Below are 55,629 nucleotides of genomic sequence, written 5' to 3' on the forward strand. Positions count from 1 at the left end.
CCAAACGGCCCTTCTCGAACACACTCTTCCTTACCGAAAACCCGTTTGACGCGGGATGGAGCAGCCCGGTAGCTCGTCAGGCTCATAACCTGAAGGTCGTAGGTTCAAATCCTACTCCCGCACCCAAAGATAACGACACCCTCGTCGCGTAAGCGCCGGGGGTGTTGTGGTTTAGGGGCCGAGGCTTGTCGTGCAGCCAAGCCATGGTTGCGACGAGCACGTCGTGCAGGGGAGGCTCTCGCCATGCTGATCGCCGAGCTTCAGCACTGCCTTTTCGATCAAGGGTCGAAGAGCCGTGGCGGCGTCATCGCGCTTCGAGGCTGAAGTCAAGGTTTCGGCCGGACGCGTGACCTTCTTGGGATGGGTCTCGGTTACATTGGCGTGCAGTCTACGCGCGAAGTGGTCGTGTGAGCCTGCTGGGCCCGCAAGATGGCGCCGCGGTCGTGGAAGTCATGGAGGCGCCGGTGTCCGCATTCAGTCCCAGATGACTTCGGGAAAGCCGTCGGATCACCCGCGCGACCTTCGCCGGGCTCGCCTTATCGGCGGCGCTGGTGGCGAGGTGATCGTGATCAAGTCGGGCGGTCTCTGCGCCGAACGCGCGGACGGCTTCTGCGGCCGCCCCTGGCGCCATCCGCTTGCCGCGGAGCCCGTCAAGCATGCGCTGCTCGATCTTGGTGCGGATAACGGTAGCGGCCATTTCCATCGCAAGTTCGACTGCTGCTAGAGGCCCAAGAGAGCGAGAGGCGCACAAGACGTCTCTGCTTTCGAATCTGCTTTCGAAACAAAAAACCTGACGTCGTCGACCGTGGTCGGCGTATTGGCGGTCGATTGCGCGGCGGCGGCGCCGGCCAGCACGGTGGAGCCGACCGCAGCCAGAAGCAGCGAGCGCAAGGCGGGGGAGGAACGCATGACGGGGACCTTCAAGGGAGGAAGGGAGTTTGTTATGAGATAACGTCACATCCGGTCAAGCCGGTCATGATTTTCCCCAATCCCGTGCGATGAAAAAACATGGAGAGCGCAGGTCATGGCCTGCATGCGTTTGAGACAAGGAAGGTGGCGCGCCGCGATGGATGAAGCCGAGAACTACGCTTCTACAGTTCAATGGATCGCGTAGAGTGGAGCCGCATCCGGCGCTGACGCCAGTTCGGCATTAGAGGCTGGTGCCCGTGCGCCAACTGCCTTCAACCAGGGCAGGCGGCAAATGCTGAAATAACATTCTATGATCCTCATGCGCATGCGGACTCGCTCTCTCGGGCTTCGTCGTCCAGGGCGGTCACGCAAGTGACGCTCGATCAGGACTCGACCGTTCGTCTCTTGCCACCTAAGCTTGCCTGATCGTGTCGTGTGACACTCCTTCCGACTTGAGCCTTAATGAGCGTGTATACAATCAACGATTTTTGGAAATCGCGGCTGGGTACGGGTCAAACGTCTCCCGATACGCCACCAAAAGGATGGTCCCAGCGGACTGCGCAGTTAAGCACATTCAAAGAGGCACCACTAACGTCTAGCTCTAGTTTCGGCGACATAGCTGATCCGGAGCGGACGCCGGTCATCTTGGTATCAGCGCCAGGCGCGGTCGGTAAGTCCACCTTAGCCAGACAGATCGCGTCGATGACGGGCGCGACCTACGTCGACCTGTCGGAGTCCGAGCCAGTCGGCGGCAATACGCTCTCCGGTGGGCTGGTTAAAGCCGGGCTTTTCGATGCTTGGCGCAACGGGCAGGCGTCAGTTCTACTCGACGGCCTCGACGAAGCGCGCCTTCGTGTAACGCAGGAGGCGTTCGAGGCATTCCTGCGGGACGTGGCGGAGATGTCCGCTGGTCGCGGTGTGCCAACGGTCCTGTTCGGTCGCACTGGCGCGATCCAAGATGCGTGGCTCGTTCTTGTCGACCATGTCCCGGTCTCGGTATTGGAGATCGGTTATTACGGCCGTGAAGACGCGCTTGATTTTGCCGTTGGCTGTGTAGCCGATGCGGTGCCGGACAGTCCCCACCATGCGGTCGCTCGGCGAGCATTGGAGCTCTTGCTCGAAGGGCTAAGGAGGGACACTGACGGCGATGGGGACCGATTTGCAGGCTATGCTCCGGTTCTACAGGCCGTTGCAGACCGGGTGGCCCAAGACGCGAACCCGAGTGCTCTGGTCGCTCTTATCGAGAAGGGAGAACAGCCGGTCACCCTTCGCACGGTGGTCAGTGCGATATTGCTACGCGAACAACAGAAACTCGCGGGCATTGCGCTTGAAGATGAGGCCCTTCGATCCACTCTTTACGATCAAGAAGAACAGCTGGCGCACCTAGCGGCCAGGATCTTCCGTCAGCCGCCGCCGAACGCGCCTGCAATGAGCCCGAAAGATGCAAAGGCCTACGCCGACGCGCTTGAAACTTGGGTGCCGGAGCACCCCTTCTTGGACGGCGGGAAAGGGACATCATCGGCGGTGTTCGAAGGGCTGATAACGGCGCAGGCGCTTAAAGGCGCGGCGACAGCAAACGCCGCATTGAAGAGCGAGCTAGCACGAGGCGCGGCTTCAAATCCGTTCCTCTCAGAGTTCTACCTTGAAGATGGGAAAGAGCTTGCCCTGCCCCCTGAACACGTCGGAGTGATCTACGCCTCATTGAGAGCCCGATTGTCACTCGGCGATACCGCAAGCCTCCTTGTTGAAGGTGCCGACGACGGCGCCGAAGAAGAGGAGGCGCTTAAGTCCGATGTCGAGATTACGGTCTCGCGCGCCGGGACCAGCAAGACAACAACTCTCCGGTTTGAGAGCGACCAAACGGGAGTCTTACGCTTCGGAAATCTGCTCGAAGATGTTGAGGTGAACGCCCCGCTCGCCGCCGTCGACATGGGGTTTGGCATCGAAACCGTGCTGGTCGCTCCGATCAGCATTCAATGCGCGGAATTGAAGTTCGCGACCGAACGGCTCGTCGTCGAGACAGTACCAGAGCGGCCAGGCGCTGCAGTCTATCTAGAGGCTGACAACGCTTCGAGCGAGACGCTTGCCGGTGTGCCCACGGTTCACGGGGATGTGACGCTCTCGGTGGCATGGCCAAACGCCCAAGCCCATCCTTGGACAAGCTTTGCGACCCAGCCAGCAGCAGCCCAAGACCCTCGCCTGAATGAGGGGCTTCGCCGGTTCAGGAAATTCGTGATCGCATTCCGGTCTCACTCAAAGGGCGCGCTGAAGCGGTTTGCCGGGAAAATCGAGCATGCCCGAATGACCAAGGGAGTTGGTCGTTCTATTCTGGATCACATGCTTGCCCAAGGCATCGTTTCGACCGATGGCGAGATGTACACGCTGCATCCTGGGCCCTTGGCCGAGAAGGCAGGCGCATCTTATCTCACCACAATGTCACGGAACTTCTCTCCAGAAACGATCAAATTTGTCGAAGCGGCGATCAGGTAGGCGGACTGTGATCAGAGTAACTCTCAGCGACCAGAGAAGTGCTCGCTAATGCGGAACCCGCTGATTGATCGAGCTACTGCCTCCGATGGAACACGGATTATTGCCGGTCAGAGATTGAATTGACCCGCTGACGAAAATTGCTTGATCGCATGGCAACGTTTCTGGGAGGTGACCCAAACGTTGACTGGCGGACTCAGTGAGAGGCGCAGCCCGCGGATATGTTTTGCCTAAACGGTCAATGCTTCCCGGATTGCTTGAGCGACTGCAGCGCGGTTGTCCCCCGAAGCTACAGTTATCGGGGGATCAGGCACCGTCGCCGTGACCGAAATCCCTGTTGGCACGACTAGGATTGCGCGGAGCCTCTCAGCCAATGAATCGCCGAAGTCGAAGAGATAGCCGAAAACCTTGTATATACTGTCGCTGAGATAGCGGCCGTGGTCGGATTTCTTCATTTCCACTAGCGTGATCAGTTGCCTGCCGTCGATATCGGCGACCAGCATGATGTCGGGACGCCGTTGTCCTCCTGACAGGCCCCGATGGGCGCCGACGACTGAGGCGTATCGCGTTTTGAGGTTTAGTACGGCCGCAGGCGTCTGATCGAAGAACACCTGAACTTTCCTACGTTCATCTTTGAACATCGCAACATGGCCTCGCCCCCTGGTCACGAGCCCATACTCGACAGGTTCTCCGAACCCAAGCTCTTCGGTCAGAACGTCAAGCGTCAGCACCAAGACATACAACTCAAAAAGATCGTCATCGCTGATCGGCTCCAACCAGTTCACTGCCAAGAGGGCCAGAATGCTGTACCAGCGCGCCTGGTCGTCATGGGTCTCAATCTCAAGGCGCCTACGAACGAGCTTTGCGGCGATGCGATACTCTGGCCGGCGATGACGAAGTGCGGCGGCGATCATCGTTTCCGATACTCTCAATGGGACGGTCAGATCGCCGAACCAGTGGTGGCGACGAGCGGCGTCGCACCCGTCTCGTATTCGGACCAAATCAGGATGCAGACCCGTCGTACCCACGCGACGTTCGATCTCTGTCACCGCTTCTCGCAGGTCATGGACGAGCCAAGCTAGAAGTTGGTTTTCGGGCAGTTCGAAAGATCGGTGTGAGGTTCTGCTTACATACTGGACTGGGGAAAGGGCGCCCGAGAGGCGACCAATAATTGTTCGGTCCCATCTGGGGTTTCCTCGCAGGGCAGGCCCTACGATCTGTTCCAGCGACAGGACTTCGTTCGAAAGCGCGTCGAGAATCGTCGACAGCGTCTTTTCGGAAAAATCAGCGTAGCCCCCAGCAACCAAGTCGATGACAGAGCCAAGCAACTCGACATCGTCCGAAGCCCCGTGCAGACGATCCAAGAATGCCTGCAGCACAGCGAGGTCAATTGCGTCGGATTTTGCGCCGACGACCCCTCGTCCAATTGCGGATAGGTGGCGTCCTGCCCGTTCCGGCGCACACACGAAGTCCCGCCAGGCCTCGCGGCTCATTCTACTACATAGCCGGTCCAGACCGCCAGATGACGGGCCATAGCTTCCGCACGCGACGGCACTAGTGCGGAGAAGAGATCGGTTGCGGCCTCATGGAGATCATGCCGCCCTTGAAACTGGGGAACGACGTATAGCTCAAGAGCGGACGACACGATCGCTTCAAGCGTTCTATGAGGATCGAGACGGACTTCGCTCTCAGCGTGTTTGATGATTGAAAGTGGGAATGCAGGACCAAGGGGAAGACCGATCCCGGACAACCCCTCACCTTCTTTTGCAAAGAGGCCGACAAGCACCTCGACCAGCGGGCTGATGTCGAAACCTACCTGCGCCCCTGCTTCCCGGATCATCGCCTCGTAGATGTCCGCAGAAGGCAGATCAATCGGGATGAAGGCGAAGCGACGAACAAAGGCCATCGAGAGTCGTTTCAGGCTGGCCTTGTCAGCGTCATTCATCGATCCGATCAGGCGCCACCACTCCGGCACCATGACCACGTCGGCGTTTTGGTCCTCGATGATTGCCGAACCGACTTGCAGCCGAACTCGACGGAACTCACCTTCATCGGACCGACGCCTATACGGCAGCGTCACACTGTTACCGCTGAGAAGCGTGAATAGCTCCCCGAAGGCCTTGTCGATATCAGCACGGTTGATCTCATCAATGATGAGGCAATGGGCTTTCTCAATCGAGTCGACGACGGCACCGGGAAGGAAATCTAGTCGGTCTCCCGAGCCATCGGCAGATGGTGCGGGAAAGTAGCCGCCAATCGTCTCAAAGGTGGTCCATTGATCGGTTGCGGGAACCGTCCAGGCGGGGAAGCCAGTCGGCCGAAAATAGTCGCTGAGAAGCTGGAGTTCGACAGTGCTCCCGAACCTCACCGATTCCTCAGGATCGGCGCTCGACGGCACTCCGTGACGGAGCATCGCCAGCACACTCAGCAGAGCCGGGTGAGTGTTCTCGGCGAAGTAATCGAGAGCGGCGGCGACGTGATCGGTAGTGAGGTAAGGCACCTACGAAGCCCCTTACGCCGCGTCGTCGAAAGCGTAGTCGTCTTCGCGGACCCGGCGCGGTGCGCGCAACTTCAAAATGTCCGCATCGCCAAGCCGATTTTCGACCAAGACGACATCGCGGACAGCCTCGACCGCCTTGCCGTGCACATCCCGGCTCACCATCGGAAGGATGGCCTCCGCCAGTGCACGCGCGAGAAGCGGAGGCACCGCGTTGCCGATCTGCTGGCGGATTTGGGCGGCGCTGCCGTCGAATATGAAGGTGTCCGGGAACGATTGGAGTCGAGCCGCCTCACGAAGCGTCAACGTGCGGTTCTGATCTGGATGGATGAAGGCGCCTGTCGTGCCCTCGTTGAACTTGGTCGTGATCGTATAGGCAGGCGCGTCGTTCTGAAGCCTCTTCAAAATAGTCGTGGCATCGTAGCGTCGGATTTTCTTGAAGCGTTCGGGCAGGTGCTCCAACGGGATGTCCCGCCAGTTCTGACCGGGTTTGAGCCGGATTGCGGCCAATCGGTCCAAGGCCGCCAGATCGGCAGCGGCATGTTGACGAACAAGTTTGGAGCCGTCCCGCATAGTGCGCTGATAGGAAGTACGAGCCCGACCCGGATATTTGACGCCGTCGATCTCGTGGCCTTCCGCCACCGGCGGGAGGTCGGAACAGGCGTCGGCGAAAGATACGTGCGGCAGAACTTCGCCGCCGCCGCCGTGGCCGATCCGTGAAAGGTGGGCGAAGGGCAGTGCGAAGTTTCGCCACAGGTCGGCGTTTCCGTGTGTAGCGGCCGGGAAAGCAATATCAGAGCCCGTTCGGTTGCCCACGAACACAAGGCGGCGCCGCAGCTGCGGAACACCGAAATCCGCCGCCAGCAGGATCATAGGGGCTACGTTATAGCCGATCTCTCGGAACGCCCGAACGATGTCGATGGCGACCCGGCCCTGATTGTAAAGCAGGAGGCCGGGCACGTTCTCGAACACAATCCAACTCGGGCGCAGTTCCTCAACCATGCTGAGATAGTTCAGGAACAGACGGTTCCGAGGGTCATCCTCATCGCGGCCAGACGAACGGCTCAGGCCACCAGACGTAGAGAATCCTTGGCAGCTAGGGCCGCCGACGATGACGTCGACGCCGCTGTTGCCGACGAACTCCCGAACGTCGGTCAGATCGGGGTCTCTCAAGTCGCGCATCATGCCGCGCGAGCCCGCTATGTTTGTCTCGAACGAGTTCAGTGCGGCTTGGAAATGGTCCAGGCCGCCGATGACGCGATAACCAGCTTGAGCAAACCCATGGGCGATTCCGCCCGCGCCGGAAAAGAGGTCTAGGACCGTAGGGGCTGCGGTCGTATTCTTCTGTTTATCGGCCATAAATCCCCCTAGACGCACCACGTGGCGGCCGAGAACATTACAGGAACATGCGCGCGTTGGCAATGCATGCGGCCCGATTCGGTAGCGTGCACCGGACAACGTAACCGAAAGTTTGACGTCCTCCGACCCGAGCTTGGGGATTTGCAACCCCATTAAGTGACTTTTCGTTGGTTAGGTCCCAAGGAACGCCGTTGGACCGAGCAACGCTCAAGTTTTCAATCGCACGCCAGCCCCACCGGCGGCGTCGGCAGCGATGAAAACGGCGCCGCCGTCTTCCAAAATGGATTGTAGGCGTTCGAGGGTTCCTGTCTGCATTCCACCTCGCCCAGCCTCAAATCGGTGGATGGTTGATTCAGCCACACTGGATCGTTCAGCCAGCACGCGAACGCTGATGCCGAGGCCTGCGCGCGCCATACGAATTTGAGCGGGACTGATCATTTTTAGAGAAAAACTCCGACTAGTTGCGGAATTCCGTTGACTTAGTCGGCGAATTCCGCTGAACTCTAACCGGAATACTCCGAAACTCCACCGTTCAGCATGATCTGAGCGACCGGGCGGCTGCGCGGGAGGTCACGCATGCCTGACCACCAAGAGACCGAGAGACGGGCGATTCCTCCGCGTGGGGAAGCGACACCGGGCTCAGCGAGTGCGTTGTCATGAGGTCCCGCCGACGCGATCCCGACCTCCACCTTGCGCGGGCGTTCGCCCACAACGCGCGCGCCTTCCACGCGATGGCCTGGACCGATGATGACCGCGTCAGCGTCCAATCGGCCTACCATTCGGCCATCGCCCTCGAACTCGGCCTCAAAGCCTACCTGCTCCATCGCGGGCTCTCCGATGATTGGAACCGCACGCACCTCCGTCACGACCTGACCAAGGCGCTCCGGTACGTCCGGATGCTGGGATTTCAAGGCATCCCAGACGGCATCGCTGAACTCGCTGACGTGCTTGGACCCCTCTACGCCTCCGGCGCCCTGCGCTCCGGTATGAACAATCCTGAACTGCCACTTCCTCCCGACGCTATCGATCAAGCCATCCGCGATCTCCTCAGCGCAGTGGAGGCCGCCATCGGGGTGGAATGTGAGGCGAACCCATGAGGCGCTGGCCCTCGCTGCTCCGACGGAGTCCTCGTCGATCAGCCGAAGAACGCCAGCGGATTCTCGTCCGAGCGATCCGCCGACTATCACGCGACTGTCGCGACGTTTTCGTTCTCCATCGCTTCGCCGGAATGTCCCTGGAGCAGATCGCCGAGCGTCTGGGCATCGATCAGCAGGCGGCCGAGGCGCGTTTGGCGGAGGCGCTCGTTCGTTTGAGCCGCGCCGTCGATGAGGAGGGCGGCGGAGAGGCTTCTGAAGGCTCGTGAGGGTCTAGGGCAGGATAGGCTTTGCGCCAGCATTGTCTGACAAGCTTGACCTTATCGACCCTCATTTCCGGAGTGGTGAGCAGCGCCGTCCGCCCGCTTCAACCCCGCTTCGCGCCCTGAGGGCTGCGGCTTGCGCCGCAGGCGTTGACCCGGTCGGCCGTCGCCGCTGAGGCTTGGCGTGGATCGATGGATCGATCCGCTTTGCGAGAAAGCGGCGACCGGAAATTTGCGAGGGAGAGGTTACGAGTATGCGCGCGGTTATAGAGCGATCAGCTTGGCGGGCATGTACGTCCAGCCGTCATCAGAGCCGCAGGCGCGGCGGCGCCGGACTCCGCCAGCGCGGAGAGTCGGGGTACAGTCTGTCGTCCGCGTCACCGACACCTGGCCCGATGATCTCCCAATCACTCCGGCCGAGCTTCTGGCGGTGGAGGCGTGGCTTGGCGAGGTGCTCGACGAGGTTCTGGGTCCGCGCCTCTGAAAGGAGCCGGACATGAGCGGTAAGACCATCACCCCAGGCGTTCAGACCCGAGCGGCCCTGTACCTTCGCGTCTCGACCGGACGGCAGGCCGTCAACGACCTCTCTATCCCGGACCAGCGCCGCCAGCTTGAAGCCTACTGCGGGACGAAAGGCTGGGAGGCCACGGCGGAGTATGTCGAGCCGGGCAACACCGCCACCGACGACCGGCGCCCCTCTTTCCAGTCAATGATCGAAGCGGCGCTGACCAAGCCGCCCGCCTTCGACGTGATCGTGGTGCACAGCTTCTCACGGTTCTTCCGCGACCAGTTCCAGTTCGAGTTCTATGTGCGGAAGCTGGCGAAGAACGGCGTACGTCTGGTCTCCATCACGCAGGAGCTGGGTGACGACCCTATGAGCGTGATGATGCGTCAGATCATGACGCTCTTCGACGAGTATCAATCTCGCGAGAACGCCAAGCACACTCTCAGGGCCATGAAGGAGAATGCCCGTCAGGGCTTCTGGAACGGCGCCCGGCCGCCCATCGGCTACCGCATCGTCGCGGCCGAACAGCGGGGAGCCAAGATAAAGAAGACGCTTGAGATCGACCCGCTCCAGGCCGAGACGGTCCGCACCATCTATCGCTGGGCGCTGACCGGCGACGGCGCGCAAGGGCCGATGGGGCTGAAGACCATCGCCACGCGGCTGAACGACCGGAACATCCGCACCCGAGACGGCGGGCGGTGGGGGATCGGCACGGTGCATCAGGTTCTGACACGCTCGACCTACATGGGCGAGCATCGGTTCAACACCCGCGACCACAAAACCAAGACGCCGAAGCCTGAGTCCGAGCACGCGGTCATGGCCGTGCCGCCCATTGTTTCGAAGGCGGACTACGAGGCCGTTCGGGCGCGCTTGAAGTCGAGAAACCCCAAGTGGACCCCGCCGCGTGTCTCAACCGGACCGAACCTGCTGACGGGCATCTGCTTCTGCGGCGTCTGCGGCGGCGCCATGACGCTCAGAACCGGGAGGGGGAGCGCTGGCGGCCAGTATCGCTACTACGCCTGTTCGACCAAGGCTCGCATGGGCGAGACCGGCTGCACTGGCCTGGCCGTCCCCATGCACAAGCTCGACGACGCGATCATCGACCATCTCGAAACCCGGTTGCTCGATCCGGACCGCCTAGCAGCCCTGATGGAGCAGCTTCTGGATCGTCGGGAGGAATGGGCCGACCAAAGGCGCGGCCACATCGCCGAGATGCGCAAACGCGCCACGGAGGCCGAGGCCAAGCTGAACCGGCTCTATGAAGCCATCGAGAACGGCCTGCTGGCGCCGGACGACGCGTCGCTGAAGGATCGGGTCGCAGAACTTTCCGGCACCCGCGATCAGGCCAGGGCGGACGCCGAGCGGATCAGTGCATCGGTGGATCGCTTAGCGCCGACGATTACGTCAGAAGCCTTGGCGCGGTTCGCCACCGCCGCTCGGCGCAAGCTGCGGGACCGCAGCAGCGGCTATCGGCGGGATCACCTGCGCGCCCTGACGCAACGAGTGGAGGTCATCAGCAAGACCGAGGCGCGCATTATCGGCTCACGAACGGAGCTTTTGCGGGCGCTGGCGTCCAGTGATGGTGGGAATTACGCCGCCGCTGGCGGAGTTCTCGGTTTTGAACGGAAGTGGCGCACCCGACAGGATTCGAACCTGTGACCTCTGCCTTCGGAGGGCAGCACTCTATCCAGCTGAGCTACGGGTGCGTGCGCGGCGTGACGCCGGAAAGGGCCGCTTACAGCATGGCGCGGGCGGCCTCAATCCTGAATACGCGTCCGGCGGGCTTATTGCGCCGTCATGCCGCCGTCGATCTTGAACTCGGAGCCGGTGACGAACTTGGATTCGTCCGACGCCAAGTAGAGGACGCAGTAGGCGACGTCGTCGGGTTCGCCGATCCGTTTCAGTGGAATGCCGCGCGCCAGCCGTTCGTGGGCCTTGTCCTGATCGCCGCCGGCCATGGCGATGAAGGGGTCCAGGATCGGGGTCTTGATGAAGACCGGGTGGACCGAGTTGCAGCGCACGTTCCAGTCGGCCTTGGCCGCCTCCAGCGCCAGGGTCTTGGTGTACATCCAGACAGCGGCCTTGGTGGCGTTGTAGGCGCCCATGCCGGGGGCGGCGGCCAGGCCGGCGATGGAGGAGATGTTGATGATGGAAGCGGGGGCGGAGGCGCGCAGATGCGGCATGGCGTGTTTGGCGCCCAGCATGATCGAGCGCAGATTGATCTCGTACTGACGTCGCCAGTTCTCGACCGTGTCCTGTTCGACGAAGGCCAGCGGGCCGCCGACGCCGGCGTTGTTGACCAGGACCGACAAGCCGCCGAGGTCGGCGACGGCGGCGGTGATGACCCGTTCCCACTCGGCCTCGCTGGCCACATCGTGAGCATAGGCGAAGGCCGCTCCGGCGATTTCTGCATTGATCCGCGCGGCCAGGGCCTCGGCGCGGGGGCCGTCGATGTCGGTCACGGCGACGCGCGCGCCCTCTCGGGCCATCATCAGGGCCATGGCCTCGCCCAGACCGCCGGCGGCGCCGGTGATCAGGACGGTCTTGCCGGCGACGCGGCCGGGGCGATGCGCGCTCACGACCGCACCCCCATGCCGGCGGCTGCGGCGTCGATGAAGCGGGCCAAGGTCACGTCGCGGTCGGTGACGCCGTCTGCGTCGTGGGTGGTCAGCAGGATGTCGACGCGATTGTAGACATTGGACCATTCGGGGTGATGGTCCATCCTGTCCGCCATCAACGCCACGCGCGCCATGAAGCCGAATGCGGCGTTGAAATCGTCGAAGGCGAGGCTGCGCCGAATGGCCTGGCGATCCCCGTCCGCCGCGCGCCAGGCGGGCAGACCAGGCAGGATTTCCCCAACGTCAAGGCGGGTGTCGGTCATCGCGTTTCCTCTTTTTCTTTGGCGTAAGGCGCCCGCGGCCGGGCGGCAAGCGCCGGGAACATCTGGTCAAGCTTGGGCGTTAGGTTCCCGGTTCAGGCGACAGGGAGACGACGATGGACAATCTGTGGATCGCCGCCCTGAACGCGGCCGACCGCAAGCGGATCGAACCCCATCTGAAGCAGGGCGAGATCACGCGCGGCCAGATGCTGTATGACGCCGGCGAGGCCGTCGACCGGGTGTGGTTCCCGATCAAGGGCGTGGTGTCGCTGATGACCGTTCTGCCCGACGACAAGATGGTGGAGACGGCCGCCATCGGCCGTGAAGGTCTGGTCGGCGTGACATGCGGCCCCTTCAACGCCCGCGCCGCCAGCCGCGCCATCTCCCAGCGCGACGGCCTGGCCGCCTATTGTTCGTCCGAGGTGTTCGGCGAGGCGCTGGACAAGAGCGAAAGCCTGCGTCTGGCCCTGTCGCGGTTCACCGAGGGGCTGATGGCCCAGGTCCAGCAGGCGGCGGCCTGCAACGCCCAGCACCGGCTGGACGAGCGGCTGGCGCGCTGGCTGCTGACGCTGCACGACCGGGCCGAGGACGACCGTTTCGACCTGACCCAGGCCGATATCGCCGGAATGCTGGGCGTGCGGCGCGCCACCGTGTCCGAGGTCGGTTCGGTGCTGGAGGCCAAGTCGCTGATCCAGCGCGGACGGGGCTGGGTCAAGGTTCTGGATCGCGATGGGTTGGAGGCCGCCTCGTGCGGTTGCTACGGCCTGATGCGCGACGTGATGAAGGATCTGGAGCTGCCTCAGCCGGAAGCCGCCTGATCGCCCGTCTGATCGGGTGACGGCGGCGCGGCGACGCGCTAGACGATGCGCATGACCGACGCCTCCTCCCACGGCCCGCATTCGCAGGGTGATCGTTCCTCCTTCGGCTTTCGCGACGTGGATGCGCGCGAAAAGGTGAAGATGGTGCGCGGGGTCTTCGATTCCGTCGCCTCAAACTACGATGTGATGAACGACCTGATGAGCGTGGGCGTCCACCGCATCTGGAAGGACATCGCCGCCGCCAAGCTGAACCCCCGTCCCGGCGAGACCATTCTGGACGTGGCGGGCGGCACCGGCGACATGGCCCGTCGCTACTCGAAGATGGCCCGCGCGGCCCAGGAGCGGCGCGGCGGCGAGGACGCCAATGTCATCGTGCTGGACTACAACGCCGAGATGATCCTGGCCGGGGTCCACAAGGGCGGCGAGCCGGAGATGAGCTGGTCGGTCGGGGACGCGATGAACCTGCCGCTGCCGGACGCTTCGGTGGACGCCTATTCGATCAGCTTCGGCATCCGCAACGTGGCCCATATCGACAAGGCTCTGGCCGAGGCGCGGCGCGTGTTGAGGCCGGGGGGGCGGTTCCTGTGCCTTGAGTTTTCGCGCCCCACGACCACGCCGATCCGCAAGGTCTATGACGCCTGGTCCTTCCACGCCATTCCGCGCATCGGCGGCTGGGTGGCCAAGGATCGTGACAGCTATCAGTATCTGGTCGAGAGCATCCGCCGCTTCCCCGACCAGCAGGCGTTCAAGGGCCTGATCGAGGACGCGGGCTTCCGCCGCGTGTCCGTGACCAATCTGTCGGGCGGAATCGCCGCCATCCACCACGGGTGGGCGATCTGACCGGCCGCATCTATCGCACGGCCCCGCCGCCGCCCGCGACCGTGGCGGTGCAGAACCCGGTCGCCGCCTTCCTGCGGCTGATGGGGTGGCTGTGGGTGCTGGCGCGCCACGACGCCCTGGTCCCGCGCGAAGTCACGCCCTTGCTGCCCGCCTGGACGCGGCCGTTCGCGCGGTTCTTGCAGATGTTTTCCGGCCGCGCCGGACGTCAGGGGCGGCCGGGCCAGAGGCTGGGCAAGGCGTTCGAGCATCTGGGACCGGTGGCGATCAAACTGGGTCAGGTTCTGGCCACGCGCGCGGACATCTTCGGGCTGGAGTTCGCGCGCGACCTGGGGCGTCTGAAGGACGCCCTGCCCCCCTTCCCGGAAGCCGAAGCCCGCCGCGAGATCGAGAAGTCGCTAGGTCGGCCGGTCGAAAGCCTGTTCACCGACCTGGGGCCGGCGGTCGCCGCCGCCTCCCTGGCCCAGGCGCACCGCGCCACCCTGGCCGACGGGCGAGCCGTCGCGGTCAAGGTGCTGCGGCCGGGGGTGGAGCGCCGCGTCGCCAATGGGCTGGATTCCATGCGGCTGGCCGCGCGGCTGGTCTGGCGGCTGGTTCCGATGGCGCGCCGGCTGGAGCCGTCCGCCTTTGTCGAGACCATCGCCAACTCGCTGGACCTGGAGCTGGACATGCGGCTGGAGGCCGCCGCCGCCAGCGAGATGGCCGAGGTCATGGCCAAGGACGGGTATATGTCGGCCCCCGCCGTGATCTGGGACGGGGTGGGCAAGCGGGTGCTGACGCTGGAATGGGCGCAAGGCGTGCCCATGACCGACCCTGCCCTGATGGACCTGCCCGGCATCGACAAAGATCAGTTGGCCGACAATGTGGTGCGCGCCTTCCTGGTCCAAGCCTTGGACCACGGCGCCTTCCACGCCGACCTGCACGAGGGCAATCTGTTCGCCAGCGCGCCGGCCCACCTGACGGCCATCGACTTCGGCATTGTCGGGCGGTTGGGACCGGCGGAGCGACGCTATCTGGCGGAAATCCTGTGGGGCTTCATCAGCCGCGACTACGACCGCATCGCCCGCGTCCATTTCGAGGCCGGATACGTTCCCGCCCATCATTCGGTCGAGACCTTCGCCCAGGCCCTGCGCGCGGTGGGCGAGCCGGTGATCGGCCGCGCCGCCAGCCAGGTGTCGATGGGTCGCCTGCTGGGCCAGTTGTTCGAGATCACCGCCCTGTTTGACATGAGCCTGCGGCCTGAACTGATCCTGCTGCAGAAGACCATGGTCTCGGTCGAAGGGGTGGCGCGCCGCCTGCAACCCGACCACGACCTGTGGAAGGCGGCCCAGCCGGTGGTCGAGCGCTGGATCCGACGCGAACTGGGCCCCCAAGCTCAGGCTCGCGACGCCCTGGACGACATGATCGCGGCGGCGCGCGCCATCTCGCGCCTGGTGCAGGAGCCGCCGCGTCCGACCACGGTGGTCATGGAAAAGTCGGGAACTCCGGCTTGGCTGACGGCTTCCGTCACCGTCGCGGTCATCGCGGCCCTGACGGCTTTGGGCCTTTCGCTCTGGCCCTATCTGACCTGACCGGAGCCCTTATCATGACGACGATCCTGACCAAGACCCTGCTGGGCGCCGCCCTGATCCTGACGCCCGCGCCGGCCCTGGCCCAGGCGGCCGCGGCCTCGGTGCCGAACGCCTTCGACCGCCCCGCCCAAACCCAATCCCAGCCGCAGGTCGCCCCCGCGCGCCCGGCGCAGGCTGCGCCGCCGGCGACTTCGGCGACATCGGCCGCCGCGCCGGACATCGCCCGGGCCGAAGAGGCGCTTCGCGGCGTGATCGCCGACGTCCAGGGCGCCGGTTTCGACTATTCCGACTTCACGCCCAATCTGGCGGCCCAAATCCGCCAGCAGGCCGAACAGGTAAGCTCGCTGATCAAGAGCTTCGGCGCGGTGAAGACGGTCGAATACGAACGTCAGGAAGGCGAGGCCCAGAAGTTCAAGGTCACCTTCGACAATCAGGCGACCGAATGGGTGATCGGCTTCGATGCCGACGACAAGATCGCCGCCCTGCTGTTCCGCCCGGCCGAAAGCTGATCCCTCAGGCCTCCGTCGCGGGCGGCGCGTCGTCGTCCGGGATGGGGCCGGTCTGGTGGTACAGGCGCGCCGCCGCGTAGCAGGGCGCCACTGTGCAGGTCTTCATGATCACGCGCGCGGTGTAGGTTCCGTCGGCGGCCGGTCGGATGTTTATGACGGGCGCCGAGTCCGGCAGGGTGTCGCGTTCGACTATCTTGCCGGCCGGATCGACCAGTTCCATGTCCAGGTCCGAGCATTCGGAATCGCATTCGGCGATGATGCGATAGGTCTCGCCGCGTTTGAGGGGCACGGCCCAGGGGTGAACCTGGGTGGGCTGGAGGGCGACCACGATGTCCTGCACGCCCGGCATGGGCGAAAACCCCTTGGCCAGTTCCTTGGCGGCGTCATCCAGATAGTTGCCGGCCACTTCCTCGATCTGCCGCCGATCCTTTTCTGAAAGCGAGACCTGGGGCGTGGCGGCGATGACGGCCTTGTCCTGTTCGGACTGGGCCGGCGCAGGCGCCGGAGCCGCCGGGGCGGGCTCGGCGTCGTCCTTCTTGCGGATTTCGTACTGGCCGCAGGCGCCGAGCGTCCCGGCAACCGCCAGCCCCATCGTCATCGCCCGAAATCGCTGCATCCGCGCCTCTTCCAACCGTTGCCGTAAGGGGTGAACGATAACGCACCGAAGATGTTCCGCGCGCGTCAGTCGTCGTGGCTGGGCCTTCCCCGGCCGGACTTGATGGCGCCGCGGCTGGTCTTGGCCTTCAACCGTCGCTCCTTGGACGCCTTGGTGGGGCGGGTCGGCACGCGAAAGACCGGACGGACCGAGGCGGCGTCCACCATCTCCTGAAGCCGGGCCATGGCGTCGGCGCGGTTGCGCTCCTGGGTGCGGAACCGCACGGCGTTGATCAGGATCACGCCCTCCTGCGTCAGGCGACTGCCCGCCAGCTTCATCAGACGCGTCTTGACCGGCTCGGTCAGGGAGGGCGAGTTTCTGACGTCGAACCGCATCTGGACGGCGGTGGCCACCTTGTTGACGTTCTGCCCCCCCGGACCCCCGGCGCGGTAGAAGTGAAACTCCAGCTCGTCCTCGGGGATGACGGTGGTCATGGGGCGGCCTTGCGCGCCTTGACCACGGCCTGATCCAGCGCCTGAAGGAAACGCGAACGGTCGGCGGCCGAGAAGGGCGGCGGGCCGGACGTCGCCACCCCCATCGACCGCAGATGCTCGCCCACCATCCGCCCAGCCAGGGCCGAGCCGATCGAATCGGGGGTGAAGGGCTGGCCGTTGGATTTCAGCGCCTGGGTGCCTGACTTCAGGCAGCGGTCGGCCAGAGGGATATCGGCGGTGATCACCACATCGCCCACGGTCGCCCGTTCGGCGATCCAGTCGTCGGCGATGTCCGGGCCGGCGTCCACCACCACCTGTTCGATCAGCGCCTCGCGCGGGACCTGCATCCAGGTGTTGGAGACGACATAGGTCTTCAGCCCATAGCGGCGGGCGACGCGATAGACTTCCTCCTTCACGGGACAGGCGTCGGCGTCGATGTAGAGCGTCGTGGGCATGTCGAACGACCTAGCGCGGACTGGGATGGGCGTCACCTGTCCGGCGCATCTTCCCAAGCCCACTCCCACGCCGTCATCCCTGGGACAAGCCTTGGGATGACGGGACGGGAATACATAAAGGGCGGGACCGAAGTCCCGCCTTTTGGTTTCGACCAAGGACGCCCTTAGTTCCGATAGGCCGGCGGCATCGGCGTCTGTTGGCGATAGCGGTCGCGCAGCAACAGCGGGCGGCTGGTCAGCGGTTGTTCGACGCCGTTGACGAAGATGGCCGAGGGCTGGCTCAGCGGCTCCAGCGGATCGCCGGACCAGACCACCACGTCGCCGGCGGCGCCTGGCGCGATCTGGCCGAACTGTCCCGCCATGCCGAAGATCCTGGCGGGATTGACCGTCAGGGCGGCGATGGCGGCCTGATAGGGCAGTCCGTGCGACACCGCATTGCCGGCGTTGTAGCGGGCGTCGCGGGCGCGGTGGGTCGAGCCTTCGTTACCCTTGATGGCGATCAGCACGCCGGCCGCGTTCAGGGCCGCTGCATTCTCCATCCGCGCGGCCCGCATCTCGAAATCGGAGGGCAGGTTGTCGATGGGGTTCAGCAGCACCGGCACGCCGGCCGAGGCGATGTCGCCCGCCACCAGCCAGCCTTCCTCGGCGCCGTCCAGGATCAGCCTGATCCCCTCTTCTCGCGCCAGCCGCAACACCTGCTGGATGTCGGATGCGCGGTGCACGGTGACGATCAGCGGCAGGGTCCCGTTGGCCACCGGGATCAGGGCCTCCAGGTCCGCGCGCGACAGGCTGAGATTGCGCAGGGCCGCCCGGTCGTAGGCGGACTTGTTGCGGGCGTAGAGGCGCACCTCGGCCATCGTCTCCTTGAACAGGACGAACTGGGCGCCGCGCGCGCCGCCGGCGACCGCCGCCCCCGCTTCGCCGAACGGGGCGACCATGGCCACGCGCGGCTTGACTAGGATGTCGGCCCCGCCGCCGGCCAGATTGGGGCCCAGGTTGATGATGGCGGCCTGGCCGGCGAACAGGCCAGGCGTCTGATAGCCGCCGTCGCCGGCGCCGGCCGTCTCGTCCTCATGCACATGACCACCCGAAGAGCCGGGATGCTGGGGCACGACGACGGCGCGGGTGATGCCGCCCAACCGCGCGACCGGCAGGGTGAAGGACCAGGGGTCCAGCCCATAGGAGATGTCGAAGGCGGCGCTGAGCGTATTGGCGCTGTTTCTCAGTTCGTTGGTGCCGCGCACCGATCCGACCTCTGTGCCCGCAAGGCCCGAATCCACGGCCACGAATCCGGGCGCCACGGTCTTGCCGGCCGCGTCGATGACGCGGGCGCCCGATGGGGCGGCGCCGGTGCCGACCGAGACGATCTTGCCGTCGCGCAGGACGACCGTGCCGCTTTCGATCACCGAGGTCCCGGTCAGGATGCGGCCGCCGACGATGGCCACGGTTTCCTGGGCGAAGGCGGGCGCGGCGAGCGCCAGGGCCGCTGCGGCGCCGGCGAGAATGGACGAGAGACGCATCAGCGGGCTCCTTCCCTGACGTTGGCGGCGGTCAGACCGTAGCCGGGCTGGCCCAGTTCGAAGTCGCTGGTCGGCTGATAGGCGGGGTTGGAACGGTCGAAGGTCAGGGCGCCGTCGATGAAGACCTGATCGGCGCGGGCGTAGATGGAGAAGGGATCTGCGCTCCAGATCACCACATCGGCGCGCAGGCCCGGCGTCAGCGACCCGGTCTGATCGGCGATGCCAATGGCCTTGGCGGCGTTGGAGGTGAACCAGCCGATGGCGTGTTCTTCAGAAATGTTCAGCCCGGCGCGGCGGCCTGCCGAAAGGGCGGCGGCGGCCTCCTGGTTCAGGCGCTGGGTCAGCAGGGCGTCGTCGGAGTGGATGACGGCGCACGATCCGGGTTGAGCGTCGACCAGGGCGGCGTTCTCCTCGATGGCGTCCAGCGCCTCCATCTTGAAGCCCCACCAGCCGGTCCACATGGCTGCGCATATGCCGTTCTGGGCCAGTTGCGGCGCCAGTTTGTAGGCCTCGGTGGCGTGGTGGAAGGTGGCGATGCGGTAGCCGAACTCCTTGGCCATATCCATCATCAGCGCCATCTCGTCGGCGCGGTAACAGTGGTTCTGGATCAGGACCGAGCCGTCCAGAACGCCCGCCAGGGTCTCGTTCTGCAGATTGCGGGTCGGGGCCGTTCCCTCGCCGGTCTCATGCCACTTGTCCCACTTGGCCTTGTATTCGCGCGCCGCGATGAAGGCGGCGCGATAGCCGGCCATATTGCCCATGCCGGTCGCGGGGCTCTGGTTCCTGCCGCCATAGACGCGCGACGGGTTCTCGCCGCAGGCCATCTTGACCGTATAGGGGGCGGCCGGGAACTTCATGCCCTGCATGGTGACTGAGGGCACGTTGCGGATGGTCACGCCGCGCCCGCCGAACAGATTGGCCGAGCCGGGCAGGATGTGCATCGTCGTCACGCCCCCGGCGCGGGCGGTGTTGAAGCCGGGATCCTGGGGCCAGAGGGAGTGCTCAGCCCAGACCTGGGCGGTGTTCGGACTGGTCGCCTCGTTGCCGTCGCTCATGCCCTGAACGCCGGGCGAGGGGTAGACCCCCAGGTGGCTGTGCACGTCGATGACGCCGGGGGTGACGTATCGGCCGCGCGCGTCCACGACCTTGTATCCCGCAGGGATGGGGGTAGAGGCGTCGCCGACGGCGGCGATCCTGCCGTCCGTGACCACGACCACGCCGTTGTCGATCTTGCGGTCCGTGCCGGTCAGGACGGTGGCGCCGACCACGGCGAAGTTTTCGCGCGGCAGGGGCCGATAGGTCGAGGGGTAGGGATCCAACGTCGTCGCGGGGTCCAGACCCGCATCCAGGGTGCGATCCCGCGCGGGCTTGGCGGCCGCGTTCTGGTCCGAGGGCCGGCCCGTGGTCGCGCAGGCCGACAGGCCCAGCACCGCGCACGTTATGGCCGCGAGGCTGGCGCCCCGCAGATGATGTCCGATCATCGTTTCCCCTTTTCCCGATGACGCGACAGCCCGACGCGTCTTGCGGCCGTCATAGAAGGGTGTTCGGCCCGCACCGTCAAAAGGTTTTCCGCCTTCGCCGGACGGCTCGCCTAGACGCTTGACGCCGCGACGGCTAACGGCAGGCGCATGAGCGCCGACCTGCCCCCCGAAGACGACAATCCGCATCTGGACCGCCCGCTGCGGTCGTTCGGCCGCATCAAGGCCCGCCCGATCAAGCCGCGTCAGGCGGCGCTGATGGAGACCCTGCTGCCCGCGATCGCCGTACCCGATCCCAAGGCTGGGCCGCTGGACCCCAAGACGATGATGCCCGAGGCGACCGAGGTCTGGCTGGAGATCGGCTTCGGCGGCGGCGAGCATATGGCCGCCCAGGCAGCGACGCGGCCCGACGCCCTGGTCATCGGCTGCGAACCCTTCCTGAACGGCGTGGCCTCGGCTCTGCGGCACGTCGAGGAAGGCGGACTGAAGAATGTCCGCATCCACGCCGACGATGCGCGCGACGTGGTGGACGCCCTGCCGGACGCCTCGGTGGATCGGGTGCTGATCCTGTTCCCCGACCCCTGGCACAAGGCGCGCCACAACAAGCGCCGTCTGTTGCAGGATGAGACCGCCCAGGCCTTCGCCCGCATCCTGAAGCCCGGCGGAACTGTGCGTTTCGTCACCGACTGGCTGGATTACGCCGAATGGGCGCTTGAGCGGTTGGAACGCACGCCCGGCCTGGATCGGATCGGCCCGGCCGACCAGGACTGGTTCGTCCCGCCCACGGATCACGTCGTGACCCGCTATGAAGAAAAGAGGTTGGGCGACACCACGCCGGTCTTCCTTGAGTATCGGCGCGTGTGATCTCCGTCACGATTGACGGACGGCCGTCAGGGCGGACAAGTATCGCCGGTTGAACCGATCAGGGCGTTCAGGAGGGCCGACATGAAGTGGTCTGGCGGTGGGATCCGTCTGTCCGGCCTTTGTCTCAGCGCTTTGTGCGCCCCGGGTCTGTCCCTGATCCTTGTTCTGGTCTGGGCGCTGGCGGGCGCGCTTTTCGATACTGCGTCGCCTGCGAATGAAATCACGGCGTCATTGGGGTTTGCAATCCAGACCCTGGTGGCCCTGGCGGCGCTGATCGCCATGGTGACCCTATGGGGTCTGATCCCATCGTGCCTGTTCGGTGCGATGGGATGCTGGCTGGCCGAGCGCACGCTGCGGTCGGGCGGATGGTGGATGTGGGGTCTGGCCGGTCTGCTCACGGCAGGCGCCTATGTGGTGACGGCCGTCGTCTGCAGTCGTCTGTCTGGCGTTTTCAGCTTCCTGTTTTCACCCTGGCTGTTTCTGATGGAGCAGGGGCGGGCGTATGACGAGGCCCCCGGCTGGCCTTGGGATCCGACACTGGGCGGCGTCGTGGCGGCTATTCTGGCGGCGGGTTTCCTCGCGGGATCCCTCTATTTTCGCCTCAGGCACGGAGGGCGCCCGTCAAAGAGGGCTGACAAGCGCGCTTGAAACCCCTATATGCCCCCTCACATCGTTAGACCGGCGTCCAACGGCGTCGTTCCAAGCGGCGGCCCGGACGGACCGCCGCTTTTGTTTTGGATATTCGACGCTTGCGCGCAAAAACCGCCCAGGACCGCCAACTGCTTGAGCTGATCGACCCCATCGCGGAGTCGCTTGGCCTTGACGTCGTGCGCATCCGCCTGATGTCCGGCGCCAAGCGCCAGCGCCTGCAGATCATGGCCGAGCGTCCGACGGATCACGACATTTCCGTCGAACAATGCGCCAAGCTGAGCCGCGCTGTGTCGGAGGTGTTCGACGCCTCTGATCCCATCCCCGGCGAATATCTGCTGGAGGTGTCGTCGCCCGGCATCGACCGCCCGCTGACCCGTCCCGTCGACTTCGAACTGTTCGAAGGCGAGGAGGCGCGTCTGGAGACCGACCGCATGATCGAGGGCCGCAAGCGGTTCAAGGGCGTGCTGGCCGGGTTTGAGGACGGCAACGTCCTGATCGACTTGGACGGCGAGGAAGACACCGCCCTGATCCCGTTCGACTGGGTCAGCGACGCCAAACTGGTTCTGACCGACGCCCTGATGAAACGGGGCGCCGCCATTCGCGCCGCACGCGGCGAACCTGAAGACGACGGCCTGCCCCAAGATGCGTCTCTGGGCGACGCCGTCGAAGCAACAACCGACACCACGACCCCTTCTGAGGACAACGCCTGATGGCCGTCACCGGTATTTCCGCCAACCGCCTCGAACTGCTGCAGATCGCGGATGCGGTCGCGCGCGAGAAGAACATCGACCGTGAAATCGTCATCGAGGCGATCGAGGAGGCGATCCAGAAGGGCGCCAAGTCGCGTTACGGCGCCCACCACGACATCCGCGCCAAGATCGACCACAAGACCGGCGAACTGTCGCTGACGCGCCACGTCACCATCGTCGCCGACGACTGGATGCCGGAAGACGAACTGGAAGAGTTCAACGACAGCGCCATGGTGCGTCTGCGCGACGCCCAGAAGCGCGACCCCGAAGCCGAGGTCGGCAAGGAATACGTCGAACACCTGCCGCCGTTCGAGTTCGGCCGCGTCCAGACCCAGATGGCCCGCCAGGTCGTGACCGGAAAGGTCCGCGAGGCCGAGCGCGCCAACCAGTACGAAGAGTTCAAGGACCGCGTCGGCGAAATCGTCAACGGCACGGTCAAGCGCGTCGAATACGGCAACACCATCGTCGACCTGGGCCGGGGCGAGGGCGTCATGCGCCGCGACCAGTCCATTCCGCGCGAAGTGTTCAACATCGGCGACCGCATCCGCACCTACATCTACGACGTCCGGCCTGAGGCCAAGGGTCCGCAGGTGATGCTGTCGCGCGCCCATCCGGGCTTCATGGCCAAGCTGTTCGCCCAGGAAGTGCCGGAGGTTTACGACGGCGTGATCGAGATCCGCGCCGCCGCACGTGACAGCGGCTCGCGCGCCAAGATGGCCGTCCTGTCCAACGACAGCTCCATCGACCCGGTCGGCGCCTGCGTCGGCATGCGCGGCTCGCGCGTTCAGGCGGTGGTCGCCGAACTGCAGGGCGAGAAGATCGACATCATCCAGTGGAACCCGGACGAGCCGACCTTCATCGTCAACGCCCTGGCCCCGGCCGAAGTCTCCAAGGTCGTGCTGGACGAAGAAGCCGGCCGCGTGGAAGTGGTCGTGCCGGATGAGCAGCTGTCGCTGGCCATCGGTCGTCGCGGCCAGAACGTCCGTCTGGCCTCGCAGCTGACCGGCTGGCAGATCGACATCATCACCGAAAGCCAGGATTCCGAGCGTCGCCAGCGTGAGTTCGCCGAGCGCACCGCCCTGTTCCAGGAAGCTCTGGACGTGGACGAGGTCATCGCCCAGCTGCTGGTCACCGAAGGCTTCGCCACGGTCGAAGACCTGGCCTATGTCGACGCCTATGAAGTCTCCGAGATCGAAGGCTTCGACGAGGAGACCGCGGAGGAGTTGCAGACCCGCGCCCGCGAATTCCTGGACAAGAAGGCAGCCGAGCTGGACGCCAAGCGCGTCGAACTGGGCGTCGAGGACGCGGTTCTCGACGTGCCGGGCGTGACCCTGGCCATGGCCGTCGCCCTGGGCGAAGGCGGCGTCAAGACGGTCGAGGATCTGGCCGATCTGGCCACCGACGAAATTCGCGGCGGCTATGAGGTCAAGAACGGCGAACGGGTCAAGGTCCCGGGCGTGCTGGAAAGCTTCAACCTGGCCCAGGAAGACGCCGAACTGCTGATCCTGCAGGCCCGCGTCGCCGCCGGCTGGATCGACGCCTCGGAATTGCCGCAGCCCGAGCCGGAAGAGTACGAGGAAGACGGCGACTACGCCGAGGGCGAATACGATCCCGACCAGGTCTTCGGCGATGCGCCGGAAGCCGACGCCGACACGGCCGCCGAGGACGATGCGTCGTCCGACGCCGACCAGTCGCGCGACGCCTGATGAAGGACCTGGCCGTACATGAGCTTGCGCGACGCGACGATCGATAGGGAACGCCGGGACCTGGTTTCGCACCAGGTCATGGATGAATCTCGTCTGATCCGTTTCGTCGCCGGGCCTGACGGCCAGGTGGTTCCCGACCTGGGCAGGAAGCTGCCCGGTCGCGGCCTGTGGGTCGAAGCCAGCCGCGCCTCCGTCGAGGCGGCGGTCAAGAAGAACGGCTTCACCCGCGCCGCCAAGACAAAACTGACCGCCCCGGCCGACCTGGCCGATATCGTCGAACGGCTGCTGGTTAGGCGCTGTCTCGACCTGCTGGGTCTTGCCCGGCGCGAAGGCGTGCTTATATCCGGCTTTGAAAAGTCCGCCGCCAGCATCCGTTCGGGCAAGGCCGCCTGGGTGCTGGAAGCCGCTGACGGTTCGGCTGACGGGCGTGGCAAAATCCTCGCATTGGCCCGCCATCAGACCTGCAAGATCTGCGGCGCATTCACGGCGGACGATTTGAGTTTGGCCCTTGGGCTGGAAAATGCGATACACGCCGTCCTGCTTGCGGGCGGAAGGGCCGATCGGTGGACCATTGAGGTCGAACGACTGGCCGGATTTCGGCCGCTTCGCCCCCCTCACTGGGATATTCCCGGTGGCGAGGACGGATCGGCGGGAGCAACCCCGATAGGGGCGAGCTGAGGATTTTGACGGCCGAGGGCCTGTCTCCAAGGGCGGAGACGGGCTCACGGTCGTTCATGGGTATTGAGACGACGGCGGGCTTTTCCGCCCCTAGTAAAGCGACCGGATGAGCGACGAAAACGACAAGACCAACCAGGGCCAAGGCGCGGGACAAGGCAATGCGGGGGGCACGCCCTCCCAGTCGGGGCCGCGCGCCCCGCTGAGCCTGAAGCCGCGCGCCGCAGGCTCGGTTTCGACGGGCACGGTGAAACAGAGCTTCAGTCACGGGCGCTCCAAGACGGTGGTGGTCGAGACCAAGCGTCGCGCCGGCGCCGGCGGTCCGCAACGGCCGCAGGGCTTCGACGTCGCGCGTCCGCAACAGAGCGCCCAGGCGCCGCGTCCGCAGGGTCAGCGTCCGTCGCAACCCGCCGGAGGGGCTTTGTCGGCCGAAGAGCAGGAAGCGCGCCGCCGCGCCATCGCCCTGGCCACCCAGGCCAACGCCGCCAAGGCTGCGGCCGACGCCGCCGCCAAGGCCGCCGCTGACGCCGCTGCGCGCGAGCAGGCCGCCGCCACCGAACGCGCCGCCCAGGCCGCGCGCGACGAAGCCGCCGCCGCCAAGGCCGCCGCCGAGGCCGCCCGCGCCGAGGCCGCCAAACTGGCCGCCGCCGCGCCTCAGCCCGCCAAGCCCGCCCCCAAGCCTGCTGCTCCGGCTCCGGCTCCGGCGCCGGCTGCGCCCGCGCCGACGACGGCCGCGACCCCGGCGCCCGCCGCTCCGGCCCGTCCGGCCGCCCCTGCGCGCCCGACCGTCAACTTCGGTCAGCGTGTGCCCAAGCCCGGCAATCCGCAACGCGCCCCCGCCGAACGCCCCGCCTTCGGCGGACGCTCGGCCCGTGAGCAGGCGATGGGCGGCGGCGAACGGTCCTATTCGGATCGTCCGCAGTCGAACGAGCGTCCCCAGGGCGATCGCCCGCAAGGCGCCCGGCCCGGCGGCCAACGTCCGCAGGGCGCCAAGCCGGCCGAGCCTGTCCGCTATTCGGCCCTGAACCCCCGTCCCGCCCCCGGCGCCGCCCGTCCAGGCGGCCCGCGCACCGGCCCCGGCGGCCGCGCCGCGCCCAACGCGCCGCCCGCGACGCCGGAAGTGGCCCGTCCGAGCCGCGCGCCCGGCGCCGGCTTCGGTCGTCCGGTCGGCCGCGACGACGATCGCGACAAGCGTTTCTCCGACGCCGGCAAGGCTGTCAGCCGCACGCGCGGCGAGCCCAAGCGCCGTGAAGGCCGCATGACCATCCAGTCGGTGGTCGGCGACGGCGACGCCGCCGAGCGGATGCGCTCGCTGGCCTCGGTGCGCCGCGCCCGTGAACGCGAGAAGGAAAAGCGCAAGGGCGGATCGACCGACGCGCCGAACCGTCCGCGCGAAGTGGTCATTCCCGACGTCATCACCGTGCAGGAGCTGTCCAACCGGATGGCCGTGCGCGGCGTCGACATCATCAAATTCCTGATGCGCCAGGGCATGATGATGAAGATCAACGACGTGATCGATTCCGACACCGCCGAACTGGTGGCCGAGGAGTTCGGCATGGCGGTCAAGCGCGTGTCCGAATCCGACGTTGAAACCGGCTTCCTGGCCGAGGCCGACGACGAGGGCGCCACCGAGACGCGCGCGCCCGTCGTGGCGATCATGGGCCACGTCGATCACGGCAAGACCTCGCTGCTGGACGCCCTGCGCACGACCGACGTCGCGGGCGGCGAAGCCGGCGGCATCACCCAGCACATCGGCGCCTATCAGGTGCGTCTGGAAGACGGCCAGAAGGTCACCTTCCTGGACACGCCTGGCCACGCCGCCTTCTCGGCCATGCGGGCGCGTGGCGCCAATGTGACTGACATCGTGGTGCTTGTGGTCGCCGCCGACGACGGCGTCATGCCCCAGACCATCGAGGCCATTCAGCATGCCAAGGCCGCCGAAGCCCCGCTGATCGTCGCCGTAAACAAGATGGACAAGCCCGGCGCCACCTCGCAGAAGGTCGTGAACGAACTGCTGCAGTACGAGGTCATCGCCGAGAGCCTGGGCGGCGACACCCAGATCATCGAGGTGTCGGCCAAGGAGCGGATGAATCTCGACGGCCTGCTCGAAGCCATCCTGGTTCAGGCCGAGGTCATGGACCTGCGCGCCAACGCCGATCGTTCGGCCGAAGGCGTGGTCATCGAGGCCAAGCTGGACAAGGGTCGCGGCCCTGTCGGCACCGTCCTGGTCAAGCGCGGCACGCTGAAGCGCGGCGACATCGTCGTCGCCGGCGGTTCGTGGGGCAAGGTTCGCGCCCTGTTGAACGAGCGCAACGAGCAGTTGACCGAAGCCGGTCCTTCGGTCCCGGTCGAGATCCTGGGTCTGGACGAGGCTCCGTCTCCCGGCGACGTCTTCGCCGTGGTGGATTCCGAGGCCCGCGCCCGCGAACTGACCGAATATCGTCAGCGCGTGAAGCGTGAGAAGGCTCAGGTTTCGGGCGGCTCGGTTTCGCTGGTCGATATGATGGCCAAGCTGGGCTCCAAGAAGATCAGCGAACTGCCGGTCGTCATCAAGTCCGACGTCCAGGGTTCGGGCGAAGCCATCGCGGCCTCGCTGGAGAAGATGGGCAACGACGAAGTCCGCGCCCGCATCGTCTATTCCGGCGCCGGCGGCATCACCGAGAGCGACGTCAACCTGGCCAAGTCGGCCGGTGCGCCGATCCTGGGCTTCAACGTCCGCGCCTCGAAACAGGCGCGCGACCTGGCCGAGCGCGAAGGCGTGGAGATCCGTTACTATTCGATCATCTACGACCTTCTGGACGACATGAAGGGCGTGCTGTCGGGTATGCTGGCGCCGCTGCAGCGGGAAACCTTCCTGGGCAACGCCGCCGTCCTGCAGGTGTTCGACATCTCCAAGATCGGCAAGATCGCCGGTTGCCGCGTCACCGAAGGCGTCGTGCGCAAGGGCGCCCGCGTCCGCATCATCCGCGAGGATGTGGTGGTGCTGGAGCTGGGCGTGCTCAACACGCTCAAACGCTTCAAGGACGAGGTCAACGAGGTGCCCTCGGGCCAGGAGTGCGGCATGCAGTTCCAGGGCTTCCAGGACATCAAGGAAGGCGACTACATCGAGTGCTTCACGGTCGAAGAGATCAAGCGCACCCTGGACTAGGTCCGGGTTCGCGGCATCGAGAGAGGCAGGCCCGGAACCCAGGTTCCGGGCCTTTTCTTTTGCTGAATCCTGCGCAAGATGCGCGTCGTCGCTCGGGGGATGCTCATGGCCAGACCACATCTGCCGTCGGGCGATTTCTTCGGCGCCGCCGCGCGCACGATCGAGTCCGGCGGCTTTCGTGTCGGGCTGTGGATCGCCAGTCGGCCGCCCGAGGCCGTCGAGGGCCACGTCCATGACGACGCCCATTTCATCCTGGCGCTGGACGGCGGCTATCGCAGCCTGGCCCACGATCCGCTGACGCCAGGGGACGCCGCCTTCGATCCCGGGGCTCTGGTCTGGAACCCTGCCGGGGTCGAACACAACGACTGCTTCGACGTGGCCGGCGGACGGTTCCTGTCGGTCAGTTTCGATCCGCCGAAGGGGGCGCATCGGGGCCGTCCTATGCGTTTGCGCGGTGCGGGCGCCCAGGGGGCGGCGCGGCGGCTGGTCGGGGTCGCAGCTCGCTTTGCGGCAGGGGATGCGGTGGTCATCGAGAGCCTGGCCCTGGACCTGGCGAGCGCGGTTCTGTCGCCCGCCGAACTGGCCGAGGATCCCGCGCCCGAATGGCTGTGGCGCGCCCACGAGGTCCTGCACGATCTGGCCGACAGACCTGGACTGGAGGTGGCGACAGTGGCCCGCATCGTCGGGGTCCATCCTGTTTCCCTGGCGCGCCGCTACCGCCGTCACTTCGGCTGCTCCCCCGCTGCGGCCATCCGCCGGGCGCGCGCAGATCGGGCGGCTGGGCAGATCGCGCGCGGCCGGAACCTGGCCGAGTTGGCCGTGGGCGCAGGTTATGCCGATCAGAGCCATCTGACCCGCGAGTTCGGTATGATCTACGGGCTGACGCCAGCGCGCTATCGCGCGTTGTTCGCCTAGAGCGGAATCGGTTTCATCTGTTCAAGACGACCGCCATCGTCAGATGAGATTGCGGGCCGCTTCACTCCCTAAAGGATCGTCATGCGTAACCTGTTTCTCGCGACCCTCGGGTTCGTGTTCGCCGCTGCTCCCGCCCTTGCGGAACCGAACTGGCCCGTCGCCCAACCGGAAACCCAGCAGGTGTCGGCCGAAGGTCTGGCGACGATGGATGCGGCCGTCCGCGCCGGAAGCTTCCAGAAGATCACCAGCATCCTGATCGCACGCCACGGACGTCTGGTGCACGAGGTCTATTTCGACGCGGCGGGACGCGAAGGACGGCGCAACACTCGATCCGTGACCAAGACGGTGACCGCCATGCTGGTCGGCGCCGCCATTGCGCGGGGCGACATCGCCGGGATCGACGCTCCCGTCCTGCCCTTTGTCGCGGACCACGGGCCGTTCGACAATCCCGATCCGCGCAAGGCGGCGATGACCATCGAAGACCTGTTGACCATGAGCTCACTGCTGGAATGCGACGACGACAACTCATTCTCGCGCGGCAACGAGGAGCGGATGTATCTGATCGAGGATTGGGTGAAGTTCGCCATGGACCTGCCGGTGCGCGGCTTTCCCGACTGGATCCCGCGTCCCGAAAACCAGCCCTATGGCCGGGCCTTCTCCTACTGCACCGCGGGGGTGACGACCCTGGGCGCCGTGGTCCAGTCGGCGACCGGCAGGCCATTGCAGGATTTCGCCCGCGACGCTCTGTTCGGACCCCTGGGGATCGAGGGTGAGCGCTGGCAGATATCGCCGACCGGCCTGGCTCAGGGCGGTGGCGGCCTGGGACTGCGCAGCCGCGATCTGTTGACCCTCGGCCAGCTTCTGTTGAACCAGGGGCGGTGGGAAGGTCGTCAGGTCCTGCCTGAGGTCTGGACCCGGGCCATGACCACGCCCCACGCCAACGTCGATCCGCAAAAGGGCGACTATGGCTATCTGATCTGGTTGCCGACCCATTCGGTCGCGGGCGCGCCGCATCCCGCCTGGACTATGTCGGGCATGGGTGGAAACAAGGTCGCGATCATTCCCGATCTGGACGCGGTGGTGGTTGTGACGACCGAGAACTTCAACGTCCGCAATCCGCACGGTCTGGCCGATACGCTGATCACCGACCATGTGTTGGCGGCGATGAAATAGGGCGTTCGTTCGCGCTTCGTCAGTGGACGGGGCCGGTCGTTGGCGAAGGCGGGGCGTTCATCGCCGCAAGTCAAGTGGCGGCGCGGCGGGGGCGTCGGCAGGGTTTGGTCATCGAGAGCCGGCCGTCGGTTCTCACCCGATCAGGACGCCGCATATGAAAACCCTCGCCGCCATCACCCCGACCCTGGCCCTGCTGGTCGCCGCCGTCGCCTCGCCGGCCCCGGCCGCCGATCTGACGATCCAGTTTCCCGCCGCCGCCCATCAGGGAAAGATCATGGTCGCCCTGTATGACAGCGCGGCCGGCTATGGCGGGCAAGGCGCGCCGGCCAAGGCGGCCATGGTGGATGCGGCGGCTGGTCAGACCAGTGTCACCTTCGACAGCCTGCCCGACGGCGACTACGCCGTGCGCGCCTTTCACGACCTGAACGGCGACGGCAAGATGAACACCAATCCCTTCGGCATGCCGACCGAGCCCTTCGCCTTCTCCAACAATGCGGTGGGCAACATGGGGCCGGCCGGCTGGGACCGCGCCCGCTTCGCCCTGACCGATGAGGCCGTCCAGTCCATCGATCTCAAATAAGCGCCCGCAGACATCGCCGAAGCCGGAAAGCCGACCATGACCCCCTCCCGCCGTTCCTTCCTGATGGGCGCCGCCGCCCTGTCCGCCGCCGTGGCCACGCCCGAGGTTGTTCGGGCCGCCGCCGCCCTCGACGCCGCCGCCGGCGCCGACTGGGCCGTGGCCACCGCCGACGTCGCCGCGGACTTGCCGCGCCAGGCGATGCGCCTGATCCACGGCCGCGCGCCGGCGGGCCTGGCGGGCGCCCTCTATCGCAATGGGCCCGCCAAATTCCGGCGGCCGGGCGGCTCGGCCACCCATTGGTTCGACGGTGACGGCATGATGCGCGCCTTCCGCATCCAGGACGGCCAGGCGACGCTGGAGGCCCGGTTCGCCGATACGCCCAAGCGTCGCACCGAGACCGACCTTGACTCCGTGGTCACGCCCGGCTTCGGCACCAGGGGCGATGCGCGCGCGCGCATCGGCTCCAACGACGACGCCAATGCGGCCAACACCGCCGTCATGGTCGCCGGCGACCGCATCTGGGCGTTGTGGGAGGCGGGCTCGCCCCTGGCCATGAGCGCCTCGGACCTGTCGACGCAAGGGTTCGTCACCTTGCGCGACGATCTGAAGGGCATGCCGTTCCAGGCCCATCCGCGCTATGGCCGGGACGGTTCGATCTGGAACGTGGGGCTGGCAGGCGACCGGGCCGTGATCTGGCGGCTGAACCCAGACCGCAGCCTGAACGACGCCCAGGTCATCGCCTTGCCGCGCGCCAGCTATATGCACGACTTCACCGCCACCGATCGCCACATCATCTTGGTGCTTCAGCCTTGGGTGTTCGAAACCCACGCGATGCCGGTGATCTCGGGGCTGGCGTGGCGGCCCGAGATGGGGACGCAGGTGATGGTGCTGGACAAGGACGACCTGTCCAGCCGCCGCATCTATGATCTGCCCGGCTTCTTCCACTTCCATCTGGGCGACGCCTGGGCCGAGCGGGACGGAACGATCCGCTTCGACGTGGCGGCCAGCCGCGATCCGCGTTTCGCCGTGGACGGGGCGCGGGTGCTGGTCGAGGGGCGCGGCGTCGTGCCGGGAGATCCGGCCAAGCTGGCGCTGATCACCCTTTATCCAGACGGTCGGGCCGACATGAACGACAGCGCCGTCGTCGGCGAATTCCCCAAGGCCGATCCCCGTCGCGCGGGTTTGCGGCGCAGCCTTACCGCCCATACGTCGGGCGAGACGCGGGGCCGGCCCCTGCCGACCGGCCTGGCTGTCCATGACTGGGACAGCGGACGCTCGCACGCCTTCGAGTTCGGCCTTGATCAGGTGGTTGAGGAGGCGGTCTTCGTGCCCAAGCCGGGGGCGAGCGCCGAACGTGACGCCTGGCTGGTCGGGCCGTCGGTCAATCTTCGCGACGGCCGCACCGAACTGCACGTCTTCGACTTAGCGCGAATCGAGGATGGGCCGGTGGCGACCTGGCAGGCGGACGCGGTCCTGCCGGCGGGCTTCCATGGCGTCTGGGCCGGGTGAAGGCGGCGCGGCACAACCCTTGCGCGCCTTCACGGTTCGAAAAGGCTGATGTGCCAAGGTGACGCCATGACCCCCGTTCAGACGCCCGCAGATCTCCGACCGATCACCGCCCTGCGGTTCGGCGCCGCCATCTGGGTGGCCATCTACACCTTCTGGGAAAACCTGGCCGGGGCGGGCCCGTCGAACCTGGTCGGCAAGGGCTATCTGGGGGTGGAGCTGTTCTTTGTCCTGTCCGGCTTCATCCTGTCACACGTCTATCTCCAGGCGGCGGGCGAGAAGCGGTTTTCCTATCGGGGCTTCCTGTGGGCGCGGGTGGCGCGAGTCTATCCCTTGCACCTGTTCACCCTGATCGGGGTGGGTGTTTTGGCGACCGTGGCCATGGCTGCGGGCATGGGCGTGGACCCGAACGTGCGGAACTGGGCGGCTCTGCCGGCCAACCTGCTGATGCTCCATGCCTGGGGACTGGCGCCTGTGGCGGGGTGGAACCATCCGTCCTGGTCCATCTCGGCGGAGTGGTTCGCCTATCTGTGCTTCCCGCTCTTCGCCTTCGTGTTCTGGCGGCTGCGGGCGCGGCCGGTCGCGGCGGCCCTGGGCGCCGCCGCCTTCATGGTCATCTTGTATTTCGGGTTCCACCAGGTCGCGGGCTTTTCCCTGACCGAGGCGACCATCCAGTGGGGCGCGTTGCGGATCGTGCCGTGCTTCGCCCTCGGCTGCGCCCTGTATCTGGTCTATCGTCGCGCCCCGCTGAAGGCGCCGTGGCTGTGTTCGGCCGTATCCTTCGGTCTGATGATCCTCAGCGCGGCACTGGGTCTATGGGACGGCGTAACCGTGCTGTTGTCCGGCGCCTTGATCCTATCGCTGGCCTCTCTGCCGAACGAACGGGCCGGGTGGCTGGCGTCCAGGCCCGCCGTCTATCTGGGTGAGATCAGCTATTCAGTCTATATGGTCTGCGTGCCTTGGAAGCTGCTTTCGGTCGGGCTGGCCGCCAAGCTGTTCGATGCGCCGGACAAGCAGTTTCAAATTTTCGTGTGGTTGGGCGTCGTGGCGCTGCTGCCGGTCGCTGCGGCGGTATCCTACCATCTGGTCGAACGCCCGGCGCGCAAGGCTTTGCGCGGATTGGCCGAAAAGAAAGCCCACAGCGCAATCCACAGACTGCCGCACGGCGATATGCCGAAACAACTTGCTACGGGCCGTGATCCCATGGCCTAAAGGGCGCCTCATAGACGGGTCGGGATACCCTAGGCATGACGAAACGGCTCAAAGCCGCCGCGGTTGCGGCGACCCTCGGTTTTTTCGCGCTGGGGGCCGTCCCGTCCACCGCAAAGGCCGATGAGCCGTATTGGCAGTGCGTAACCTTCGCCCGCATGTTCTCGGGCATCAACATCTTCGGCGACGCCTGGACCTGGTGGCGCCAAGCCACCGCCAACTTCCGCACCGGCAAGGCGCCTGAGACCGGCTCGGTCCTGGTCTTCCGCCCCGAGGGCCGCATGAGCCGGGGCCACGTCGCCGTCGTCTCCGACATCCTGACCGACCGCGTGGTCCGCGTGACCCACGCCAACTGGGGCGGCAGCCGCGGCAAGGTCGAGGAGAACGTCACCGTCGTCGACGTCTCGCCCTCGAACGACTGGTCGCAGGTCAAGGTCTGGTACAATCCGATCAATGATCTGGGCGCCACGGTCTATCCGACCTACGGCTTCATCTACAAAGGCGCCCGCGACGCCTTCGACGCCGGCCGGCAGATGGCCGCCAACGTCTCGATCCAGAGCCAGCATTAAGAACCCTCCGGCTTGCGCCGTCCGTCGCTGCGGGCGATAGGCGGGCATGACCCAATCCAGCGACATCACCTACGCCGGCTATCTGGCGTTGGACGACCTGCTTTCGACGCAGCATCCGCTGTCGGACCAGCACGACGAGATGCTGTTCGTCGTCATCCACCAGACCAAGGAACTGTGGCTCAAGCAGATCCTGCACGAGGTGGCGCTGGCCCAGTCCATGGTGCGGGGCGGCGATCTGGTGCCGGCCTACAAGAGTCTGGCGCGGGTGTCGCGCATCCAGGCGGTGATGACCCAGAGCTGGGATATCCTGTCGACCATGACCCCCGCCGACTATCTGCGGTTCCGCGGATCGCTCGGCTCCTCCTCGGGCTTCCAGAGCGATCAGTTCCGTCGGCTGGAGGCCATGCTGGGTTTGAAGGACGCCAGCTTCCTGAATTTCCACGTCGACCGGCCCGAGGCCCTTGCCGCGCTGGAGGCGGCCATCGCGGCCCCCAGCCTGTACGACGACGCCCTGGCCCAGCTGGCGAAGGCCGGGCTGCCGGTGCCGAGCGAGGTTCTGAACCGCGACGTGACCCGGCCCTATGACCCATCGGACGCCGTCGAGGCGGCCTGGCTCGAGGTCTATCGCGACACCGAAACCTACTGGGCGCTGTATCAGCTGGCCGAGAAGCTGGTCGATCTGGACGACGCCCTTTTGACCTGGCGGCACAAGCACGTCGTCACGGTCGAGCGGATCATCGGTCGGCGTCGCGGCACGGGCGGCACCGAGGGCGCGGCCTATCTGGCCTCGACCCTGACCAAGCGCTGTTTCCCGGAGCTGTGGTCCCTTCGCACCAAACTTTGATGTCGCAGGGCGAAACCTTCGTCTCGCCCGGCCATTTCGCCGTTCGACCGCAACAGCGGAAGGAAGACCGAGATGACCAATCCCAACGCCCATGACATCAAGGTCCTGAACGGCCTGATCGACACCACCCTGGACAGCGCAGACGGCTATCGCGAGGCCGCCGAACAGACCCAGGATCCTCACTATCGCACCCTGTTCGAGCGCCGGGCCGGCGAGCGCCAGCAGGTGGTCGAAGACCTGTCCGCCGCCGTGCGCGGCCTGGGCGGCGATCCCGAACCGCACGGCTCCATCCTGGCCAAGGCGCACCGCGCCTTTCTTGATGTGAAGCACGCCTTGCTGCGTAACGACGATTCCGTCGTCGGCTCGATCAACTCGGGCGAAGGTTTCATCGCCGGCAAATACGAAAAGGCGCTGGAGGACACCGGCATTTCCGCCACCACGCGTGAAACGGTCCGTCGCGCCTATGCCGCCGTCAAGATCGAGCATGACCAGATGGAGGCGCTGAAACACAGTCTTCAGGGTCAGCGGGACGCCGACAATCCCCTGTTCCCGCAATAGCGCCTGACATCAGTGTGAAACGAAAAAAGGCCCCGGCGTTCGCCGGGGCCTTTGTCGTCTTGGGTCGGAAGCCGCGACTTAGGCTTCTTCGCCGGCCTTGTCGGCCGAACCCGTTTCCGGGACCACGGCGCCCTTGGCCGGGCGGACCGTCTGGCGTTCGGCGATACGCGCCGACTTGCCGCGACGATCGCGCAGATAATAGAGCTTGGCGCGACGCACGACGCCGCGGCGCTTCACTTCGATCGACTCGATGTTCGGCGACAGGATGGGGAAGCGGCGCTCGACGCCTTCGCCGAACGAGATTTTGCGGACCGTGAAGGTTTCGCTGATGCCGCCGCCGTCGCGGGCGATGCAGACGCCTTCGAAGGCCTGAACGCGCTCGCGCTCGCCTTCCTTGATCTTCACATTGACGCGCAGGGTGTCGCCGGGCTGGAATTCCGGGATTTTGCGTTCGCCCAGGACGCGGGCTTTTTCTTCGGCGTCCAGCTGTTGAACGATGTTCATTTCATTTCTCCTCGGGCTTTGCGCCCTTTAGCTGTGAGTTGGCGAGATGCGCCTGCCAGAGGTCCGGCCGCCGCTCCCGCGTAGTCGTCTCCCGCTGCGCCTCGCGCCATCCCGCGATCTTCTTGTGATCGCCCGACAGCAGCACCTCGGGTATCTCAAGCCCCTCGAACGTCCGCGGTCGCGTGTACTGCGGGTGTTCCAGAAGCCCGTCCTCGAAGCTTTCGGACGACAGGCTGTCGCCTGAACCGAGCACGCCGGGGATCAGTCTTACGCACGCCTCGATCGCGACCATCGCCGCCGCCTCGCCGCCGGCGAGAACCGCGTCTCCGACCGAGACCTCCTCGAACCCGCGTGCGTCGAGCACCCGCTGATCCACCCCCTCGAAACGGCCGCACAGCACGACGATCCCGTCGGCCTTGGCCCATGCCTTGACGCGCGCCTGGGTCAGGGGCCTGCCCCTGGCGCTCATGTACAAAAGCGGCCGTTTGGGTCCCGGCAGGCTATCGACCGCCCGAGCCACAACGTCCGCCTTAAGCACAGCACCCGGCCCGCCACCCGCAGGGGTGTCGTCCAGGAAGCCGCGCGTATCTGTGGAAAAGGCGCGAATGTCAACCGTTTCCAGGCTCCACAAGCCCTTCTCGCGCCAGGCCGTGCCGATCAGCGACACGCCGAGCGGGCCGGGAAAGGCGTCGGGAAACATGGTCAGGACGGTTGCGGTGAAGGGCATGTCGCGCGCCCTTTACCGCTCCGTGACCGGAAAGGCGAGCCGGGTCAGGTCGTCGGCGCCCCGCCGCCCGCCGCGATCCAGGCGTTGACCTGATCCTCCAGCACGTCCAGTGGAACCGAGCCGGAGCCCAGCACGACCGCGTGGAAGTCCTTGATGTCGAAACGGTCGCCCAGCGCCGTCCTGGCCCGATCGCGCAGTTCCTCGATCTTCAGCTCGCCGATCTTGTAGCTGGTCGCCTGACCAGGGTTGGTGATGTAGCGCTCGACCTCCTTCTCGATGTCGCGTTCCGACAGCAGGGAGTTCTGGCGGAAATAGTCCATCGCCTGTTCCCGGCTCCAGCGCTTGGCGTGCAGGCCGGTGTCCGTCACCAGCCGCACCGCGCGCCACAACTCGGTCGAGAGGCGGCCGAAGTCGGAATAGGGGTCCTGATAGAAGCCCATCTCCTTGCCCAAACGTTCGGCGTACAGGCCCCAGCCTTCGGCATAGGCGCCATAGCCGCCGAACCGGCGGAAGCGCGGCAGCCCCTCGATCTCCTGGGCATAGGCGATCTGGAAATGGTGGCCGGGCGCGCCTTCGTGATAGCTGATGCCTTCGATCTGAGGCTTCAGCACCTGGGTCATGTCCGACAGATTGACGTAGTAGATGCCCGGCCGCGACCCGTCCGGCGCGGGCGAGTTGTAGAAGGCGATCGATGCCGTCGCCTCGCGGAACGGCTCGACCGCCCGCACCTCCAGCGCCGCCTTGGGCAGGGTCGAGAACCATTGCGGCGCCGCCGCCATAACCTGGGCGATGAAGCCGCGCGCGTCGGTCAGATACTGTTCCTTGCCTTCGGGCGTGTTCGGATACTGGAAGCGCGGATCGGTCTTCAGGAAGACGAAGAAATCCTGCAGCGAGCCAGTGAAGCCCACCTGGGTCTTGATCGTCTCCATCTCGGCCTGGACGCGGGCCACCTCGGCCAGGCCGATCTGGTGGATCTGGTCGGCGGTCAGGTCGGTGGTGGTCGAAAGCTTGAGCCGGGCGTTGTAATAGTCTTCGCCCTGCGGCAGGCGCCACACGCCCGCGTCGCTGTCGGCCTGGGGCTGAACCTCCGCCAGGGCTGTCAGAACGGTCTCGAACCCGGCCTTGTAGGGGCCGGTCAAGGCGGCGCGGCCTTCCGGCAGCAGCCGGTCCTTCGTCGCCTGATCCGTCTCCAGCGCCGCGACCTTCTTGTTGAAGTCGGCCCAGACCGGATTGTCGGCGCCTTCGTCGAACGGGGAGCCGGAGATGACGTTGCGGGTGTTGGCGATGGACGGGGCGAAGACGAACCGGGGCGAGACGACGCCCGCCGCCGCGCGCTGACGCAGTTCCTCGGCGACCTGATCCATCTGCACCTCGGCGGCCCGGATGCGCGCGACATAGGCTTCGGCGTCCGCGACGCTGGCGACGCGGTGGTTGTTGATCAGAAAGACCGGCAGGCTGGTGGTCGGATTGCCGTTGGCCGCGAACTGAAAGCCCCAGTCGCGCCACTGGTTCGACAGCCGCGCCTGATCGACGCCGTATTCGAACATTCGCCAGGACAGCCGCGCCTGCGGCCCCAGCTTCTGCGGATCGAACTGGGCCTTCATCTGCGCCAACTGGGCTTCCTGCAGAGCCAGGGCGCGGTCTGCGGCGGCGTCCGACACATCGTCCAGCTTGTCGTAGTCTGTCTTGATCCCCAGCGACGTCATCTGCTGCGGGCTCAGCGCGATCCGCGCCTGGAAGGCCTGTTCGAAGAAGGCGTTCAGCCGCGCGTCCTCGCTGAGGGCCTGTTCGGCGGGCGGTGTCGCCGGCGCTTGCGCCATGACGGGCGTGGCGGCCAGCACCGCCATCATGGCGGCGGACGAGATCAAAAGACGACGCATGAACAACCCCTCCAAAAACAGGGGGGCACCTTCGGGCCATCGTCGGGCCGACACAAGCGTCAGGCGCCTCAGGCGTGGCGGCATTGCGCCGCGCGGGCGCGCCCTGAAATCCTGGCGGCGCATATCTCGTTTCGAGGAATGCAACCCGAAGCCCGGATCGGCGTTTGGACGGAGCTTGACCATACCAACAAAGGGGTTCCCCAAATGCGCAAGATCATCACCCTGTCCATCGTCGCCGCCGCCCTGGCCGTTTCGGCCTGCAACACCATCGCCGGCGCCGGTCGCGACGTCTCGGCCGCCGGTTCGGCCGTGACCCAGGGCGCCAACGACGCCAAGCGCTAAGCTTCGGCGAACGCTCGATCTGGAAAGGCCCGTCGGAGATCCGACGGGCCTTTCTCGTATCCGTCGCATGACGATGTTAGGGTACGCCATCAGACAGGAGACCGAACGATGGGCTTTCTCGACAATGTGGTGAACGGATTGGGCCAGGACGCTGCGGGCGGCCTCGGCGACCTGTTGAAGAGCCAGGGCGGCGTCGGCGGCCTGGCCGAGAAGTTCGGTCAGGCGGGCCTGGGCGACGTCATCGGCTCGTGGGTCGGTTCGGGCGCGAACGCCGGCGTCACCGCCGAACAGATCACCGCCGTCATCGGCCACGGCCCCATCGCCGACATCGCCGCCAAGATGGGCGTCTCGCCCCAGCAGGCCGGCGAGACCCTGGCGGGCCTGTTGCCCGAGGCCATCGACCGCCTGACCCCCGGCGGTCAGATCGACGGCGCCGACGACCTTCTGGCCAAACTGCCGGGCGGCCTGGGCGACATGATCGGCGGCTTCCTGAAGCGCTGAGGCTTCAGGACGGCTGGCCCTCGGTCGTCGCGACCTTATCTTCGGCTTCGGCCTCTGTCTTGCGCCGCGCCTCCAGCGCCGTCTGTTTGCCGGCCACGACGAAGGCCAGGACGATTCCGAACAGGCCGATGACGAAGGAATAGAGGAAGAAGGCGATATAGCCGGCGCCGAGCGCGGCCGGACTGACGCCGCTTGTCGCGGCGCCCGTGGCCAGCACCCCCTGGGGCATATCGGCGAACAGGCTTCTGAGCGCGGCGAAGGGACCGTCGCCTTCGGCCGCGCGCGCCGACGCCTCCACAATCCGTCCCGACTGGGAGGCGATCAGCTTGCCGGGCAGGGCGTACAGCGAGGTGAACAGCGCATATTGCGTCGCGGTGAAGCCGATCGACGTCAGGCTGGACATATAGGCGATCAAAGCCGTGCCCGCGTAGCCGCCGGACACGTTGTCGACGCCGATAGCGACCGTCAGCGCCGGCAGACTGTGTCCCTGAGTGGCCAGCCAGGCGAAGATCAGGTTGGACACCGGGCTCATGAAGGCGCCGATGACCATGGTGCGGATCAGCCCCAGCTTGGCGACCGACCAACCGCCGAGGAAAACGCCCAGGGTCGTCATGACCACGCCGAAGACCTTGCGCACCTCGGCCAGTTCGGTCTTGGAAAAGCCCAGGTCGATATAGAAGGGCGGCATGATGTTCAGGACGAAGTCGGACAGGCGATAGACGCAGATCAGCGCCAGGATCAGTGTCGCGACGCCGGAGAACCGCCTGTAGAAATCCACGAGCGGCTCGCCGAAGGACCCGGCTAGATAGGCGCCTGGTCTCGTTCTGACGCCGGGAACGGGCCAGCAGGCGACGACCAGGACCGCCAGCCCCAACACCACAAGGCCGAACTGCAGATAGACGCCCTCGGGCTTGGCTGACAGGGCCGCCGCCACGGCCGCCTTGCCGTCCGCACCCAGGCCGAACAGGCCGAACAGGGCGTTCAGCGGGGCCGACTGGCCGGTCAGGCCCGATCCCAGCACCGTCGCCGCCACGCCGATGACGGCCAAACGCACGATCCATTCGATCACTTCAAATCCCGGGCGGGACGGCACGCCGCCGACCGGGATGGCGCGGATGGAATGGGCCTTTTCCCGCGGCGCGAACAGGACGCCGGCGATGCCGAAGCCCATCAGGGCGGCCATGACGGCGTAGGACAGGTTCCAGTTATAGAGGTCGGCCAGAACCAGCGGCACGGCGCCCGCCACGATCATGGCGACGCGGTAGCCCATCTGATAGGCGGCGGCCATGGCGCCGTGTCGGCTGTCGTCGGCGGCCTCGATCCGCCAGGCGTCGATGACGATGTCCTGCGTCGCCCCGAAGAAGCCGACCAGGGCGGCGAAGCCGGCCACCGCGATCAGGGCGTTGGCGGGGTTCAGGGTCGAGATCGACCACAGGCCGAACACGATCACGGCCTGGGTCACCAGCATCCAGGCCCGTCGGTGGCCCAGCAGCCGCGTCAGTCCGGGCACGGACGTCCGGTCGATCAGCGGCGCCCAGACGAACTTCAGCGAATAGGACAGTGTGGCCAGGGCGAAGAAGCCGATCACCTCCAGCGTCTGGCCGCTCTCACGCAGCCAGGCCGAAAGGGTGTCGAAGATCAGCAGATTGGGCAGGCCCGCCGAAAAGCCCAGCAACAGCATGATGAAGACGCGACGTTCGCCGTAGACGGCCAGGCCGCCGAAACGCCCGGCGGGCTTGCCGTTCACGGCGCGGGTGGACTGGTCGGTCATGGGCGGCTCCGGCAGCGGCCGGAACGCGGACGCCTTAAACTCGGCCGACCTTGGCGCGGATGTCGCGTTTCGTCCAGCGGGCGAGGGCTGCGCGCAGGGCCTCGGCGTCCAGCGGCTTGACGATATGGTCGTCCATGCCGGCTTCCAGACACAGGCGGCGGTCCTCGGCGAAGGCGTTGGCGGTGAGGGCCAGGATGGGCGTCCGGTCTCCGGTCGCGCGAATGGCCCGAGCGGCCGCGGGGCCGTCCATTCCCGGCATCCGCATGTCCATGAACACCAGGTCGTAGCGGGCGCGGTGCACGGCGGCCACGGCCTCCTCGCCCGTCGCGGCGGTCTCCACCACGCAGCCTTCGCGGCGCAAAAGGGTGCGGGCCAGGAGTGCGCCGACCGGATTGTCCTCGGCCAGCAGCACGCGCACCCCGGCGAATCGGGCCGGGGCGACGCGGTCGTCCTCGTCAGGTTTCGATGCGCCGGTGTCATTGGGCGCATCGCCGGCGGCGGCCCGCACCTGCTCGACGAGAGAGGTTCGGCGCAGCGGCTTGATCAGATAGGCGTGGGCCCCGGCCGCCCGATAGGCGGCGATCAGGTCGCGTTCACCGGGTTTCAGCATGACGATGACCCTGCCGCCTTGCGGCAGAGGCATGGTCTCGCCGGGTTTCGCCGGAACATGGTCGAGCAGGATCACAGACGCATCGTCGCGGACCGACCCGCCGGACGCCTCGATCTGGGCGCGCGCCGCAGAAAGCACGAAGGGATCGCGAGAGCGGACGGCGACCGCGCGCGCCTGCAGATGCTGTTTGCGCGCGGTCTTCACGGCGTCGAAGACGGCTTCGAAACGGAAACGGGCTCCGCCGGTCGCGGAGTCCGGGCGATCTTCGACGGCGACCGTTCCGCCCATGGCCAGGGCCAGTTTGCGCACGACGGCCAGCCCCAGGCCGGCGCCGTCGTGGCGCACGGCGTCGGAGGCGTCGGCGTGACCGAACTCCTCGAAGATGCGGGCGCGGGCGGTCGACGGCACGCCTGGGCCGGTGTCGTCCACCAGAAAGGCCAGCCGCGGCCGAGCATCGTCGCCGCCGACCCGTTCGACCGTGATGCGGACGCCGCCGGCCTCGGTGAACTTCACCGCATTGCCCGCCAGGTTGAACAGCACTTGGCGCAGCCGCCCCTCGTCGGCGCGGATGTCGGGCGCGTCGGCGGTGACGGACCAGACGATCTCCAACCCCTTGTCATGGGCGCGCGGGCTGAGCAGTTCGGCGACGCCCCGGACCAGGCCCTCCAGATCGACGGGGGCCGGATCGAACTCCAGCGCCCCGGCCTCCAGCCGGGCGTAATCCAGAAGGTCGTTGACCAGGCCCAAGAGATGTTCGGCCGACTGGCGAGCGTTTTCGGCATAGGCGCGCTGGGCGCCGTCCAGGGTCGTGCGTTCCAACAGGCCGATCATGCCCAGCACGCCGTTCAGCGGCGTGCGCATCTCATGGCTCATCAACCGCAGGAACTGCTGCGCCGGCGCGTTCGGCGCCGTCGCCTCCTTGGTCTTCTCGGTCGTCCCGCGTCGCGCCATCGCCGTCTCCATGACCGACGACGGTAAGCGCCTGGGGTTAAGGATCCGTCCCGCCTCTGGTTCAGTCGTGGGTGAAGGCCGCCTGTTGGACGTCGCTCTCGCGCAGGCCGAACGGCGCATCACCGCGATGGGCGAGGCGGCGGTCGAAATCGGCCTCGGCGCCGACAGTGTTGCGGCGATAGATCAGCGCCTCCGCGATATGGCGACGCAGCACCCCGTTCGCCCCATCCAGATCGGCGATGGTGCGCGCCAGACGCAGGGTGCGGGTCCACCCGCGCGCCGTCAGCCCGCCCGCTTCGCCTGCACGCATCAGCAGCAGTCGGCCGGCTTCGTCCGGCGTGGCGAATCGATCCAGCGCATCGCCGGAGGCGCGGGCGTTCAATCCTTGCGAGGGATCAAGTCCAGCGGTGCGAACCCGGTCCTCCTGCATGGCGCGGGCGGCGGCGACGCGGGCCTTGGCCTCGGCCGTGCCTTCGGCAGGCGGAGGCAGGGCCATGTCGGCGGCGGTGACGGGCGGCGTCTCCACCGTCAGGTCGATCCGGTCGAACATCGGGCCGGAAATCCGGTTCTGGTAATCGCGCTGGCAGCGCGGGGCCTTGCCGCAGGCGCCGCGCCCGGCCCCGCCCATGCCGCAGCGGCACGGGTTCATGGCCGCCACCAGCTGGAACCGCGCCGGATATCGGATATGGGCGTTGGCGCGGGCCACCACGATCTCGCCCGTCTCCAGCGGCTGTCGCAGCGAATCCAGGGCCTGGGCGGAATACTCAGGCAGCTCATCAAGGAACAGGACGCCGTTGTGGGCCAACGACGCCTCGCCCGGCTTTGCGCGCAGGCCCCCGCCGGTCAGGGCGGCCATGGAGGCGGAGTGGTGCGGACTGCGGAACGGCCGGTCGCGTGTCAGGGCGCCGCGCTCGATCAGACCGGCGACCGACCAGATCATTGAAGTCTCCAGCAACTCCTGCGAGGTCAGCGGCGGTAGAAGGCCTGGCAAGCGTTGCGCCATCATCGACTTGCCCGATCCCGGCGGGCCGACGAACAACAAGCCGTAGTCGATTGCTACGTCGGGTCAGACGTGCGCCACGCTCTCCAGACGGTCTTCCTCGACCGTGAGCATCGAGCGTTTGATGCGCTGGACAGAGGCCGTGGAGGTGCCGGTCGCTCGGGCTACCGCCCGGATGCTCTGACCGTCCTTCAGGGCCTTCTCGACCCTCTCCACACGGTCGGGCGACAGGGTGGGCCGACCGAACTGGACGCCTTTCGCACGAGCGCGCGCCAAGCCCGCCCGAACCCTGCCCCTGATTAATTCACGCTCAAATTCCGAGAACACGGCCAACATCTGGAAGAGCATCCTGCCGGAAGGCGTGCTCGTATCGACGGACTGCTGGTGCAGATAGAGGTCGCAGCCCCGAGCTTGGATGTCGCCGAGGAAGGCCACCAGATCGGTCAGAGAGCGTCCCAGACGGTCAACGGCGTATGCGGCCACGATGTCCACCTCTCGGCGATGGACGGCCTTCAGGAGGGCGTCGTAGCCCGGCCGTTGATCCCGCCCCTTGGCGCCGCTGATCCCGGCATCCTCGAACACCCTGACGATGGTCCATCCGGCTTTCTCGGCGACATCGGTGAGGATGCGAATTTGGTTCTCGACCGTCTGCTGGTCGGTCGAGCAACGAACGTAGAGACCGCATCGCTTCATCCACCAGAAGGTCTCACGGATCGGCGGGGCGTCAATCAGATCGGCGCGGAGAGGGCCTTGGCCATGCGGTAGTTGCGGAAGGTTTCGCCCCGGAGTTCGACGTCCTGCGCCTCGATCACCTCGAAGCCGTTGCGTTCGAAGAACGGGCGGGCGGTGATGCTGGCCTCGGTGAACAGCCGGTCGATGCCGTGTCGGTTCGCATGGTCGTGGATGTGATCCAGCAGGGCACGCGCGACGCCTCGGCCTTGGTGGTCTGCATGGACGAACATCATGTCGATGTGGCCATCTGGCTCCAGATCGCTGAAGCCCGCGATTTCTCCGGCGACTTCCGCCACGAAGGTCGGTCGGCCGCCGAGGCGCGTCGCTGCCCATCATCGCGTCGTGCGTCGTCAGGATCACGGCGTGACGGTGGCCTTCGCGCACGATTTCCGAGCGCGCGTGTTCAAGCCGCTCCTCGACCTTGCCCTTGCCGCCTGTTTTCGAATGGACGGGCCACAGCTTCAGGCCGCGCTTTTCCGCCTTGAAGGCGGCAGTCTGCTCGTCGATCAGTTCGTGGGTCGGGGCGGCGAACAGGTAGAGGCCGGGCTGGGCGATGGCCTCCTGCCGCATCACCGTGCTCTTGCCGCTGCCCTGCGGCCCGGTGAGCACGGTCACCTTCATCTTCGCCACGCCCGTATTCCCCCACGCTCAAGGTTACCCGTCCCAACCTTCTTCCCCGGACGGAGTGAAGGAAGGGTTCAGGGGCAACCCATTCGCAGCGTGCTTATAGAGAAAGGTGCGAATGGGTTGCCGGGTCCGGGTTCTTGTCGAGGAGCCGAGGTGAAGGAATCGGACCAGATCAATCCGCCAACGACTGATGAATGATCGGCCGTGGATCGAGGAGGCCGAAGGCCGAGGCGATCTGCGGGATATCATCGTCAGGAGCGGACGACCGCGTGAGCGGTTGGCCGTCCCGGCGATAGGACAACCATAGCCCGGTCGGACGAGCCGCGTCCGTCGCCTTGCTCCGGCCACGACGTCGTTCGGCCAGACCATGAACGCCCCGACTGACGTCGGGCCGTTTCATTGATCCGCCGATGTAGAAGACCTCCATCTCGTCGGCGCCGAACAATTCTGGTGACGAGGCCGAAGGCCGATCAAGCACGCCGCGAACGGGTTGGAGGGGCGTGACAAAAACCTTCTGAATCCGGCCCTTCAGAACCCAGCAAATCCGAGCCTCCCAGAACCCGTTTCAGGCGTGCTGAAAGATACCTCTGAAAACCACAGGCACGCTCGGCTTGACCGTCATGGTGACCAATGTTTTTCTAACGGTCGATGGGACGGCTGCTCGACAAGCTGAAGCGCGGCGCCCCCGCCTACGACGTAAAGGTCGAGCGGGACGGCTTCACGCTGATCGGCAAGCCTGACCACATCGACGAGTTCAGCGACATCGTGCGCGAGGCGGCAGAACAGGCGGGCGAGGAGTTCGTCGTCTTCACGACCAGCGATGGCCACCGAGGCTACAGCCAGATGTTCGTCATGCCCTTGGACGACATCCGCTCGCCCAGCTAAAGGCGTCGCCCCTCTGACATCAGGCGACGCCATGAACGACACCATCCATAGACGGTCGCTGGAATCGTTGGCTGGATCGTCTGGGAGACCATGCTCCGACCATGACAATCGACCATGGTTCGAGCAGGTTGTGCCCGCCCGCCGCCGCGATCTCCAGCGCGCGCTTGGCGCTTTCCTGGCCCTTGACCTCGCGCAGGTCGGCAACGGCCCGGCCGGCCGCCAGAGGGCCGGGTTCGGGCGCACGCAGCACTTGGGTTCCCTTGAAATGGTTGACCAGCCCGATCAGAGAGCGCGGCGCCAAGATGCGCGCTCCGCCGGCCCAGGCGGCTTCCGGCCCCGTCGCCTCGGGACAGATCAGGCCCAGCCCCATGGCGTCGGCGGCCACGGCGGCGGGCAGGGCCCCGCCGACGCGCGCGATCTGGCCGTCCAGCCCCAGCTCGCCGATCGCCGCCCAGCCGTCCAGGGCATCGGGCGCGATCACCCCCATGGCCGCCATCAGGGCCAGGGCGATGGGCAGGTCGAAATGGCTGCCTTCCTTGGGCAGGTCGGCGGGCGCCAGATTGGCGATGATCCGCTTGGCGGGCAGGGCCAGACCGATGCCGGCGAAGGCCCCGCGCACCCGCTCCTTGCTTTCGGCCACCGCCTTGTCAGGCAGGCCCACGATATTGAAAATGGTCGGTCCGTCGTTGCCGATCAGCTGGACCTCGACGTCCACGCGCCGGGCCTCCACCCCATCGAAGGCGACTGTAACGACCCGCGCGACCATGTTCGCTCCCCCGCTTAAAGGAAGAACGAACCATGAACTGAAATCTAATTCAAGTGGCGCTCACGCAACCTGTGCGGCCCGCTTCTTCTCGATGACGTCCCACATCAGGGCGGTGGCGTCTATGCCGGTGAAGGCTTTCAGCTGCTGGGCGCCAGTGGGCGAGGTGACATTGATTTCGGTCAGATAGTCGCCGATCACATCGATGCCGACGAAGATCAGGCCGCGCGCCCTCAGCGTCGGGCCGATGGCGGCGCAGATTTCCAGATCGCGCGGCGTCAGTTCGACCGGCATGGCCGTGCCCCCGACGTGCAGGTTGGAGCGCACGGCGCCCGCCGCCGGAACGCGGTTGATGGCGCCGACCGGTTCGCCGTCGATCAGGATGATGCGCTTGTCGCCCTTGGACACGGCGGGGATGAATTTCTGGATCACCAGCGGGTCGCGGCTGCCCGCCGCGTGGATCTCGATCAGGGCGTCCAGGTTCGGATCGTCGGCGCGCAGCTTGACCACGCCCGAGCCGCCATTGCCGTGCAGAGGCTTCAGCACCACCTCGCCATGCTTCTTGTGGAAGGCCGTCAAGGCGACGGGATCGGCGGAGATCAGCGTCGGCGGCTGCAGGCCGGGGAAGGCGGTGACCATCAGCTTCTCAGGCGCCGAACGGACCTCGGCCGGGTCGTTGACCACCAGCGTCCTGGGATGGACCGTCTCGAGCAGATAGGTGGCGGTGACATAGGCCATGTCGAACGGCGGGTCCTGACGCATCAGGATGACGTCAACGTCTTCGGCCAGGTCCAGCTTTTCCCAGTCGCCGAAATCGACGTGGTTCCCGGCTTCGCGCCGCACGGTGATCGGGCGGGCGCGGCAGTAGAGACGGCCCTCCTCCAGCGCCAGGGTGCGGAAGTCATAGACCCACTGTTTGTGACCGCGCGCCTGGGCGGTCTCGGCCATCAGGAAGCTGGTGTCCGAGGTGATGTCGACGGCCTCGATCGGGTCCATCTGGATGGCGATTCTGAGCATCGGCGAGGCTTTCTCTACGTGGGCAGGCGCTAGGGAAATGGAGTGGCGAAGCTCTGCTTCAAACCCCTCCGCTCATCCCCGAGAAAGCGGGGACCCAGTTCTTTCGCTCGGCAGTGCGTTGGATTGGCCAAGCGCGTCCATCGAAAACGCTTTATCGCCCAAAGTGCTGGGTCCCCGCTTTCTCGGGGATGAGCGGAGTGTGAAATCAGTCGATCTGACGCGCTTCTTCGGCCAGCATGATCGGCACGCCTTCGCGGATCGGATAGGCCAGTTTGGCGCCCGCCGAAATCAGCTCATTGGCGCTGCGGTCATAGGTCAGCTTGCCGCGCGTGACGGGGCAGACCAGCACCTCGAGCAGGCGGGGGTCGACGGACACGGGGGTGTTGAAGGCGTCACTCATTTTTCTGGACCTAACGCGCTTAGCGCTACTTTAGGCCGTTGTAGGGGGCCTTGTCGCATCGCGCTACTGAATGGACGGCGCGGCGTCGTCACCGCCATCGGCGGCGTCGATGCGGAGAAGCGCGGTCAGGGCCTCGGCGCGGGGCATCAGGCCCATGGCCTCCAGCAACGCCTGTTTTTCGGCGGGTTCGAACGGCAGGGCCATCGACAGACTGTTGACCAGGGCCTCCATCGGCGCGGTCTCGGCCGTCTCCCAGTCGATATCGAGCAGGCGGTGGGCCATGTAGGCGCGCAGGGCGTCCAGGAAGGCGTGGCGGTCGAAATCCGGCTCGTCGGCCGGCGCCGTCAGATCGGCCTCATAGGCGTCGAACGCCGCGCGCACCTGGCGATAGGGGGCCTTGGACGGCAGTTCGGCGGCGATACGGAACCGCGAAACCCCCGTCAGGGTGATCAGATACCGGCCGTCGGACGTCTCGGCGAAGCTGGTGATCCGTCCGGCGCAGCCGACAGACGACAAGGTCGGATGGACCGCCGTGCCGCCGTTGGGCTGGATCAGGCCGATCATCCGATCCCCCGCCATGGCGTCGTCCACCATGTTCAGATAGCGCGGCTCGAAGATGTTCAGCGGCAACTGGCCGCGCGGCAGCAGGATGGTCCCCCCCAGCGGAAAGACCGGGATCACCTGCGGCAGATCGAGCGCCCTGACATAGCCCTGCGGCATGAAGCCCTCGATGCGCTTACGAAAACAGGATGGACGACAGTCGGCGTCGCCCGTCCTTGGCGACGTCGGAGGTCAGGCCGGCCGCCTCGAAGATGACCAGCAACTGCTTGCGCGCCGCCTGGTCGTTCCACTCGCGGTCGGCCTTGACGATGTGAAGCAGATTGTCGACCGCGCCCTTGAAGTCGCCCGCCGCGCTCTGGGCCTCGGCCAGATCGAAGCGGGCCTGATGGTCGTTCGGGTCAGCGGCGACCCGGGCCTCCAGTTCGGCGGCGGCGCCGGACGGGGCTCTCGCCGCCAGGGCCAGCTGCGCGCGCACGCTCTGGACCGTGGGCTCCTTGGACTCCTGCGGGGCCATGGCGATGGTCTGGAGCGCCTGTTCGCGGTCGCCGTCGGCCAGATAGACACGCGCCATGCCGGCGATGGCTTTTTCGTTCTCGGGCTCGATCTGCAGCACATGGGCGAAGGCCTGTGCGGCGCCGCCCAGATCGTTCAGGCCCAGGGATTCTTCGCCCAGCTCCAGCAACTGCGCCGTCTCGGTCGAGCCGCCCTGACCGCCGGTCAGCTTGTCGATGAAGGCCTTGATCTGGCTGTCGGGGATGGCGCCCTGGAAGCCGTCGACCGGCTGGCCGTTGACGAAGGCATAGACGGTGGGGATCGATTGCACCCGCAGTTGACCCGCATAGGCCGGGTTGGCGTCGACATCGATCTTGACCATCTTCACCGCCCCCTTGGCGGCGCGCACGGCCTTTTCCAGGGCTGGACCCAGCGTCCGGCACGGCCCGCACCAGGTCGCCCAGAAATCGACGATGACCGGCTGATGCTTGGACGCCTCGATGACGTCGGTCATGAAGGAGGCGTCGGCGCCTTCCTTGATCAGGTCGCCGGCGGCGTCAGGGGTCAGGGTCGGGTCGAGCAGGGTCATGGGCGAGGTCCGCGCAAAGATCGGTCAGTATCAACGGTTCAGATGGCGTCGGGATGCGTCGGCATCAAGCGGCGATTTGGTCGCGCCGGGATTTCAGACGCCCAAACAACCATTCCGGTGAGGCGACTATCCAGAGTTCTGCAAGGAGTGATGATCCGACCCTATTTCGAGACGACAATGACTGACTTCAAACGATGGAAGACTTTATTCGGTTGAGGAGGGCGACTCGGGCGAGATCACCGCTGCTTGGCGCTCGATAAGCATCCGAAGACCCGCTTGGATCTCTCGCCGGTCCTCAGCCTCAAAAACGCGAACTCGCACGCCGTCCATTCTCCTGGCCGCGGTAATTTGTTCCGCCGTGGCGAAGATGAAGTGCCCATTGTAGGCGCCAGATATCGGCCCTCCTTCCATCAACCTGGCGCCTTCAAGCCGAACAGCGCAGCTCTCGAGATTTGGAACATCGCGTCCAACAATGTCGAATCGTGGCTTCTCGTCAGCGCCTTTCAGCATTCGCCAGCAGATGTTCGGACCCAATGGCGCGGCTCCCTGAGATGAGCAGGCCGCCAAACTCGCCAGCACGATCACGCCGGTCCATTTCAAGAGTTTGGGGCCGCGCTGGCGCTCTCAGGGCGTCTCATCTTCAGAATGTCTCTGACGGCATCGATTACAGCTTCCGGTTCTTCATACTGGATCACGTGGGAGGCGTTCTGAACCATCCGCTGTTCGCCCCGGGTCGATGAGGCCGCTATTCGCGCGCCGGCCTCTGACCATGCGCGACGCAAACCAATGATCTCAGCCGGCGCCGCACCCTCATTTACTCCGAACTTATTCCCCGCCGTCAGGACGATCAGCGGCATATCGCCTAACGAGCCTGCCGCAGTCTCCACTTTGCTTACGCCAGTCGGATCAGGCTCGTTTTCCGAAAGAACTGCTGCCGCCATTTGCCGGCTCCCCAACGGCCCATCTGTCGGCGGAGAGCCGCACTCGATGTAGATGGCGCTTCCGGGCCTCATTTCACCGGCCGCTGTGGCGCGGATGCATTTCAGCGCCGCAGCCTGCCCCGCCTGATGCGCGCTGGCCCATACTGGTCCGATGCCTGTTAAAGTCTCCAAATTGGCGCCCGGATCAACGAGGACCAACCCAGCGAAGATTTCCGATCGTTGCGCTATGGCGAGGCGCGCAGAAACTTCGGCGGCCGAATGCGCCACCAAGACGAACGGCCCTGTCTCCATAGTGGCGTCTAGCAGTTCGAGTAAGTCGCTGGTGCGCCGGGCGAAGTCGCGTGGCAGCGGGCCGGGATCGCTTCGGCCATAGCCGGCGCGGTCATAGGCGCTGGCCCGGGTTATCTTAGCGAGACTTGGCTGAACCCGCGCCCAAATGGAAGAATCCAAGCCAAGTCCCGCATCCAAGATGACTGTAGGTTCGCCTGCCCCGGTGCATTTCAGGTGAAGTCTGCGACCATCAGGCAGGGAGACCATAGCGTCGTCGGTGTCGGTCTCATTACGAACAGCAGGTCTCTCCGAACTCTGCTGAGGCTCCGCCATTCCGACGGTCATGACCAGAACGATCAAGCTTAGCGTAGCTGGCGCCCAAGTCCGGGCCTGCAGTCTCGAAAACATGGACCTCACCTCAACCTGCGAAGGTGCAGTAGGGAGGGAAGCGCGTCGGCTAGTCAACGCCGTTCAAGACGGTCCTTCGGCGTGACGATAACCTATAATCCGTATCCGCTCGAAGCAGGCCGGACCGTTACGTAGAGAACAGAGTAGCTAAAGTTGCAGATGAAGTTCCGAAGCCGAAAATGGGCGGACGGGGCAGCCGATTTCGTCATAGGAATCATGAAAAATTAAACGCCCCAAAGTCCACCACCACCGGCTCCCTCTCCAGCAGCGCCAGCACTCGCCGGAACGCCGTCTGATCCAAGGCGGTGGTCGCCGTATTGGTCAAAGGGTGGAAGTTGACGATGTTCTGCGGCTAAAACACGGACCAACATGCCGATGAGCGACCATTGGGAGTTCCGACACGGGGTGGATTGCTGACTTAGCCGTTGGGGGACCTGGTTCGCGCGTAGAAGTGGCTTGGTCCGGCGAGTTCGCCTAGTTGAGGCCGTGCTTCCCAGTTCTCCAAGGTCGCCTCGTGGCTGAGGCCGGCCTTTCGCAGGACCGCCGCTGACGCGGCGTTGTCAGGATGGCATGTGGCCCATACGCGAAAGATCGGAGGCTGGGCTATCGCCCATGCGACCACTGTGCACGCGGCTTCGGTCGCGAAGCCGCGTCCCCAAGAGGCTTCACCGAAGATGTAGCCGAAATCGGCCTTAGGAGGCGATAGCCTCAGTTCGATCACCCCAAGGAACCGACCAGAGGCTTTCTCAATGACCGCCCAAGGGAAGGACGCCCCCGAAGCCCACTGGCTTTCGCACCGCTCCGCGAAGGCAAGGCTGGCGGCGACATTGCAGTGGCGTGGGAAAGGCATGAAGCGCGTCGATGGGACGGCGCTGGCGTAGCCGAAAATATCCCCGGCATCCGATCGCCGCACGGGGCGAAGTCGCAATCGCTCGGTCTCTAACGTTTCCGGTGGCCGCATCCTTCGACGATAGGGCTGGCTCTGAAAGTCCGCAACGGGTCGAACGAGGCAGTAGGCATGCAGTCCCGAAGCCGACATTCGGCGGGCGTGGCAGCGGGGTCCGTCACAGGAGTCATGAACAGTTCAATGCGCTAAAGTCCGCCACCAGCGGCTCGCGCCCCAGCAGGGCCAGCAGACGGCGAAACGCGCCTTGCTCCAGCGCGGTCGTGGCCGTGTTCGCCAATGGGTGGAAGTTGACGGTGTTCTTCGGTTATTACATGACTCGAATCCATTGAAGGCCTTAGGCCACAGTCCGAGGGCGCCTAGGTCAGAGCGCGGCAGGATGTGCGAGTCCTCCCCGCCCAGCGCTCCAACGTAATGATACAATGTAACAGTAATTCGATCCGGACCCGCTTGGCGCCGGGTCGAAAATTGCGAAGGGCACCCCCGTCAAGGGTCCCTCCGATCGGATAAATTTTCGCCCCCCGCCCTGGGGGGCGCCGGTCAGAACAGTAGGGCGAGCACCGCGACGGCGAGAAGGAGTTGAAGGAAGCGGATCACGCCGCCGCCTCGGTCGGAAGCCGGTTCAGAATTCGCGCGACCGTCGCCGATTGCCATTCCCCGCCCCGCGCCGTCCGCTCGCCTCGCGCGTTGAGCGCCTGGGCGATGGCGCGAGTGGTGGTGACGCCCTGGGCTTGAAGCGCCGCGATGATCGGCGCCAGCCGCAGGGCGAAGGCGTCGGCGGCCTCGCGCTGGACCGCCGCGCCTTTGGCGGACGCTTCGCCCAAGTTGGTTCGGTTCCCCAGCGGTTCGCCCCGCGCTCTCTTGGCGGCGAGGGCCGCGCGGGTGCGGGCGCCGATCAGGTGGCGTTCCTTTTCAGCAAGGGCGGCGTAGACGTGCAACATGAACGGGTCGGCGTCGGCACCAAGTTCGGCGACGATGAAGGGAACGCGTTGGGCCATCAGGCCAGCGATGAAAGCCACGTCACGGCTCAGGCGGTCCAGCTTAGCGACGCAGACGGAAGCCTTGGCCTTCCGCGCCATCGCCAGCGCGTCGCGCAACATGGGGCGGCGGTCCAGGGCGTCGGCACCTTTGCCGGTCTCGACCTCAATGAACTCGCCTATGATTGTCAGGCACTCGCGCGCGGCGAAGGCGGTGACGGCTTCCCGCTGGGCGTCCAGGCCCAGGCCGGAACGCCCCTGGGAGGCCGTCGAAACTCTGAGATATGCGACCACTTCGCCCATGCCGGAACCTCCGTTCGCTGTCTGCAACAACACCATACCAACGTATGGAGGTGTGGCAACCGGAGAAGGTGGTTAACCGTTGATCCGATACCGCCACGGTTCTACATCTACCGGAGAGACAGAAGCCAATTCGGGGTTGTGGTCATGATCTGGGCTCTAGCGGTCGTCTGCTACGGCGGCGCAGCCGCGTGTTGGCTAATGGCCGTGGCGCCGCTCCCCGGCGGGGAGGAACCGGCGGCCCGCGTCCATCGTCTCGCCCGCTGGGGCCGGTTTGGCGCCCTGGGGATGGCGGCGGGGACGTTGTTTCAGGTCTTGGCGATGATCGGATTCAGCGCCGGTTGAGGCCGCGCGCCAGCGTGAGGAAAGCCTCGCGCTGGGCTGGCGTCAGGGTCAACCACTCGATCAGCAGGGCGCGGGCGCCGGGCAGGTCGGCATCCATGGCGGGCTCGCCCAGCAATTCGCTGGCGGTGGTGTCCAGGGCTTCAGCGATCCTTGCCAGCGTCGAGGCGGCGATGCGGTTCTTGCCGTTCTCGTATTTTTGAATCTGTTGGAACGTCACGCCCACGGCCTTGCCAAGCTGGGCTTGCGTGATCCTCCGGCCCTCGCGAGCGGCGCGCACGGCGGCGCCTAGCTGAACGTCAAAGTCGGCGGCGGTGGTCATGGATCGACCGTTGCCGTTGAAGGCGGGTTCGGTCAAGTCGGCAGGCGTCAAGGCGGCCCGGCCCCGCATCGGCGCGTACACGACCACCGCCGGGGGCGCCGGGTCAGGGGACCAGGGGGACCAGGGTCAAAATGGCCGGTCTGGAGATTCACCCGGATTCAGGCCCTTTTTGCCCTGATTTCATTTTTTACTGAATCTACCCTGGTCCCCCTGGTCTCCCTGACCCGGCTAAGGATTCCGGGGGCTAACGGGGCCAGGGTAGCGGGGGATTGGGTCAGGGAGGCGGTGGTCTTATCCTGACCCGTTAGGCGGCCTGGGCGGTGGTCAGGGCCGCGACATCATCCGGCGCGGTGACGCCGCCGATGTCCTCCAGCCGCAATCCCGTCCGGGCCTGGGCAAACGTGGCGCGGCAGGCCTCCAGGGCAGGGAAGCGGAAGCGCTGGACGCGCTCGCCGCCTTCCTTCGTCCGGATGCCAAGAGCGCCTTGTTCGGCCAAGAACTTGCCGACGACGGCAGGGCTGGGCGGGCGGCCGCTATAGTCGCGGGCGTAGGAGGCCGCCGACGCCATGACCACCGACTTGAGCGGCTGGAACGGCCGCGCCGTGTAGCTGACGCCCACCTTGGCCTGAGCCTTCACGGCGTCGGCTTCCGCTTCGTCCCAATCGTCCCAGCCGACCGGCTCCGACCCTTCCGGCGCCTGAGCAAAAACGAGTTCGCCCGCCTCCAGCACGTCGGCCCACCAACGGTCCAGGCCGGTCATGGACGCCCGGATTTGCGTGGACAGGACCGCCGTGCGCGGCGGCGACGTGAAGTCCACGCCGGAGATGTCGCGAGTCTTCAGGTCGTGGAGGAGCCGCCCGTATCCGCCCGCCTCCATCTGGCGCTTCATAGCCTTGAAGAAAGTACCATCCTGCTGGCGCCCATTGCCGCAGCGGAACGCGAAATAGCGGCGTTCGCCCTGGGTTCCAGCAGTCAGAAAGTGGTCGTTGTTGCTGGTGAAGACAAAGTTCGCTCGGTTCGGCACAAGGATCGGATCAACGCCCTTGTTTTCCAGCAACACGTCACCACCGCTCAAGAGGTTCTTGAGCGTCGCGACGTGACGCGGATCGCGGGGATTGAAGGCTTCTTCAACCCGCCCCAGGATGCACTTTCCCAGAGGTGCGTTGAACTTTCCGAGCAGCGATTCCGGCGTCGTGAACGCAGGCGAATAACGCTTCCCAATGATTTCGGCCAACACGTCCGAAACGACACTCTTGCCGCTTCCCATGTCACCGACGACCGCCAGCGCCCAACCAATGGGCTTGCCCGGAAACTGGATCACGTGGGCCATCCAATCTTGCACAGTCTTGAAGGTCGTGGCGTCACCGTTGCAGTAGTTCTGTTCGAGGTGCTCATAG

The 55,629-nt window shown here is 65.9% G+C and carries 54 protein-coding genes, 2 tRNA genes and 3 pseudogenes (1 of these 59 only partly in view); 28 read left to right on the plus strand and 31 right to left on the minus strand.

From position 1 onward, the window contains the following. Positions 1-49: 49 nt before the first annotated feature. Both KZX42_RS12960 and KZX42_RS12965 read left to right on the plus strand, forming a co-directional pair. Positions 50-126: transfer RNA gene (locus tag KZX42_RS12960), tRNA-Met, on the plus strand. Between the two features lie 433 nt (positions 127-559). Then, complete coding sequence (locus tag KZX42_RS12965) at positions 560-724, plus strand: hypothetical protein (RefSeq protein WP_248119834.1); 165 nt, start codon at positions 560-562, stop codon at positions 722-724. On the opposite strand, the gene KZX42_RS12970 is transcribed toward KZX42_RS12965, so the two are convergent. Beyond that, a complete protein-coding gene (locus tag KZX42_RS12970) occupies positions 721-909 on the minus strand; it encodes a hypothetical protein (RefSeq protein WP_248119838.1) in 189 nt (62 codons plus the stop codon). The two genes, KZX42_RS12965 and KZX42_RS12970, sit on opposite strands and share 4 nt — an antisense overlap. A 702-nt stretch (positions 910-1,611) precedes the next feature. Between KZX42_RS12970 and KZX42_RS12975 the strand changes: the two genes are divergently transcribed. Next, on the plus strand, positions 1,612-3,399 hold the full coding sequence (locus tag KZX42_RS12975) for a hypothetical protein (RefSeq protein ID WP_248119839.1): 1,788 nt from the start codon (positions 1,612-1,614) through the stop codon (positions 3,397-3,399). Between the two features lie 227 nt (positions 3,400-3,626). Here KZX42_RS12975 and KZX42_RS12980 read toward each other — a convergent pair whose 3' ends face one another. The 4 genes from KZX42_RS12980 to KZX42_RS17355 form a co-directional block, all read right to left on the minus strand. Next, positions 3,627-4,775, minus strand: a complete 1,149-nt coding sequence (locus KZX42_RS12980; protein ID WP_248119841.1) for a hypothetical protein — start codon at positions 4,773-4,775, stop codon at positions 3,627-3,629. 110 nt (positions 4,776-4,885) lie between these two features. Further along, positions 4,886-5,896: an AAA family ATPase gene (locus KZX42_RS12985; protein WP_248119844.1), complete on the minus strand. Its 1,011-nt coding sequence runs from the start codon at positions 5,894-5,896 to the stop codon at positions 4,886-4,888. 12 nt (positions 5,897-5,908) lie between these two features. Further along, complete coding sequence (locus tag KZX42_RS12990) at positions 5,909-7,252, minus strand: DNA cytosine methyltransferase (RefSeq protein WP_248119846.1); 1,344 nt, start codon at positions 7,250-7,252, stop codon at positions 5,909-5,911. Between the two features lie 207 nt (positions 7,253-7,459). After that, the gene (locus KZX42_RS17355) at positions 7,460-7,690 is read right to left on the minus strand and encodes a helix-turn-helix transcriptional regulator (protein WP_348983637.1); all 231 of its coding nucleotides are present in this window, start codon (positions 7,688-7,690) and stop codon (positions 7,460-7,462) included. A gap of 218 nt (positions 7,691-7,908) precedes the next feature. Between KZX42_RS17355 and KZX42_RS12995 the strand changes: the two genes are divergently transcribed. The 3 genes from KZX42_RS12995 to KZX42_RS13005 all read left to right on the plus strand — a co-directional run bounded on the left by KZX42_RS12995 (position 7,909) and on the right by KZX42_RS13005 (position 10,773). Next, on the plus strand, positions 7,909-8,349 hold the full coding sequence (locus KZX42_RS12995) for a hypothetical protein (protein WP_248119849.1): 441 nt from the start codon (positions 7,909-7,911) through the stop codon (positions 8,347-8,349). Beyond that, complete coding sequence (locus tag KZX42_RS13000; RefSeq protein WP_248119851.1) at positions 8,346-8,615, plus strand: sigma-70 family RNA polymerase sigma factor; 270 nt, start codon at positions 8,346-8,348, stop codon at positions 8,613-8,615. The genes KZX42_RS12995 and KZX42_RS13000 overlap by 4 nt, the downstream gene beginning before the upstream one ends. A 490-nt stretch (positions 8,616-9,105) precedes the next feature. Then, complete coding sequence (locus KZX42_RS13005) at positions 9,106-10,773, plus strand: recombinase family protein (RefSeq protein ID WP_248119853.1); 1,668 nt, start codon at positions 9,106-9,108, stop codon at positions 10,771-10,773. Here KZX42_RS13005 and KZX42_RS13010 read toward each other — a convergent pair. From KZX42_RS13010 to KZX42_RS13020, 3 genes are all read right to left on the minus strand, one after another. Then, positions 10,744-10,820: transfer RNA gene (locus KZX42_RS13010), tRNA-Arg, on the minus strand. The two genes, KZX42_RS13005 and KZX42_RS13010, sit on opposite strands and share 30 nt — an antisense overlap. A 78-nt stretch (positions 10,821-10,898) precedes the next feature. Then, positions 10,899-11,693 (minus strand): SDR family oxidoreductase, encoded by a 795-nt coding sequence (locus KZX42_RS13015; RefSeq protein WP_248119855.1) that lies wholly within the window; start codon positions 11,691-11,693, stop codon positions 10,899-10,901. Beyond that, positions 11,690-11,995, minus strand: coding sequence for a 4a-hydroxytetrahydrobiopterin dehydratase (locus KZX42_RS13020; protein WP_248119858.1), 306 nt, complete (start codon positions 11,993-11,995; stop codon positions 11,690-11,692). Before KZX42_RS13020 ends, KZX42_RS13015 begins: the two co-directional genes overlap by 4 nt. Before the next feature lie 113 nt (positions 11,996-12,108). On the opposite strand from KZX42_RS13020, the gene KZX42_RS13025 reads away from it, so the two are divergent. The 4 genes from KZX42_RS13025 to KZX42_RS13040 all read left to right on the plus strand — a co-directional run bounded on the left by KZX42_RS13025 (position 12,109) and on the right by KZX42_RS13040 (position 15,727). Next, positions 12,109-12,810, plus strand: a complete 702-nt coding sequence (locus KZX42_RS13025; protein ID WP_248119860.1) for a Crp/Fnr family transcriptional regulator — start codon at positions 12,109-12,111, stop codon at positions 12,808-12,810. Between the two features lie 51 nt (positions 12,811-12,861). Further along, positions 12,862-13,650: a class I SAM-dependent methyltransferase gene (locus KZX42_RS13030; protein WP_248119862.1), complete on the plus strand. Its 789-nt coding sequence runs from the start codon at positions 12,862-12,864 to the stop codon at positions 13,648-13,650. Between the two features lie 80 nt (positions 13,651-13,730). Next, positions 13,731-15,218 carry a 2-polyprenylphenol 6-hydroxylase gene (ubiB, locus tag KZX42_RS13035; RefSeq protein WP_248120213.1) on the plus strand — a complete coding sequence of 496 codons (1,488 nt, stop codon included), beginning with the start codon at positions 13,731-13,733 and terminating at the stop codon, positions 15,216-15,218. Positions 15,219-15,232: 14 nt separating this feature from the next. Further along, positions 15,233-15,727, plus strand: a complete 495-nt coding sequence (locus tag KZX42_RS13040; RefSeq protein ID WP_248119864.1) for a hypothetical protein — start codon at positions 15,233-15,235, stop codon at positions 15,725-15,727. A 4-nt stretch (positions 15,728-15,731) separates the two neighbouring features. Here the strand turns inward: KZX42_RS13040 and KZX42_RS13045 are convergent, their stop codons facing one another. The 5 genes from KZX42_RS13045 to KZX42_RS13065 all read right to left on the minus strand — a co-directional run bounded on the left by KZX42_RS13045 (position 15,732) and on the right by KZX42_RS13065 (position 20,272). Further along, on the minus strand, positions 15,732-16,343 hold the full coding sequence (locus tag KZX42_RS13045; RefSeq protein ID WP_248119866.1) for a PPC domain-containing protein: 612 nt from the start codon (positions 16,341-16,343) through the stop codon (positions 15,732-15,734). Between the two features lie 65 nt (positions 16,344-16,408). After that, positions 16,409-16,816, minus strand: coding sequence for an alternative ribosome rescue aminoacyl-tRNA hydrolase ArfB (arfB, locus tag KZX42_RS13050; protein ID WP_248119869.1), 408 nt, complete (start codon positions 16,814-16,816; stop codon positions 16,409-16,411). After that, positions 16,813-17,271 carry a YaiI/YqxD family protein gene (locus KZX42_RS13055; RefSeq protein WP_248119871.1) on the minus strand — a complete coding sequence of 153 codons (459 nt, stop codon included), beginning with the start codon at positions 17,269-17,271 and terminating at the stop codon, positions 16,813-16,815. The genes arfB and KZX42_RS13055 overlap by 4 nt, the downstream gene beginning before the upstream one ends. 164 nt (positions 17,272-17,435) lie before the next feature. Next, positions 17,436-18,791 carry an amidohydrolase family protein gene (locus KZX42_RS13060; RefSeq protein WP_248119874.1) on the minus strand — a complete coding sequence of 452 codons (1,356 nt, stop codon included), beginning with the start codon at positions 18,789-18,791 and terminating at the stop codon, positions 17,436-17,438. After that, the gene (locus KZX42_RS13065; protein ID WP_248119877.1) at positions 18,791-20,272 is read right to left on the minus strand and encodes an amidohydrolase; all 1,482 of its coding nucleotides are present in this window, start codon (positions 20,270-20,272) and stop codon (positions 18,791-18,793) included. The genes KZX42_RS13060 and KZX42_RS13065 overlap by 1 nt, the downstream gene beginning before the upstream one ends. Before the next feature lie 147 nt (positions 20,273-20,419). On the opposite strand from KZX42_RS13065, the gene trmB reads away from it, so the two are divergent. From trmB to KZX42_RS13135, 14 genes are all read left to right on the plus strand, one after another. Then, positions 20,420-21,133 carry a tRNA (guanosine(46)-N7)-methyltransferase TrmB gene (gene trmB, locus KZX42_RS13070; RefSeq protein WP_248119879.1) on the plus strand — a complete coding sequence of 238 codons (714 nt, stop codon included), beginning with the start codon at positions 20,420-20,422 and terminating at the stop codon, positions 21,131-21,133. Positions 21,134-21,214: 81 nt separating this feature from the next. Further along, the gene (locus KZX42_RS13075) at positions 21,215-21,781 is read left to right on the plus strand and encodes a hypothetical protein (protein ID WP_248119881.1); all 567 of its coding nucleotides are present in this window, start codon (positions 21,215-21,217) and stop codon (positions 21,779-21,781) included. A 101-nt stretch (positions 21,782-21,882) separates the two neighbouring features. Further along, positions 21,883-22,494, plus strand: coding sequence for a ribosome maturation factor RimP (gene rimP / locus KZX42_RS13080; protein WP_248119883.1), 612 nt, complete (start codon positions 21,883-21,885; stop codon positions 22,492-22,494). Further along, complete coding sequence (nusA, locus tag KZX42_RS13085; protein ID WP_248119884.1) at positions 22,494-24,239, plus strand: transcription termination factor NusA; 1,746 nt, start codon at positions 22,494-22,496, stop codon at positions 24,237-24,239. Before rimP ends, nusA begins: the two co-directional genes overlap by 1 nt. 18 nt (positions 24,240-24,257) lie before the next feature. Further along, positions 24,258-24,917, plus strand: a complete 660-nt coding sequence (locus KZX42_RS13090) for an RNA-binding protein (RefSeq protein ID WP_248119886.1) — start codon at positions 24,258-24,260, stop codon at positions 24,915-24,917. A gap of 106 nt (positions 24,918-25,023) precedes the next feature. Continuing rightward, complete coding sequence (infB, locus tag KZX42_RS13095; protein ID WP_248119888.1) at positions 25,024-28,062, plus strand: translation initiation factor IF-2; 3,039 nt, start codon at positions 25,024-25,026, stop codon at positions 28,060-28,062. 105 nt (positions 28,063-28,167) lie between these two features. Continuing rightward, positions 28,168-28,977, plus strand: coding sequence for an AraC family transcriptional regulator (locus KZX42_RS13100; RefSeq protein WP_248119890.1), 810 nt, complete (start codon positions 28,168-28,170; stop codon positions 28,975-28,977). A gap of 81 nt (positions 28,978-29,058) precedes the next feature. Continuing rightward, positions 29,059-30,150, plus strand: coding sequence for a serine hydrolase (locus KZX42_RS13105; protein WP_248119892.1), 1,092 nt, complete (start codon positions 29,059-29,061; stop codon positions 30,148-30,150). Between the two features lie 154 nt (positions 30,151-30,304). Beyond that, entirely contained in the window at positions 30,305-30,730 is a 426-nt protein-coding gene (locus KZX42_RS13110) for a DUF2141 domain-containing protein (RefSeq protein WP_248119894.1), read from the plus strand. A 36-nt stretch (positions 30,731-30,766) separates the two neighbouring features. Then, positions 30,767-32,239, plus strand: a complete 1,473-nt coding sequence (locus KZX42_RS13115; RefSeq protein ID WP_282438950.1) for a carotenoid oxygenase family protein — start codon at positions 30,767-30,769, stop codon at positions 32,237-32,239. Between the two features lie 66 nt (positions 32,240-32,305). After that, positions 32,306-33,448 carry an acyltransferase gene (locus KZX42_RS13120; protein WP_248119903.1) on the plus strand — a complete coding sequence of 381 codons (1,143 nt, stop codon included), beginning with the start codon at positions 32,306-32,308 and terminating at the stop codon, positions 33,446-33,448. A 35-nt stretch (positions 33,449-33,483) separates the two neighbouring features. Continuing rightward, the gene (locus KZX42_RS13125; RefSeq protein WP_248119904.1) at positions 33,484-34,014 is read left to right on the plus strand and encodes a CHAP domain-containing protein; all 531 of its coding nucleotides are present in this window, start codon (positions 33,484-33,486) and stop codon (positions 34,012-34,014) included. Positions 34,015-34,060: 46 nt separating this feature from the next. Continuing rightward, positions 34,061-34,858: a tryptophan 2,3-dioxygenase gene (locus tag KZX42_RS13130; protein WP_248119907.1), complete on the plus strand. Its 798-nt coding sequence runs from the start codon at positions 34,061-34,063 to the stop codon at positions 34,856-34,858. Positions 34,859-34,930: 72 nt separating this feature from the next. Then, positions 34,931-35,416 carry a PA2169 family four-helix-bundle protein gene (locus KZX42_RS13135; RefSeq protein ID WP_248119909.1) on the plus strand — a complete coding sequence of 162 codons (486 nt, stop codon included), beginning with the start codon at positions 34,931-34,933 and terminating at the stop codon, positions 35,414-35,416. A gap of 78 nt (positions 35,417-35,494) precedes the next feature. Here the strand turns inward: KZX42_RS13135 and rplS are convergent, their stop codons facing one another. Genes rplS through KZX42_RS13150 form a run of 3 tightly spaced genes read right to left on the minus strand, consistent with a single transcriptional unit; the run spans position 35,495 to position 38,527 of the window. After that, on the minus strand, positions 35,495-35,920 hold the full coding sequence (gene rplS / locus KZX42_RS13140; protein WP_248119911.1) for a 50S ribosomal protein L19: 426 nt from the start codon (positions 35,918-35,920) through the stop codon (positions 35,495-35,497). A 1-nt stretch (position 35,921) separates the two neighbouring features. After that, positions 35,922-36,647, minus strand: a complete 726-nt coding sequence (gene trmD, locus KZX42_RS13145) for a tRNA (guanosine(37)-N1)-methyltransferase TrmD (RefSeq protein ID WP_248119913.1) — start codon at positions 36,645-36,647, stop codon at positions 35,922-35,924. A gap of 44 nt (positions 36,648-36,691) precedes the next feature. Then, entirely contained in the window at positions 36,692-38,527 is a 1,836-nt protein-coding gene (locus KZX42_RS13150; protein WP_248119915.1) for a DUF885 domain-containing protein, read from the minus strand. A 204-nt stretch (positions 38,528-38,731) separates the two neighbouring features. Between KZX42_RS13150 and KZX42_RS13155 the strand changes: the two genes are divergently transcribed. Both KZX42_RS13155 and KZX42_RS13160 read left to right on the plus strand, forming a co-directional pair. After that, the gene (locus tag KZX42_RS13155) at positions 38,732-38,869 is read left to right on the plus strand and encodes an entericidin A/B family lipoprotein (RefSeq protein ID WP_248119917.1); all 138 of its coding nucleotides are present in this window, start codon (positions 38,732-38,734) and stop codon (positions 38,867-38,869) included. A 99-nt stretch (positions 38,870-38,968) separates the two neighbouring features. Further along, positions 38,969-39,370: pseudogene (locus tag KZX42_RS13160) on the plus strand (YidB family protein); the annotation flags it as partial. Between the two features lie 4 nt (positions 39,371-39,374). Here KZX42_RS13160 and KZX42_RS13165 read toward each other — a convergent pair. The 5 genes and pseudogenes from KZX42_RS13165 to KZX42_RS13185 all read right to left on the minus strand — a co-directional run bounded on the left by KZX42_RS13165 (position 39,375) and on the right by KZX42_RS13185 (position 44,730). Next, positions 39,375-41,141: an MFS transporter gene (locus tag KZX42_RS13165; protein ID WP_248119921.1), complete on the minus strand. Its 1,767-nt coding sequence runs from the start codon at positions 41,139-41,141 to the stop codon at positions 39,375-39,377. A gap of 34 nt (positions 41,142-41,175) precedes the next feature. Then, on the minus strand, positions 41,176-42,702 hold the full coding sequence (locus tag KZX42_RS13170; protein ID WP_248119923.1) for a response regulator: 1,527 nt from the start codon (positions 42,700-42,702) through the stop codon (positions 41,176-41,178). A 61-nt stretch (positions 42,703-42,763) separates the two neighbouring features. Further along, positions 42,764-43,744, minus strand: a pseudogene (locus KZX42_RS13175) (ATP-binding protein); the annotation flags it as partial. Positions 43,745-43,768: 24 nt separating this feature from the next. Further along, complete coding sequence (locus tag KZX42_RS13180; protein WP_248119925.1) at positions 43,769-44,395, minus strand: recombinase family protein; 627 nt, start codon at positions 44,393-44,395, stop codon at positions 43,769-43,771. A 35-nt stretch (positions 44,396-44,430) separates the two neighbouring features. Beyond that, positions 44,431-44,730, minus strand: coding sequence for a GNAT family N-acetyltransferase (locus tag KZX42_RS13185; RefSeq protein WP_248119927.1), 300 nt, complete (start codon positions 44,728-44,730; stop codon positions 44,431-44,433). Positions 44,731-44,797: 67 nt separating this feature from the next. On the opposite strand from KZX42_RS13185, the gene KZX42_RS13190 reads away from it, so the two are divergent. Continuing rightward, positions 44,798-45,259, plus strand: coding sequence for a hypothetical protein (locus KZX42_RS13190; RefSeq protein ID WP_248119929.1), 462 nt, complete (start codon positions 44,798-44,800; stop codon positions 45,257-45,259). Between the two features lie 450 nt (positions 45,260-45,709). Next, positions 45,710-45,946: a hypothetical protein gene (locus tag KZX42_RS13195; protein WP_248119931.1), complete on the plus strand. Its 237-nt coding sequence runs from the start codon at positions 45,710-45,712 to the stop codon at positions 45,944-45,946. 121 nt (positions 45,947-46,067) lie between these two features. Here the strand turns inward: KZX42_RS13195 and KZX42_RS13200 are convergent. The 10 genes and pseudogenes from KZX42_RS13200 to KZX42_RS13250 all read right to left on the minus strand — a co-directional run. Then, positions 46,068-46,712: pseudogene (locus tag KZX42_RS13200) on the minus strand (magnesium chelatase domain-containing protein); the annotation flags it as partial. Between the two features lie 60 nt (positions 46,713-46,772). Then, positions 46,773-47,726: a glutathione synthase gene (gene gshB, locus KZX42_RS13205; protein ID WP_248119933.1), complete on the minus strand. Its 954-nt coding sequence runs from the start codon at positions 47,724-47,726 to the stop codon at positions 46,773-46,775. 205 nt (positions 47,727-47,931) lie between these two features. Next, positions 47,932-48,126, minus strand: coding sequence for a Trm112 family protein (locus tag KZX42_RS13210; protein WP_248119935.1), 195 nt, complete (start codon positions 48,124-48,126; stop codon positions 47,932-47,934). Positions 48,127-48,189: 63 nt separating this feature from the next. Then, positions 48,190-48,846: an LON peptidase substrate-binding domain-containing protein gene (locus KZX42_RS13215; protein ID WP_248119937.1), complete on the minus strand. Its 657-nt coding sequence runs from the start codon at positions 48,844-48,846 to the stop codon at positions 48,190-48,192. Between the two features lie 16 nt (positions 48,847-48,862). After that, positions 48,863-49,768, minus strand: coding sequence for a thioredoxin (gene trxA, locus KZX42_RS13220; protein ID WP_248119939.1), 906 nt, complete (start codon positions 49,766-49,768; stop codon positions 48,863-48,865). A gap of 204 nt (positions 49,769-49,972) precedes the next feature. Continuing rightward, positions 49,973-50,353 carry a hypothetical protein gene (locus KZX42_RS13225; RefSeq protein WP_248119941.1) on the minus strand — a complete coding sequence of 127 codons (381 nt, stop codon included), beginning with the start codon at positions 50,351-50,353 and terminating at the stop codon, positions 49,973-49,975. An 11-nt stretch (positions 50,354-50,364) separates the two neighbouring features. Continuing rightward, complete coding sequence (locus KZX42_RS13230; RefSeq protein ID WP_248119944.1) at positions 50,365-51,339, minus strand: alpha/beta hydrolase; 975 nt, start codon at positions 51,337-51,339, stop codon at positions 50,365-50,367. 1,545 nt (positions 51,340-52,884) lie between these two features. Further along, positions 52,885-53,571 (minus strand): recombinase family protein, encoded by a 687-nt coding sequence (locus KZX42_RS13240; protein ID WP_248119946.1) that lies wholly within the window; start codon positions 53,569-53,571, stop codon positions 52,885-52,887. Between the two features lie 328 nt (positions 53,572-53,899). Continuing rightward, complete coding sequence (locus KZX42_RS13245) at positions 53,900-54,232, minus strand: helix-turn-helix transcriptional regulator (protein WP_248119948.1); 333 nt, start codon at positions 54,230-54,232, stop codon at positions 53,900-53,902. 304 nt (positions 54,233-54,536) lie between these two features. Then, on the minus strand, positions 54,537-55,629 hold the 3' portion of the coding sequence (locus tag KZX42_RS13250) for a primase-helicase family protein (RefSeq protein ID WP_248119950.1). 437 nt of this gene lie beyond the right edge of the window; 1,093 of the gene's 1,530 nt are visible here — the last part of the coding sequence; the start codon falls outside the window, past its right edge — the gene reads right to left on this strand; the stop codon is at positions 54,537-54,539.

This window comes from Brevundimonas sp. EYE_349 (assembly GCF_023147505.1).
GTDB lineage: Bacteria > Pseudomonadota > Alphaproteobacteria > Caulobacterales > Caulobacteraceae > Brevundimonas.

Coding starts and splice junctions, on each gene's coding strand:
- KZX42_RS12970 (WP_248119838.1), bottom strand. CDS start 909: ATGCGTTCCTCCCCCGCCTTGCGCTCGCTGCTTCTGGCTGCGGTCGGC.
- KZX42_RS12975 (WP_248119839.1), top strand. CDS start 1,612: ATGACGGGCGCGACCTACGTCGACCTGTCGGAGTCCGAGCCAGTCGGC.
- KZX42_RS12990 (WP_248119846.1), bottom strand. CDS start 7,252: ATGGCCGATAAACAGAAGAATACGACCGCAGCCCCTACGGTCCTAGAC.
- KZX42_RS17355 (WP_348983637.1), bottom strand. CDS start 7,690: ATGATCAGTCCCGCTCAAATTCGTATGGCGCGCGCAGGCCTCGGCATC.
- KZX42_RS12995 (WP_248119849.1), top strand. CDS start 7,909: ATGAGGTCCCGCCGACGCGATCCCGACCTCCACCTTGCGCGGGCGTTC.
- KZX42_RS13000 (WP_248119851.1), top strand. CDS start 8,346: ATGAGGCGCTGGCCCTCGCTGCTCCGACGGAGTCCTCGTCGATCAGCC.
- KZX42_RS13005 (WP_248119853.1), top strand. CDS start 9,106: ATGAGCGGTAAGACCATCACCCCAGGCGTTCAGACCCGAGCGGCCCTG.
- KZX42_RS13020 (WP_248119858.1), bottom strand. CDS start 11,995: ATGACCGACACCCGCCTTGACGTTGGGGAAATCCTGCCTGGTCTGCCC.
- KZX42_RS13025 (WP_248119860.1), top strand. CDS start 12,109: ATGGACAATCTGTGGATCGCCGCCCTGAACGCGGCCGACCGCAAGCGG.
- KZX42_RS13030 (WP_248119862.1), top strand. CDS start 12,862: ATGACCGACGCCTCCTCCCACGGCCCGCATTCGCAGGGTGATCGTTCC.
- ubiB (WP_248120213.1), top strand. CDS start 13,731: ATGGGGTGGCTGTGGGTGCTGGCGCGCCACGACGCCCTGGTCCCGCGC.
- KZX42_RS13040 (WP_248119864.1), top strand. CDS start 15,233: ATGACGACGATCCTGACCAAGACCCTGCTGGGCGCCGCCCTGATCCTG.
- KZX42_RS13045 (WP_248119866.1), bottom strand. CDS start 16,343: ATGCAGCGATTTCGGGCGATGACGATGGGGCTGGCGGTTGCCGGGACG.
- arfB (WP_248119869.1), bottom strand. CDS start 16,816: ATGACCACCGTCATCCCCGAGGACGAGCTGGAGTTTCACTTCTACCGC.
- KZX42_RS13055 (WP_248119871.1), bottom strand. CDS start 17,271: ATGCCCACGACGCTCTACATCGACGCCGACGCCTGTCCCGTGAAGGAG.
- KZX42_RS13060 (WP_248119874.1), bottom strand. CDS start 18,791: ATGCGTCTCTCGTCCATTCTCGCCGGCGCCGCAGCGGCCCTGGCGCTC.
- KZX42_RS13065 (WP_248119877.1), bottom strand. CDS start 20,272: ATGATCGGACATCATCTGCGGGGCGCCAGCCTCGCGGCCATAACGTGC.
- trmB (WP_248119879.1), top strand. CDS start 20,420: ATGAGCGCCGACCTGCCCCCCGAAGACGACAATCCGCATCTGGACCGC.
- KZX42_RS13075 (WP_248119881.1), top strand. CDS start 21,215: ATGAAGTGGTCTGGCGGTGGGATCCGTCTGTCCGGCCTTTGTCTCAGC.
- nusA (WP_248119884.1), top strand. CDS start 22,494: ATGGCCGTCACCGGTATTTCCGCCAACCGCCTCGAACTGCTGCAGATC.
- KZX42_RS13090 (WP_248119886.1), top strand. CDS start 24,258: ATGAGCTTGCGCGACGCGACGATCGATAGGGAACGCCGGGACCTGGTT.
- infB (WP_248119888.1), top strand. CDS start 25,024: ATGAGCGACGAAAACGACAAGACCAACCAGGGCCAAGGCGCGGGACAA.
- KZX42_RS13100 (WP_248119890.1), top strand. CDS start 28,168: ATGGCCAGACCACATCTGCCGTCGGGCGATTTCTTCGGCGCCGCCGCG.
- KZX42_RS13105 (WP_248119892.1), top strand. CDS start 29,059: ATGCGTAACCTGTTTCTCGCGACCCTCGGGTTCGTGTTCGCCGCTGCT.
- KZX42_RS13110 (WP_248119894.1), top strand. CDS start 30,305: ATGAAAACCCTCGCCGCCATCACCCCGACCCTGGCCCTGCTGGTCGCC.
- KZX42_RS13115 (WP_282438950.1), top strand. CDS start 30,767: ATGACCCCCTCCCGCCGTTCCTTCCTGATGGGCGCCGCCGCCCTGTCC.
- KZX42_RS13120 (WP_248119903.1), top strand. CDS start 32,306: ATGACCCCCGTTCAGACGCCCGCAGATCTCCGACCGATCACCGCCCTG.
- KZX42_RS13125 (WP_248119904.1), top strand. CDS start 33,484: ATGACGAAACGGCTCAAAGCCGCCGCGGTTGCGGCGACCCTCGGTTTT.
- KZX42_RS13130 (WP_248119907.1), top strand. CDS start 34,061: ATGACCCAATCCAGCGACATCACCTACGCCGGCTATCTGGCGTTGGAC.
- KZX42_RS13135 (WP_248119909.1), top strand. CDS start 34,931: ATGACCAATCCCAACGCCCATGACATCAAGGTCCTGAACGGCCTGATC.
- rplS (WP_248119911.1), bottom strand. CDS start 35,920: ATGAACATCGTTCAACAGCTGGACGCCGAAGAAAAAGCCCGCGTCCTG.
- trmD (WP_248119913.1), bottom strand. CDS start 36,647: ATGCCCTTCACCGCAACCGTCCTGACCATGTTTCCCGACGCCTTTCCC.
- KZX42_RS13150 (WP_248119915.1), bottom strand. CDS start 38,527: ATGCGTCGTCTTTTGATCTCGTCCGCCGCCATGATGGCGGTGCTGGCC.
- KZX42_RS13155 (WP_248119917.1), top strand. CDS start 38,732: ATGCGCAAGATCATCACCCTGTCCATCGTCGCCGCCGCCCTGGCCGTT.
- KZX42_RS13165 (WP_248119921.1), bottom strand. CDS start 41,141: ATGACCGACCAGTCCACCCGCGCCGTGAACGGCAAGCCCGCCGGGCGT.
- KZX42_RS13170 (WP_248119923.1), bottom strand. CDS start 42,702: ATGGCGCGACGCGGGACGACCGAGAAGACCAAGGAGGCGACGGCGCCG.
- KZX42_RS13180 (WP_248119925.1), bottom strand. CDS start 44,395: ATGAAGCGATGCGGTCTCTACGTTCGTTGCTCGACCGACCAGCAGACG.
- KZX42_RS13195 (WP_248119931.1), top strand. CDS start 45,710: ATGGGACGGCTGCTCGACAAGCTGAAGCGCGGCGCCCCCGCCTACGAC.
- gshB (WP_248119933.1), bottom strand. CDS start 47,726: ATGCTCAGAATCGCCATCCAGATGGACCCGATCGAGGCCGTCGACATC.
- KZX42_RS13210 (WP_248119935.1), bottom strand. CDS start 48,126: ATGAGTGACGCCTTCAACACCCCCGTGTCCGTCGACCCCCGCCTGCTC.
- KZX42_RS13215 (WP_248119937.1), bottom strand. CDS start 48,846: ATGCCGCAGGGCTATGTCAGGGCGCTCGATCTGCCGCAGGTGATCCCG.
- trxA (WP_248119939.1), bottom strand. CDS start 49,768: ATGACCCTGCTCGACCCGACCCTGACCCCTGACGCCGCCGGCGACCTG.
- KZX42_RS13240 (WP_248119946.1), bottom strand. CDS start 53,571: ATGGGCGAAGTGGTCGCATATCTCAGAGTTTCGACGGCCTCCCAGGGG.
- KZX42_RS13245 (WP_248119948.1), bottom strand. CDS start 54,232: ATGACCACCGCCGCCGACTTTGACGTTCAGCTAGGCGCCGCCGTGCGC.